Consider the following 57,671-nt stretch of genomic DNA (forward strand, 5'->3'; position numbering starts at 1 on the left):
GGGTGTCACACCGCCGTGGTGACAAAGCTCTCGCTGATCTTCCCTATAAGAAATACGCCTTTATGGCGTCAGTAGGCTATCAGTTTGTCCTAACCGAGCGTCACCGAATTTTACTGGAATACCACCTTTATGAAGGCGCCAGCGAGACGAGTTCAGATCTGTCGCAGCCCTCAAATGAAGTGCTGCTAGGCTACCGCTATCACCTCAATAACGGTGCGGTGGAAGTTTCTATGATTGAAAATGTCTTTAATATGGATAACAGTGCAGATATCGCCTTTACTTTAGGCTACCGTCATCGTTTTTAGATAATGCCAATCGGGATAATTTACAATGTAAAGTGACCTTGAAGATTTGCCAGTGACCATGGATTAAGCCGTTGCCAGATTCTGCTGGCGTACTTTGATTTTCATCTGCGCCAGAGCCACACCGCCCAGTACCATCACACCGCCGACATAGTGGTAAGACGCTAACTGCTCATTTAAGATCACACTGGCAATCGCAGCCGTCATCACCGGCATTAAGTTCATAAACATCGCCGTACGATCTGCACCTAAACGCTGAATACCCTGTAACCAGCACCAAGGTGCAATGACTGAAGCAGGGATCGCAGCATACATAATTAGCGGCAAAGCCTCAGACGTGATAGCAATACGTTCGCTGCTGAACAGCATTGGCGTTAACATCATTACCGCAAAAACACCTTGCACATACACCGACTGCCAGTTAGTTAATGGCATCTGCCAGCGTTTAAGCAACACACAATACAGCGCATATACAAATGCAGCAATCAACAGCAGACCATCCCCCTGAGTAATACCCTGTGCTGCCAATATGTGGACATCACCATGGCTCAACATCAGCACTAACCCGCCTAGAGACATTACCGCTCCCACAATGGCAAGGGGAGATAAGCGCTGCCCTAACAGGGGCACGCTCAGGAACATACTGATCAACGGAACCAGCGAAATAATTAACGCCATATTGGTCGCTGTCGTTGTCACGGCGGCAAAATAGCCCAACGACTGGTTCAGTACCATGCCAAGCAAAGCCAGAAATACCAGCTTAGACAAGTGAGGCTGAATGGTTTTTCTGTGGCACCAGACGGATTTTGCAACAAAAGGAGTGAGCACCAACATGGCAAAAAACCAGCGATAGAATGAGATCGCACCCGGATCAATCACGCTAGACGAAAGTTTGTTGACGATGGCATTCCCTGCCCAGATAGAAACGGTTAATAAGGGAAATAAGTAGAACATTGTTTTCCTTGTAGCTGAATTGATAGGAATCGGCTGTTTGTCTTTTAAGTATTCTGGCAGGTCATTTAAGATATAAATATCTCTAATCAGACATAGTGGCTCTATTGTCAGACATTTGGTTTTTTATTCACTTAAGCAAAACAATTTATCGCCTGACGGAAGAGGAACAATGCAATCAATATATTGATTTATAAGAAATAAATCCAAACCCTAAAATTATAACCATAATCTTTCCTGCCAAGAAACAGTGTAAAGTCATTAAGGAATGAACATCTTTTGTGATTGATTTATCGTCGAACAAAATGTAGCGTGGTCTGACCAGATTGCAATTGAAAAAGGAATTTCCAATGCGTAAGAATCTCAAAACCTATCACCGTTTAATAAAGTTACCTTTCGGTCATAAATTATTTTCCCTGATAGTCTGTCGTGTTGCTCCTTACTTTTCTTCCATTAACCCCCTTATCACCGAACTGAAGCCCGGTTATGCCGAAGTCAGCATTAAGAAGCGACGCAGGGTCTATAACCACATCAACACCGTTCATGCTATCGCTATGTGCAATATGGCAGAGCTGGCAGCAGGTATGATGACAGACGTGTCAGTGCCGGAAAAAAGCAAATGGTTACCAACCGGCATGACGGTACGATACTTAAAAAAAGCAAAAACCGATTTAGTCGCCGTCGCAACTGGAGATAATATTGAATGGGGCACCGAGGGGGATAAGATAGTCCCGGTCGAAGTCACCGATACCGAAGGCAATGTGGTGTTTTCGGCCGAAATCACCATAAATGTACGGCTGAGCTGATTGATACCATGCGGAAAAAAGCCGCATGTGCGGCCATTTCCCCGACAGGGATCGTTATTCCAGTTCCATCAATTATCTAACCATTCCGATAATTCATGAATTTGGTCTTATTTAGAGTCGTCCTTAGCATCACAAAATAACGTCGTGGCCAAGCGAGCCAGATTATATGCATCGACATAACCCGAATGCTGTCGCCCTTCCCACTCGATCCCGGCCATTCCCATCGCCGCTCTCTGCCCACAACGCTTCTTGGTAACATGGCGTTGCAGCCTGAATATGGTTGCCAGATTAAGATATTCGTTAAACGGTACTTTTAAGCCTTTCGCTTTGCATTCTGCTCGTAAAATCAGATCATCGCGGCCCCAGGCTGCATAGATTTTATGGCGACCACCGAATTTCTGCTCAATCGATTTCAGAATAGTTGCCAGCGGCTTACCGTTTTTCTCAATGACTTCCGGCCTGATGCCTGTCAGCTCGGTGCAAAACGGGGAAACCTCATCATGCTCAGGCTTGACATAATGCTGGGCGCGGCGAATGATCTCACCGGTATCCAAATCAAGCTCTGCCAATCCTATTTCTATTATTTCGCCGGTATTCGGTTCCCGGCCATCATTCCAACAACACATTTCGAGGTCAAAACAGACTATTCGATTAAAATTCATCACCTTTCCGGGCACGACGCAAAAACAGCGTGGCATCATAGCATTTAGGGCTCTGTTCGCCAAAGCGGGAAAGGTGGAAAAGCATTCTCAGGCTACTGATAACGAGGTAACTCGCTGTTCCGAAGGGAGCTGCAACCATGATTCGGCAAAATGAACATAAACCTCTTCTTCATCACACAGCTATGCAGAGAAATGCCCTTTTAGCATCGGAGGTCATACAAAAGGTCAATCAAGGAGGCTCGAGCATATTGAGACCTTTGCATTGACTTGAAGAATACAAAAGCCCCACTCTCCTTACCTTGGCTGGATTGCCCGTATCGCTGCGATAACGGGCTGTCGCATTGCAGAGCTTACCCAGCTACGAAAAGCAGATGTAAAATAAACAGAAGCTGGAAACTGGTACATTTCAATCCATGAGGACTACGACGGTAACTCGGTAAAAAATTCAAACTCTATACGTGATGTTCCGCTTGTGGACGGCGCGTTCGGATTCGACCTGAAGGCATTTATCTCCGAGGTAGTTGAGACGCTTGACGATGGTATGGATCATTTGTTCCGAACCAAAGGGAAAGCAAGGAACACGATCAGTAACTGGTTTAGCCTGGCTATGAAGCACTTTAAGGGCAAACTGACTAACTCAATATCTTTCCATTCGTTCAGACACTCACTCAGTACCTTGTGCCTTAACAGAGGTATGCCTGAAGCGTTTACCTAGCTTGTTCTGGGTCATGATGGGGGGACGATTACTTATGGGTTATATGGAGCTGCGGGGGTTAGCATCGATGTACTGCATGATGAGATGGTCAATAAAGTGTTCGCAACCTAATTATCATATGTACTAATGGGCACTAAAGACGCGATGCAATCTGACAGTCAGTTAAGTATAAGTAAGGTGTTTTCAGTGATAACGCTGCGCTTTGCGTCGACAATCTGATTACTCTCCTTTTCTATAATTACTTTCTATACTTAGGAAACTCTAATGGATTTTTGATATAGGGAAATTGGGGATGAAAAAGTCTCAAAAGATACTGGCTTCAATTCTGATTATGCTAATAAGCATGGTACAGATTCCTATGGTGCAGGCGGCAATAATCACCACCGATGAAGCAATTCAGGTTCAGCAGAATGATATAAATCGGGAATATATACTCTCTATGCTACAAAAGGATGAACTGCAACAACATCTGGCTGATTATGGATTGGATGCACAATTAGCCGCAGAAAGAGTCAGCCATATGAGTGATGCAGAGATAGCATTGCTCAATGAAAGATTAAATGAAATGCCTGCCGGAGAGGGGGTTGTAGGTACAATAGTACTGATCTTTATAGTCTTTATCATCACAGATGCTTTAGGTGCTACAGACATTTTTCCTTTTGTTAAGCCAATCAATCGATGAAGTTATCAGTTCTACTGACTTATCGTTATGCCAATGTATGGGTGATTGTCGTAACCTTTTTGCTCTCCGGATGCAGTTACCAAGGATTATCGCGCGAGCAAATCGATAAAGAACCACCACTTCCTATGAGTGTTGATCTGGATGGAACACCTTTCTTCCCACAGGAACGTTATCAGTGTGGACCCGCTGCACTTGCGACAGTATTGAATGAATCGGGTATTGACACAAATCCCGAGGAACTCACACCCTACGTATACCTTCCCGGGCGGAAGGGTAGCTTACGTGTTGATATTGTTGCGACAGCCCGTCGTTTCAAGCGTCTACCCTATGAATTAGAAGGTAGCCTAACTGCGGTCTTTACTGAATTAGCGAGTGGGAGGCCTGTTCTGGTGATGCAGAACCTAGGATTTAGCTGGTTTCCACAGTGGCACTATGCGGTGATTATTGGCTATGACCTGAACCAAAATACAGTCACCCTTCGTTCGGGGAAGGAACGTCGCCATGTTATCCCTATTTATACATTTGATAAAACCTGGGAGCGAGCGGGACGTTGGGCATTAATTACAGCAAAGCCCGATCAGATCCCCATAACGGCAGAAGCCACCAGCTATGCTCGTGTTGTACATGATATTGGAAAACTGTATCCAGACGTGGCTATCTCCGCCTATCAAAAGGCGGTTAATCAGTGGCAACATGAACCGCTTTTATGGCTTGCATTGGGAAATATGTTTTACCAGCAGAAGGAGTTTCAAAAATCGGTAAACATGTTCAGTGAAGGGCTGGCATACCATCCATATAATGTTCAGCTTTGGAATAACTATGCCTATGGACTTAGTGCTCAGGGGTGCCAAGCAGCGTCACTGGCTGCGATTAACTGTGCAGTTCAGATAAAACCGAGGAACCTTGATCTCAAACAAAGCCTCTTGGAATTGCGTGAAACCAAGGTTAGCGCACTTCAACACTGTGAGGTTTTGTCTTGCCCAGAAATAAACACCGCCAATCAGACTGACAGCTAAGACTTAGTTTGAACCTTTACGATCGTCTGACTATGATTTAGCGGATAACAATCAGAGGCCACCTACTAACCGATGTTGTCCATATATGCATCTCTTTTTATTGAGAGGCTTGGAATCAGGTTATGTGAAGAGAAGCGGGGGATTTACGTCTGGGGCAGTTCCCTCCCCTGTTCAACAGCCTATAAAGAATCCATACCCTTTTTGATCGTTCCACTCAACAATTTTACCATTCATACTCAAAATTACCTTTTATGGACTAGCCCTGTTAAGGTGTGAAGCACGCAATACCGAAGTTTCTGCATTGCGCCTTAAACACCGGAAACACCGCATACTAAAAATGCCACGCGTGCTGAATCACTCTTAAACAGTTTGTTAGCTTTTAATACCGCCCCATTCCATGGAACATTCCACCAAACAAGGCCATTAAAAGACCAAAAATAATACTCAGGATTATAAAGGCGGGGATCGAAGCAATTGCCAATTTAACCATAAAAATAACCATCGACATAAAGGGCATTTTTACATCTACAACAGTAACCTCTTGTTTATCATTTTCTACAGGCATAACCATTTCCTTGTAGTTAGTAATACGCAATTAGTTTAGAACAATTGGCAATGTAATTCTTTGAAGTGTCTATTGTTTATCTTGAAAGCTAACATTTCATTCAATGAACTCGGTTCGTAAATCTCCTGTTTATAAGTAAATATACGAATAAAATATGCGATCTGAATCCCTGTAGCTCACCATTTCTTTTTGTAGGGAGCTAGATTGATGATAATGCGAAAACGCCACGCTACCACCCTTAAACAAAAGTCCACCACTGTCTTTTAAAGTAGGCAATTCTATCACTGCATGCATGGTTTTTGGGGGGGCTCAATATTATGTGAACGTAGGTGTAATAAGTAGAATAAATCCAAGTTTACGACTCTGAAGTAAGAGGACGCGTTCTGTCAGAGACACGATCCATGCCTATGAACCCTACAAATTGAAATGACCGATAAGTTTCTAGGGTTTGTAGGGTGTTCAAGTAGGAGGCGAGATTGATGCTCACAAGCAACGCGCGCAACTGAAGTGCCTTCTCGAATCGATCAGCAGCCTTGCTGGCTAAACCATGCTCAAGATACGAAAGGCTTTGCGTGGTGAGTTCGGAGCGATATTCTTCTGGAATTTACAGTAGCGCTATCTGGGTATTCGCCTTCTTCTGATGTGTGCCGATGGCCTTGAAGATACGATCCGTCTGCCATATGCATAACACTACCTGGGATGTTCAGAAAGTTCATCTATACGATAAGCGTTGGCAGAAATGATGAGATTGCGATGTGAAGCGGCGGATCCCGCCGAACTTATATGTAGCATCATAAAAAGTCAGCTCACGGAACAGGGTGCAAACCTGATACATTGACAAAGCCTCTGGCGATAAGACGGTGTCTCGATAGAATGCCGAGCACCCTTAAAATGCTTGTACCACCTCTGAACAGATAGTTTCCACCTTGGTACTTGATGGCTTCAGGTTTTATATTTAATACCATCTCCGCATATTGATATTAGATTGGCGTTGATGAGTTGATTCAGATGATTTTAAAGAGCCACCTCGTTACCCTTTATGTCCATCTTAGATGCAAAGTGATTTCTCAGACTAGTGACTTTTTCGGGACATTTTTCCTTTGACCGAGATTTTAGGCTGTTAATCAGCTTTTTGTTTCATTTGAAACACAAGCTAGCTTGTTTACAGATGCGACCATTGGACGTTATGTGAGCAATAGGTGGAATGAAGCCGTTATCGTTAGATATTATGTCAAAATCGGTCTGCACGCTGTATCAACTCGTGTTCAGTTGTTCACAACAGAGTGAACATTGACTTTAGGTTCGCTGATCAAAAACGGCCCAGAGCTGATGCCCTGGGCCGTTTCTAATGCAATCATAACCCCGCAGGGTAAGAATCGATTAAGCGTGCAGCAGCGCCATAGATTCTTTGGCAATAACCCACTCTTCGTTGGTTGGGATTACCATCGCAACGGGCGTGTTTGGCTTGGTGATGATGCCACGGTTACCAAAACGTGCCGCGGCGTTTGCTTCTTCGTCTTCACGGTAACCGAAAATCTTCAGGTTCTCTAAGATCTTGCTACGGATCGGCTGCGAGTTTTCACCGATACCGGCAGTAAAGATGATGCCGTCCAGCTTATCCAGAGCCACCATGTAAGAACCGATGTATTTAGCAACACGGTAAGTGAAGATATCAAATGCCAGAGTGGCGCCTTCGTGGCCATTTTCCATCGCTTCGATAATGCCGCGGCAATCGCTGGTCAGGCCAGACACTCCCAACAGGCCCGACTTAGAGTTAAGCTCTTTGAAAACGTCTTCCGGAGACCAGCCTTTTTTCAGCATAAACTCGATGATGCTTGGATCAAGATCACCACAACGCGTACCCATCATAAGGCCAGATAACGGCGTAAAGCCCATGCTGGTATCAACACTTTTCCCGTTCTTAATCGCACAAACAGAGGCACCGTTGCCTAGGTGAACAGAGATAAAGCTGCTCTCATCGATAGGCTTATTGATCATCTTGGCAGCTTCACGGCTGACGTAGTAGTGGCTTGTGCCGTGGAAACCATAGCGGCGGATACCGTATTCTTTATAAAGCTTCTGAGATATCGCCCCCATGTAAGCCTTCGCAGGCATCGTCTGGTGGAAAGCAGTATCGAATACCGCGTATTGTGCCAATGTCGGGAACGCCTTCATCGCCACACGCATGCCTATCGCATGGGCAGGGTTATGCAGTGGAGCCAGATCGCTCAGGTTCTCAATTTCCTGCACAACAGATTCGTCAATTTTAACCGTTTTGGTAAACTTCTCACCACCGTGCACAACGCGGTGGCCAACAGCGACAATATCCTGCTTAATGCCTAAATCTTCAAGCAGGCCTACAATACGGTTTATGGCCTGCTGGTGGTGATTACCAGAATCATCAAGTTTGTATTGCTGTTTTTCGCCGTTGATCTTCCAGCTAACGTTAGCTTCAGGTAGGCCAAAGCACTCACCAAGACCACTCAGTGTTGCCTCACCGCTCACAGTATCGATTAGTGCAAATTTAAGTGAAGAACTACCAGAATTGATTACAAGAACTAGAGAATTGCTCATGGTTATCTCATCAGAATATTAAGGGCAAAAGTAAGGACAAAATGTTTGTCCTGTTACACGTCATTTTACATCAGCCGAGGAAAATGTGTGGAGCAGCATTTTCTCAGCATTATTTATCCTGACCATACTACTCAATTTTTTTTGAAAGTCTCAACTTTTGTTTCCAAAAAGCATGCTTTTCTAAAAAATTACTACTTCAGATCAACTTTCAGGTATAGATAACGATTACATACGTACAAAATCCAACCATAAACTTAAAATTAGTTTGGCTTTTTTCTTATTCGCAGTCTGTCACCCAACATGGGGATAACGGACGATGCCATAAACAACAAATAAATGTCTGGCATTGCGCCTAATAGGGGACGGCTTGCCCTTCTGACTGAAACCACTGCCGCAGAAAAGTCATCAAACACCGAATTCTTGGATTGACATGCACATCGCGGTGACAAACCAGCCACCATTCAACTGGTTCGATATTCGTCTTAAAAAATAGCTGTACCAGTTCAGGGTACTGCTTAGCAATATCGACAAATGTAACAGTGACGCCGGCTTTAGCCCGCACTAAGCTAAGCTGCATCTGATAACTGTCGGTACGCAAAATAAAATTCATTTTATCCAGGGTTACTCCCGTATTTTCAGCACCGTTGATATACCGCTTATTATTATCAAATCCGATGATACGGTGAGGTTGACTATGTAACACCTTCAGCGACTCTGGCGTACCAAACTCAGTCAGGTAGTCTTGGTGCGCGAAAAAACCTAGTGCTTTATCCGCTAGATGGGTGACAACCAGATCCGGCTGTTCGGGTTTATTCTGGCAAATTGAAATGTCCGCATCGCGCTTATTCAGGTTCACCTTGTCGTTCGAGACTAAAATTTCGACTTCTATGGATGGATATTCCCGTTGGAACGCTGAAATCGCTTCGGGTAGAAAGTAATAGCCCATCAATTCACTCACCGCGAGCCGGACATGTCCACCAAGATCCGCAGCGTTCGCATTCACCTGACGCGCAAATCGCTCAGCACCAGAGGCCGTATCCCTCGCCGATTCCAATAGCCGGATCCCCACCTCTGTAACTTTCAAGCCACTGGTAGAACGCTCAAAAAGATTGAGCCCGGTTTTCTCTTCCAGTGCCTGAATATGTCGACTAACCGTCGGTTGGGACATCCCCAATATTTGTGCCGCTGCTGACATACTGCCTTGTTCAGCAACAGCAAGAAATATCCGAATACTATCCCATTCCATACTATTCATATCCGTATACCTGCCATACCTCCGTGTCTCTTTACTATATCGTTAATACGGGACATTCTGATAAAAGAAACAATGATATAAGTCGCATGAATGGATTAGACGAATGAGAAAAGCCTTGGTGTTCGGAGTCTGTCAGGAAATGGGTTCTAACCTTTGCCACGCTTTGGTACAACATGGCTGGGAAGTGGTTGGCATAGTAAAAAATAGTGACGATAATGCCCCCATTATCGGTAATCTCACATTAGTTGAGTTAGAAGCTAACGATCTCGATTTTCTTTATCAGCTTGCTCCGGACGTTGATACGATTTTTTTTCACCAAGAAGAAACTAATAGTAACAATCGCGACCTCACCTTTAAGTTAGAACAGATCATAACGTTAGCCGAGCTATTTCATTTGCAGCTAATCATTACGACCAATAAATATCACATTAAACAAAAATCATCACCTGCTCTTACTTTTTGCGATAACAAACACCCGGTCAGGGTGGGTTTATCACCCAGGTTCACCAACCGGTTGCGCCAGGCCGAAAAAGCTGGGGCAAAGATTTTAGTATTATGTTTCGGTCACACTTTAAGTTTCAGCCATAACACCTGTTATCTAGGGATGTTAATCAAAGAAACCGAACACAAGCTTATAATTCAATCACCTAGTTCGGAAATGTTGGCACACTACTGGACCTACCTGCCAGATCTGGCCGCAAACCTGGTGCAGTTGGTTACCCTCCGGCAGCTAGATTTTTCCGCTTTTAATGTCATCTACTACCCAGGCCATAAAGCGAGTATGAATGATATTGCCCGCTGTCTGGCATTGAGCACGGGAAAAACCGTCGCCATAACCCCTTTATATTGGTCTGTGATGAAACTGATTGCGCTATTTTCTCCACTGTTCCGGGGCTTTTTAAGAATTCGAAGTCTTTGGCAGCAAGGCGTGAATCTTCCGATCAATGCAATTGGAGGGATATCAACCAGCAAGTTCATTCACACCCCACTGGAACTGGCGCTCCAGCGTTGCTGGAACAATAAATAAATTATCGTTATAACGGCCTGGCGATAGTTAGGAAGGGCCTCGTAAATCGACGGAATAATAGAGCGGTGTCGGTCTGGGTCTTATCTGATGGTCAAGCCGTCGCCCCTTTTCCAATGATAACGCAGATACAAGCAAGGCCGCCATCGGCGACCTCTTTCCGTGTCAGTGACGTAAGCCGCTAGTCTTTAAAAATCGAAATTTACGCCTGCAAACAGACCATCCGTCTTAGCATCTAAATCAGTGCTCAAGTCATCAAATCCGACTAAATCAAGTTGATGAACTCGGTATCCCGCTTGCAGTTCAAGATCAAAAGCATAAAGGCCAATCTCATACTGAATACCGACTGACGCATCAATCATATGGTTGTCGCTATAAGCGATACCATTACCTTTTGCAAACACAAACAACGGCGTTCCAGGAATACCGACTTCAGCCCCTGCGTATAAATGCGGAACAAATCCACTGAATTTCTCAAGTGAAATGCCAATGATTTTACCATCAGAAAATTCAGAGATGCCAACACCTGCATCCAGTGATACTAAATCATTGTCCAAAAACTCATAATACAGCGTGTAATCACGCTTAGTGTAGGCATAGTCATCGTTATCAACTTCAGACTGACCTATTTTAAAATTTGGAATAAGCGGTATAAAATGCTCTAGAGAAGCTTCAAAAGTGTAACTATAGTCATCCCCATCAACTTCCGAACCTGCAAAATTATGTGTTTGTTGCCACATATTTACTTCAACATCCGCACCCAGCATCACGTCAGCAGAAGCCATAAACGGAGCGGCTGATAACATCGCGGCTAACATTGTTTTTTTCACTTTTATTGTCCTTGATAATGTCTAAATGTAATTTGCAGTCACGCCAGATAATAGTGACAAATTCACATTGTCACTATCATGCTCTCGCGGTCGCCATATTATCATCATTATCAATAGTAATACTGGTCTTATCTCTAGAATGAATGGCTGCTCAAATTCCCATTGCCGCCATTTATCTTCCCAGCCGCTTGATCAACGTTGCCTAACTGGATCCGAGTCATATTTTGAACAAAATTCTTTTTCCGGAGGCTGGGAAAGCATCGACATGGCCACCAAGGCAGCCATGTTGATGCTTTATCGTGAGAGATTACGAACGTCGGTTCTGACACCGTTATAAATTCATCAGACTTTCCAACATTTCTTCTTGACTAGTAAACTTGAACTCCGCCTCCTGAGATTGAGTTCGTACTACAATTTCGCCCCTAAAGAAAATCTCCTCCTCGAGAATTTTCTCAACAAACCCAATAGCATTATCCGCAGAGTGAAAATGCGTCGAAATATTATCAGACAAAATAGTACAACGTAAAAGATCCATCTTTTCTCTCCATAAAGTTTGATAATCAAGGCTAAAATACCCCTCAATGAAATCGATTACACTGATCTGAGTCAATATTCCCCATCCGCATAGAACGCTGCCAGATAATTCAGAGTATGCTCCTTGGGCTAATTTCGGTATCTACCGATAGGTCTTTTTTATTGTGCAAAGTGCCGGTAACGTTCAAACAATCCTTCAATATCAGAACTGCAGATTAAATCCATATTCTCTTGCAACGTCTCCAGCGGCCAAGACCACCATTTCATATCAAGCAACATCGCGATTTGCTGCTCAGTAAAACGCTTCTTAACTGCCATTCCCGGATTTCCGACAACAACGGTATAAGGCTCGACGTCTTTGGTGACGACCGCACGGGCACCAATGACGGCACCATCGCCAATGGTGACACCGGGCATAACGACGCATTCACTGCCAATCCAGACATCGTTACCGATAATAGTGTCACCTGTGCGTTCAAAACCGGATTTTACCTTTTCACCAAACACTTCATAGTCAAAAGGAAAGGAGGATATCCAATCGTGCCGGTGACCCTGGTTGCCAGCCAGCATAAAGACAGCGCCCGAAGCGATGGAGCAATACTTGCCTATGATCAATTTATCAACTTCGCCGAAGACCCCTGATTCCCACACCTTCTGGCTTGAAGCATCACCCAGCAGATAATGAACACACTGATCTTCAAAATGTTTCTCGTGGTAATAGCCTGAATAGTAAGTGTAATCACCCACCTGGATATTCGGGTTGGTAATGTGTTTTTTCACTTCATATCCGCCAAGCCAGCTCGGAAAAATTGATGATGACATAATTATCCCTTTTCAATTATCGTAATGCTTTCCAATCAGATCTGATCGGCAATGATCTACAGCGCGAGCCTTATAGTACTGCGTGTTGATTCTACTTTTTCCCAAAAGTATATACCCAACCCCGTTCAAGGTGCGGAATAAGCACTTATTCTGCGAATTCAATTCAAGCACATTTTACGAAGACGTCGTTTGGGTATCGCGCTGTTAGCCCTATCGACAAGTGACAGGCTCTGGCTCTCACTTTTCCACACAGTCTCAGCCGTTAAGCCGATTAAGCTAACAAATACATAATACGCATATTGTAGAAACACTCGCGCTGTATTAACCGTATAAGAATGTAATAGAACTTGGGATCGTCCGCGATGAACAGAGAGTGTAATATCCGGTGTGTCATCTTTGATTGCGATGGCACTTTGGTTGACAGTGAAAAGCTGTGTAATCAGGCATTAGTCACTATTTTTGCCCAATTTGGTGTGACTCTCAGTCTTGATGACTGCTTACGGCATTTTCAGGGCGGAAAAATGGCTGATATTCTCGCTGATACCTGCAAAAGAGTCGGCTTATTGATTTCTATTGATATTCTCGAGCCCCTTTATCGCCAGGAGTGCGAACGGTTATTTGAGCAAGGTTTGAATCCGGTTCAGGGAGTACCAGAACTGCTCAAAACACTTGTCGCTAATGATTATGAAATGTGCATCGCTTCTAATGCCCCGGTCAGCAAAATTGAGCATACTTTGCGCCTGACCGGACTGCTACCCTATTTTGAAGGCAAGCTATTTAGTGCATTCGAAGCCAACAGCTGGAAACCGGAACCGGATATATTGCACTTTGCCGCCATGAATATGGGAGTATCGCTCAAACAATGTGCTTATGTTGATGACACGGTGAAAGGCGTTCAGGCTGGTATCAACGCCGAGATCCGAACATTTCATTTTCTGACCACTCCGGAGTCAGTACGGATTGATCATCCTAATGTCACAACACTTACCGCGATGCCTCAACTGCTTGAGTATGTTTAGTGGCGGTTATGCAACCATATTAGTCAAGACTTATCTGACTGAGCCTGAGTCTCCGTATCAGCAATCAATGTATCCCAAGATGTTACCCAATTCTGCTGCTGGTATTGCTGCGTTGCTGTTGTCTTGTTCTCAACCGCACGGCTTAATCCACCCTCTGACTGACAACCGTTAGCATCCCGCTCTGGGTGCTCAGCTAACGAGAGTTCTGCAGAATAACGATCCGTCAGTGCGGTACTATCTGGCTCAGCATCAATGTCATTCTTTCCGTCAATCAGCGCATCCAATTGTTCATCGGTGGGGTAGTAACCACCGCGGCCATACCTTTTATCCAACAAGTGGATAACCAAATGCGCCGCAACCGGTTTTTCCTGCAATATTTTATAGACCGACTTTGCCACGCTCTGGACACTAAGAATTGATTCAATACCAATAATTTGCGCCACACGGTCACGATCCTTTTTGGCTTCTTTATTACCGGAAGCATACGCGATAGAAAACCAGATATAAGCAACCGCAGCATCATTAACATCGGAGCCAAGATGCATTTTAGCCACTACATATTGCGCTTCGGTCTTACCTTGCTCGGCAGCGCGCTCTAACCAATAGGTGGCACACTGCTTATCTTTATTAACGCCCATCCCTGTCTGATAGCAATAAGCAGTTTTCATAAAACCTGTGACATCATTATTTCTTGCCGCCCTTAAACGCCAGCAAAATGCGAGATGCGGATTTTTTTCAGGGTTGGGATCTGCAACAAACCAATCACCCAAGAAAAGCTGTGCCGGGATATACTCCATTTCCGCTGCTGCAGTCATATTTTCGAGTCCGGCATCAAAGTCAGCATCAACACCGTGGCCTTGAAGTAAACAGTGGCCAAGGTTAAACAGCGCTTCTGGCTCTTTTTGTTTAGATCTAACCACCGCATCCCAATATTGAGATTTCGCTTCACCCTGCGGGTCATCAATATCCTCACGACACAGGCGGGCTAACGCATGCTGGCCGATTTCATTGCCTAAATCTGCAGCTTTCTGATACCAGTTAATTGCCTCGCGTATGTTCGTCAGCTCATACTCCTTCGCGATAGAAAGTTGGCTTGGAATATGGCCGGTTTGTCCTTTAAAAACCTTTTCTTCGCGCTCGGATATTCTTGCTTTTTCCAACACGAGTCTATATTTTTTATCTTGCAAAGCCTGCAGTCTTTCGGCTTCCTGCTGTTTTTGGGACACCATAGAATATCGTATCACTAACCAAATCAGTGGGATCCCAAGCAGGCCTAACCCCATCATAATGTCTGACATAACGCTCCAGGCAAACAGAATTACTCCCTCTTTATAACGGCCGATCACGGTACTTCTATAGCCATTAAATCTCAAAGAAGGCACTTTTAATAAAATACCCTGTAAATATTTATAAGCAATGGATGAAAAGAGATGTATCAATACTATTTAATACCAAGCGAGATAAGTACAGCGGCCTCTTTCACTATTGCAGACCTGGCAAATATCGCACTCGAATTGCCTCTCCTTGATCATTGCTCCTGAGCGCGCCTTAGCCCTGCTATGTATTCAGGATACAGCGAAATATCATTATGACCAGCTCTGACGATAACGATAGTATTGGTATTAAATCGCGGGTAAAAAAATGCCGGCCCCTGTGGGCCGGCATTGTTATAACAAAAACCTTTTAACTCAAACCGCCTGCTTTAAGTAAGCTTAATCCAGCTCAACAAGGTTCTTTTCAAATTCATCGAATTGCTTTTGTACCTTGATAGAAGGCTCTCCGCTCATCAGGCTAACTACCACGACTGACAGTGTCGCAAAAATGAATCCCGGTACAATTTCATACAGGTCGAAAATACCGCCGGTGATCTGTTTCCAGATAACCACCGTCAGCGCGCCCACAACAATACCGGTCAACGCGCCATTACGGTTCATACGCTTCCAGAACAGGCTTAGCAATAATACCGGACCAAATGCTGCACCAAAGCCCGCCCAGGCATAAGAAACCAAACCCAGCACCGTGCTGTCAGGGTTCATTGCAAGCATCAGAGCCACAATCGACAGAATAATCACCGCTACACGGCCCACCATCACGATCTCTTCAGTAGAAGCCTGAGGGCGGAAGACTTGCTTATAGAAGTCCTCTGCGAGGGCAGACGATGATACCAGCAGCTGTGAGTCAGCCGTACTCATGATGGCCGCCAAAATTGCCGCCAGTAGAATACCTGCGACAACAGGATGGAAAATTGAGTTGACCAGCAGCATGAATATTTTCTCGCCATCAGCCAGCTCGCCGGCTAATTGGTTATCGACATACAAAATACCAACTAAGCCAACCAAAATTGCACCCGCCATTGAAATGGCAGTCCATGCGACGGCAATGCGACGTGCTGTCGTAATATCACGATTAGAACGTGTTGCTTTAAAACGCGCCAGAATGTGCGGCTGACCAAAGTAACCAAGGCCCCATGCTGCCAGAGAGATGATCGCAATCGCAGACAACGGCTGACCTTTGGCATCATTAAACAGCGTCATCAGTTCTGGGTTTTTCATTTCAAGCGCAGCAGTCAGATCGCCAACACCGCCTTGCATTGCGGCGATGGGAACGATAACCAGTGCCGCAGACATCAGCAAGCCCTGAACCAGGTCCGTCCAGGATACTGCCAAGAATCCACCAAATAAGGTATATGAGACAACACAAACAGTACCGACAATCACCGCAATGCTGTAATCAAGGCCGAATACCGTTTCAAATAATTTACCGCCGGCAACTAAACCTGAACTGGTGTAGAAAAGGAAAAACAGCAAAATAAAGAATGCTGAAATGGTTTGGATCAGTTTAGATTTATCGTCAAAGCGGCGTGATAAAAACTCTGGCAGCGTCAGCGAGTTATCAGCTGTAATACTATAAGTACGCAGGCGCTTGGCACAAATCAACCAGTTCAGCCAAGTTCCCAATAGCAGGCCCCCTGCCAGCCAGAGCGATTCAATACCCGCCGCATAGGCATAACCCGGCAGACCAAGCAGCAACCACCCACTCATATCAGATGCGCCCGCAGAAAGCGCAGCAGGCCATGGCCCCAGCGAGCGGCCACCCAAGAAATAATCTGACGAGTTTGACGTACGCTTATACGCTACATATCCAATCACCATCATGGCAATCAAATAGACAATAAACGTTCCTGTAATAGCAAAGCTATTTTCTATCATTGTTGAGTTCCCTCAGTTTTTAGAGCCCCTGTTCATTGCAAGGGCTCAGTTTATCTACTGAACGTACAGTCCAGCATATTTACGTCGCAGCTCGGCTCACTGCACGTTCATTCCATCGCGAATCGGACGAGTGAAATAACAATGAGCCAGACAGTGACTTAGAAATTAGTGTTCGCCACTCCCCAGCTCCAGCAGAGTGGCATTACCGCCAACGGCAGTAATATTGATCGTTCGCGTCCTTTCGGTCACAAACCTCAATGTGTAGGTCGGGCTGCCAATTACGGGTAACGACTCACAATCGGTTTCACAGATCAATTGGGCCAGTAATCCGTCACGCGCAGCCAATTGACGCGCCAGCGCCTGTGATGTCGATAACTGGCCAGCATAAGCCACACCCGCAACCGCGGTATGGCTGACACAATCAGTAAGCTGAATATCACCAATGGCCGTGATCACCCCGCGAGCACAACCCGCTTTCTCCAGTTGTGCGACTAATTCGCCGGCCGACAGCGCAAACGCTGACGGCAAGCTCACTAACACGGTGTTACCGGTCACTAATGCAGCGGTGATCTGGCCTATAACGGCGGTAATCGATACCTCAGCATCTGCTGTAACAATAAAGACACCGCGACCAGCACTGTAAAGCTCATTGGTCTCACCCGTCGGGCCCGGCATCAGCAAGGTTTCACCAACATGTTCTAATGCATTACGGCACTGGAAAGACACCATCGCCTGAGCAGATTGATCCAGTTGCTCTGTCCACCGGTTTAGGATCTGAATGCGTTTTTCATAACCAAGCCCGTTCCAGCCTTCCCATGCGGCTAGACTGTTACCCACGATCGCTTGAATACCTATTGTCATGACTGATTCCTTTTTCAACTTAGATTAACTGCCATTACACATTGAACATGTCTTGGGTAAATCGGTACAAATAATGCGGACCACCCGCTTTCGGTCCGGTACCAGACAGCCCCTGGCCGCCAAACGGCTGAACCCCGACGACGGCACCAACCTGATCACGGTTGATATAACAGTTCCCCACACGTGCACGTTGCTCAATGTGACAATAGGTACGTTCGTTACGGCTATGCACGCCTAACGTCAGGCCAAAGCCGGTGTTATTGATTTGGTCAATCACCTGATCAATTTCATTCGCTTTAAAACGCACAATGTGAAGGATCGGGCCAAAGTTTTCATTTTTCAGCATATCAATACTGCTGATCTCAAATGCAGTCGGCGCAACAAAATCACCCGCCTTGCACTCATCGCCAAGCGCTGCTTGTGCGACTAGCGTGGCCGTATTTTTCAATGCCTCTATATGCGTCAGCAGCTTTCTTTTCGCATCAAGATCAATCACCGGACCGACATCGGTACTGTGCAGTTCAGGACGGCCAACCGACAATTCGGCCATCGCCCCTTTGATCAGTGCAACAATACGATCGGCAATGTCAGCCTGCACAAACAATACCCGTAATGCAGAACAACGCTGGCCCGCCGAGGCAAATGCCGACCGGACAACATCACGCACCACCTGCTCAGGTAGCGCTGTACTGTCAACGATCATTGCATTCTGCCCACCGGTTTCCGCGATAAACGGCACCGGTTCACAATCACGTGCAGCCAACGCGCGGTTGATCCGTTGCGCGGTTTCGGTCGAACCGGTAAACACAACCCCGGAAATACGCGTGTCAGACGTCAGCGGCGTACCCACTTCGGCACCACGACCCGGCAGAAATTGGATCGCGCCGGCAGGTACACCGGCCTCCAGCATCAGTTCAATGGCACGGAAGGCAATCAAGGATGTTTGTTCTGCCGGTTTCGCCACCACGGTATTACCCGCAGCAAGCGCGGCAGAAACCTGACCCAAGAAAATCGCTAACGGGAAGTTCCACGGGCTGATACAGGCAAAGACACCGCGCCCCTGATAGCTGAGCTGTCTGGTTGACCCATCAAAACAAGACACCGTTTGTGGCGCAGCAAACTCTGTTGCCGCCTGAACCGCGTAGAAACGACAGAAATCGACCGCTTCACGAATTTCATCAATACTGTCTTGGATGGTTTTACCTGCCTCGCGGTGACAGAGCGCAACGAGCTCGCCGGTGTGTTGTTCAAGCAGATCGGCCAGACGCTGCAAGCACTGCGCACGCTCTGCCGGCGGCGTTTGCGACCAGCTGGGATAACAGGCTGCCGCCACTTCTACCGCCTGCGCCACCTGGTTCTGGCTGGCAAACGCAACCTGACCGACGGTTTCACTGCGGTCGTACGGGGCCGTTACCGCCTTTAGCTCGCCCGTCAGGGTTACGCCGTTGACAATTGGACCCGCTTGCCATTGATGCTCGCTAAAAGCCTGGATGGCTTCATTTAACGGACGCCACTGTGATTCAATATCAATGTTGATGCCCGCCGAGTTCTTACGCTCGTCAGCAAAAATTTGCGGGGGCAGCGGAATTAAACCGTTATGCAATGTGGGGCGTGAACGTAACATATCGACCGGGTGCTCGGTCAGCGTCTCAATCGGGCAGTTGGCATCGACCAGACGGTGAACAAACGAGCTGTTGGCACCATTTTCCAGCAGCCGGCGTACCAGATAAGGTAATAAATCTTTATGACTGCCCACAGGTGCGTATATACGAACGTTAGTCTGATACATTTCCATCGCATGGTTATACAGTGCATCACCCATGCCATGCAGACGCTGGAATTCAAAGTCACGATGACTCGTCATCGCCACAATCGCCGATACGGTATGCGCGTTATGGCTGGCAAACTGAGGGTAGATAACCCCGCGCAGGTGTTCAGATAACAGGAAGCGGGAGCAGGCCAGATAAGAGCAGTCAGTTGCCTCTTTGCGGGTAAAGACCGGATAAGCGGCATAACCGCCTTGCTGTGCTAATTTCAGCTCGCTATCCCAGTAAGCCCCTTTGACCAGACGCACAGGGATCACATCACCCTGATCTTTGCTAAGCGCCGCTAGCCAGGCCAATACCGGCAGTGCGCACTTAGAATAAGACTGAACCACCAGACCAAACCGTCCCCAGCCTCGTACCACGGTCGATCGATACAATTTTTCAAACAGTTTCAGCGACAGCTCGAGCCGGTCTGCTTCTTCGGCATCAATGGTAATGCCGATATTCAGTTCACGGGCGCGTTCTAGCAATGCCAGTACCGAGTGATACATTTCATCCAGGACACGCGCCTCATTGGCCACGTCATAACGCGGGTGCAACGCAGATAGCTTGATCGATACCGTCGGATCCGGTGATTTCCGATTGCTCTGCTTTTGACTATGATAAGTATCACGACCAACCGCTTCGATCGCCATAATGTAGTCTTTAAAATACTTCTGAGCGTCATGGGCAGTCAGCGCCGATTCACCCAACATATCAAAAGTGTATGTAAAACCTTGATCTCGTTTGTCCTTTGCATTTTTCATCGCTTCCACAATGGTCCTGCCTAACACAAACTGATGGCCCATGATCTTCATGGCCTGATGCATCGCCTGACGGATCACCGGCTCAGACATTTTATTGACCAGGCGATTGATCACATGCGAAGGGGTACCATCGGCTTTGGCGTCCATACTGACCACTTTTCCGGTCAGCATCAGCCCCCAGGTTGAGGCATTGACAAACAGGGAGTCAGAATTTTTGAGGTGAGATTTCCAATCGGCAACACTGAGTTTATCGCGGATCAGTGCATCTGCGGTTGCGGCATCAGGAATACGCATTAAGGCTTCAGCCAGACACATCAGTAAAATACCTTCTCTGGTATCTAGGCTGTACTCCAGCAGCAGTGCATCAATCATTTGGATTGCATCTTGATCTGCGCGCACGCGCTTGATCAGCTCGGTCGCTTTTTCTGTCGCCTGTTTACGTTCGAGCTCCGAAGGCTCTGCAAGAGGAAGCAGTTGTTCGAGCCACTGTGACTCATCTGCAGAATAAAGCGGTGAAATCAGTTGCCAGATTTCATCCAATGGCCGCTCAATAAACGATGGCTGAAGTACATCTGCCGCATTGAACATAATCGTGTCCTCAATAATATATTCTGAATTTCCATCCAGTCTAAATGTTACATTAGTGTTGCTATTGAGGGGGATTCTATTTTCCACAGCTCTGATAGTCTTGCCATATTCTCCGATAATTTTTAGAAAAAGTCCGTTTTTTAACAAAATAAGACACAACCCCTCAGCAAAATATCTGCCACGAGGTTTAATTCGGCCATAATTCCGTCAACAACAAATTAATTGGGTAAAAAAGATCGCTGGGATATTTATGCGCGAAAGCAATAAAGTAAGCGAGTTTTCAACGACGCTGTAAGAAAATCAATCAAGCGCGGCCTAAACCGCTTCCAGCGATTACAAAAGCCGTCAAACCTTCATAAAACTATGAATTAAAAACAAAAATATGGGGAGAGGGATTATAAATTATCTTTTTTGAAACGCGCCGGCGGCATACCGTACAGACGGGAGAACGATTGAGTAAAGCTGCTCTGGCTGGCAAATCCGCAGCTTTGTGCCACCTGTGCCAGACTCAGTTGAGACTCGTCCATAAGCTGCTTCGCCATTTCCAATCGTTTTTTCAAAACATACTGATACGGGGTGACCCCTGTCTGTTCTTTAAACAATAAATGAAACTGGCTTTCGCCGAGAAACACCAGGCCAGCTAATTGTGTTACTGATATTTTACGAATTAGATGCTGAATTATGTACTGATCGATAACATCCATATTAAGCCGAGAGACATGGCGATCTGATCCCAGTGGCTTAAAATGACGCTGTAAGATACACATCAAAGTATCGGTACAGGCTTTGCTCAGCAGCAAATCATCCGGGTGGGCCATCATTTCAGCGGTCAGTGCCTTGATCAAGTTTTGCGCCTGAATATCAAGGTGAAAATAGCCTGACTGCTCAAACAGGCGTTCCATCCGTTCATTCGCATAAGAGGGCAATATTTGATCAAGAGAGACGCTCTCCACTGGCAAATTCATTACCAGGATCTCATTTTTCCCTATGCCGGAAAACGCGTGCTCAGAGTCCGCTGTCACCAGACAGCCATGACCCGGATACACTAAATTACCATAGCCTTCAATATCAAATTCGGTCTGTCCCGACAGACCAATTACGACCTGATTGTAACCGTGGTTATGATGTTCCATTAGTTCAGGTAACACGACAATCTCTGAGGGTTTAAACTTATCGTTCATGTAAGGTAATACAATCCAAATGGAGACAGCTTATTGTCTCAATAACAGCAGCAAGACACCAGTGCGGGCTTACTCTAAACATAGTAGATAGATAAACAGAAAGTCCCGGAAAAGTGATCAAGCCATCATTTTTTACGGAATCTGTCATTTCAATTAATAAAATAACGCTGAAGGCCCTACTCCATACGGCTTCTGCGGGATAAATCCGATTTCCCGGATCTTTACCTTTTAATACCAGAAATCTGACCTAAATCAGGTTAAACTATAATTAACAATAACTTAAAAATAAATACTACTTGATCATGCTTCCGCATTAAACGGCTCATTGCAGGCACAACACATTTACACATTTCGCCAAACATGATCCTGCCTTGATCACGCTTCCATATTTTCCTGGATCATCATTCAGGATCCCGCTTGATCATCGTTCCAGTTGAAATGACATGGCCCGTTATTTATCTCTACTTGATCATCGTTCCGGCAGAGTGGCCGCCCCCACGCGTCCAGATCTACCATGTAACAATGAGATATCGTCATAACTCCCAGTACTCTATATCTGTACAGCGTGCTAACTTCCTTATGATCTATTGAGATCCTGCGGTTTGACTAAAGTCGGGCCATTTTTTAGCAATAAAACGCGCCTCAGGTGCTACGATTTACCGTGCTCGCCAGGATCACAAGCTATTTTATTATTCCAACAGCAGATACTTGATCATCGCTCTACCCTTGATCATGTTTTCGGGAATATAACGGGATTATTGCTATGTTTTTAATTTTGAATTGACGGTTTACTGGGCAGGCGTCGAGCTGTCGGCGCCTTTATCATATTCGCTGATTCTCCTTCTATTGAAGAAAAATGTGTCGGTCGATACCATATTACTTATTCGTCACCAGCTTCAATATCTCGGGGCTTTTCCTCTGTATTCATAACTAGGCAACATCTACAATAATAGTGGTGGCAGGCTGTTTCCTCAATTGACCAAGCTGTTTTTAAGATACTCTATGTGTCAGTTGCCACTCTGTTTGGCGCTCATGGCTACCGTTTTCTATTCGAATAACCAATCGGATAGTCCGCATAAAAAACCGGGTGTTTTAATTCATCCCTTTGTTTTTAATTCCCATAGGACAAGATGAATAGTATTGATGTATAAGATAAACATAATACATAAGCCAAGCGTATCTCATGATCAGTAAGACTCACAATAATAAGATTCTGTCAATAGGTGATTTCCCCCCTTCTTTGTTAGCGCGCGATTGGCTATAGTTATCTCGTAGACAGGGAATGTACTTCACTGTGAACTGTCTGCAGTATCCAGCATTGGATACATGCCAATGAAGTTGCTTTGATATAAACCCTCATATCAAAGCATCAAACTTAATTGGATACCTCTTCTACACGTCGTACAGGATTGTGCTCTTCGGAGTCAAACTCTTGTCTTTGCCGGTCTTATAGACCGGCTTTTTTTTTATCAATACAGACCATTATGCCTAATAATCCGGCACATGAATTGTGTTACATTTACCCTGCCTACTAATTTACCTACAATCAGATTTATCTGAGCGATAGCGTTAGGCGAGAGCAGTGAAAGACAAAGTCGATCCATCCCTTCTACATATTTTTAATCAACTCCCTGGTTGCTGGGGCTGTAAAGATAAAGACTCTGTATTTGTTTATGCAAATGAAGAGTATGGAAAGATTATTGGTCTCGACCATCATTTAGAATGTATTGGCAGAACAGATTTTGATATGCCAAGCCCGACAATAGAATGTGCCGACTCTTTCCGGGAACAAGACTTCCAAGTGGTCTCATCAGGACAACGCATGCGGGTACTCGATATTCACCCCTATTCGGATGGCAGCTGGCGTGCGCATTTATTCACTAAAACACCTTGGAAGAGTGACGAAGGTAATATATTAGGCACTATTTTTTCTGGGGTTGAACTAAAAGACACGGCCATTTTAGAAGTGGGGCATTGGATTTGCCGGGCTGCCGGGCTGAATAAAAAAGACCAAGCGTCTTTTAGCTTAGATCTGCATAATCAAAAAGTCGCGATAAACACCCGCGAATCTGAAGTCCTGTTTCTATTGCTGTATGGAAAAAAGCCGCAATATATTGCCAAGGTACTGAATGTTTCGGTTAAAACCGTTGAGAACTATGTACTTCGCCTACGCGAAAAGTTTAATGCTAATTCGAAGGGAGAGCTCATCGATCTGGCGTTAGATCTCGGCTTTGGCTCGCATATCCCTGAAAGCATGCTAAAAAGCCAACTGTCGGTCATTCTAAAAGAATAGATCACCTCACAATGCAGGTTCGACGAGAATCTCGCGTTATGAGGTTGGTCTAGCGTCAACAATAACCAGCAGTGTCTCTTTTCTGCAGAATGAGTTTTACTTTTTGAAACCATTTGTTCAGAAAATCATTTTTCAGATCAAATTTTAGCTCGTTGTTTATTTATACAATCGCTGCGAATGTATTTAGCCATGATGAAACATGGCTGTCAGTCGTAACCAGTCAGGTTATGTACCAGAACCACTTTGGCAGAAGATATGAAACAATTCACTATCACTTACGTTGTACATCCACACTTTAATATTCCGTTTAAATACGAAATAATGGCAAGTAATGAGATTAACTCCATTCGAGATGCAGAAAAAGCGCTGACGGTACGCCATCCAGAGGGAGTAAGCATTGTTACTTCCAATGAAGCCGTCTTATAAAAGATGTCCGTATAATAAAATCACAGCGATACGATAATTGCATAAAAAAAGTGTAGCGACATAACAGCTACACTTTTTATTTAGAACCAAACCACTAAGGCGCTAATCGTTCAATTGTCCATTCTGATGCATCTTTAGAATATAAGAAACGGTCATGAAGGCGGTGCTCTCCCCCCTGCCAGAACTCTATCGAATTGATTTTCACACGATATCCGCCCCAGAATGTCGGAACAGGCACATCACCCTTAGCAAATTTTTGTTTCAGCTCCATAAACTTCCCTTCCAGGGCCTGACGCGCTGAAATTCGGCTGCTCTGCTTGCTTGCCCATGCCGCAATCTGGCTTTCTTTCGGACGTGATGAAAAGTACTTCATTACTTCAAGTGTCGACAGCTTTTGTGCTTCTCCGGTCACATGCACCTGACGCTCAATAGGATGCCACGGGAAATGCAGACTGATCTTAGCATTGTGGCTCAGATGCAGGGCTTTGCGGCTACCCAAATTGGTATAAAACACAAAACCGTCTTGATCAAAGTGTTTCAGTAAAACAATACGCTGAAAAGGTTGTCCGTTTTCATCCACTGTCGCGACAGTCATCGCGGTAGGATCAGTAATTTTCGCATCAATTGCTTGTTTTAACCATTTTGCAAATAAAGACAGTGGCTCATCTGGTAAATCATGGCGACGTAATCCACCTTTCGTGTACTCACGACGAATATCAGACAATTCCATTGTTATCTCCGCTTATTAAACTTGAGCCGATATGGCATTTTAAGAAATTGTGCGCTTTGCCAATAGGAAAAACAAGCACATTAAAGTTGTTTGGGTATAACACATACTCAGTAACGCCACTTATATCTTTCTGAGCCATTTTTTGCTTCCGGAGGTCGAAAACATCAAAGCTCTGCAAGCCAGTTCGTGTTTTGGCATCGCGAAATTTGCTATTTTGCACTACTAAAAATGATCGGAATGATCCTGTGCAAAAAAACAAATTTTCCAGCCTTATTATTTTTCTCGGCCTGATCCTGGCCGCGCTCATCGCCAATATTACCTACCAGCAAGTTAAACAGCATTTATCAGAAAGAATTACTAACGATGTCAGTCAACTCGGTGAGAAGCTCGATGCCCAGCTATCACGATATAGCAAATTACCGGAAGTTTTAGCCAATGACCCACGTCTGATTTCGCCACTCATGGCTGATAATCCCCCCCATGCTGCTGTTGTTGCCCACGACCAGCAAATCAGTTTGCTGTTGCAGGAATGGGCAAATAAATTGAATGCCGATACGATTTATTTAATCAACCGCAGCGGTGATACGCTGGCGGCCAGTAACTGGCAAAATAAAAGCAGCTTTGTCGGGCAGAATTATGCTTATCGTCCTTATTTTCAAGATGCAATGCGTGGCAAACTCGGCCAGTACTTTGCTTTGGGTGTCCGCTCAGATAAGCGCGGTTATTACTTTTCCGCCCCGATCTACCAACAACAGCAGATCATTGGGGTTCTGGTGATAAAAGTTGATCTGTCTTTGGTTGAAGATATCTGGCAATACGATCAAATCGAATATGCCATTACCGATCACCTCGGCGTGATTTTCTACAGCTCAGAAGACAGTTGGCTATACCGATCTCTGGTTGTGCTTACCGATGAACAAAAGCAACAGGTATTCTCTTCGCGTCAATACGGCCAGACAAGGCTGGAGCCGTTAAGTAATTTACCTCTCCTGACTGAATTTAATCAGCAGGAAATCAGCAATATCACCATTCCCGGAGTCAATCAAAGCGAAGCCTTTCTGTTAGCCAGCCACAATATGGAACAAGCGGGATGGACTATTTATGGCTTTAACCCGATTAACGCCGCGTATCGATATGTGGTTCAGGCACTGTTCGCCTTCACAGTCTTTTACATGCTGCTTTGTCTAGCTGTTATGTCCTGGTTTCAGACTTTCACAACCAAAAAAGAACTGGCCCAGCTCAATGATAAGCTTGAACAGCTGGTGACTGAACGTACCCATAATTTGATGGAAACCAACCAGCAGTTGCGCGATACCATTGAGCAATACGAACACAGCCAGGCGGAATTGAAACAGACACAGAGCGAACTGGTCCAAGCGGCCAAACTTGCATTGCTCGGAGAGCTGTCAGCAAGCATTAATCATGAGATTAATCAGCCTCTTGCAGCGATGCGGACTTACGCGGAAAATACCCGGAAACTGTTGCAAAAAAATCGTTATGAAGCTGTCGCCGGTAATATTGACGAGATCATCAATCTGAATCTGATGGTGTCGGACATTATCTCGCGGTTCAAAGTCTTTGCCCGGAAGACAACCGAGAACAACAACCGTACGGTGGCCGCCGACTCTATTCGCTCTGCTGTCAGCCTGCTACGTAATAAATTAATTAAGCAAGGCGTGATCTTACGCCTTGGTGAGCTGCCTCCCGATCTGCTGGTTCGCGCCGATGCGGTTCAATTTGAACAGGTACTGGTCAATGTGCTGCACAACGCCATTCAGGCTCTTGGCGGTACAAGCTCTCCCCAAATTGGTGTCCAGTTAAAACCGTTCGCGGAGGTGGTCGAAATACGGATCTGGGATAATGGCCCGGGCTTGGATGATGATCAGAAAAAACGTATTTTCACCCCTTTCTTTACGACTAAAAAAGAGGGGCTAGGGCTAGGGCTAACCATTTCAAGAAGGATCATAGATTCCTTCTCCGGTAACCTGACTATTGAGGATCATTATAGTGGTGGCGCAGAATTTGTTATTACTCTGCCCCGCTGTACCGAGGATGTGTAATGAACAAGCAAGTAATTTTTATTGACGATGAGAAGCCAATCCGCGATGCATTGGGGCAAACATTAGAACTTGAAGACTACGACGTAACACTCTTTGCCAGTGCCAAACCGGCTTTAGAGATGCTGGAGAGCCACTTTGGCGGTGTTATCATCTCCGATATCAATATGCCCGGTATTGATGGGATCAGCTTTTTAAAGCGTGCGCTGGCTATCGATCCCGAACTGTCGGTCATTTTACTGACCGGTCATGGGGATATTTCGACGGCTGTTGATGCTATGCGAAACGGTGCCTATGATTTTCTGGAAAAACCATTCTCGACAGATAACTTACTTGATGTTGTTAAACGAGCAGGCGATAAGCGTGAATTGGTACTTGAAAATCGCGAATTAAGACGCGAACTGGAAGCGCAAAGTGGACCCGGTCCTCGTATTCTTGGTAATAACCCTAAAATAAAACAATTAAGACGGATCCTGACGCACATTAAAGACACGCCTGCTGACGTGATGATCCATGGTGAAACGGGAACCGGTAAAGAGCTCGTCGCACGCTTCTTGCACGATCACAGTATTCGCCAGAATAAACCTTTTGTTGCCATTAACTGTGGCGCTATTCCTGAAACCATGATTGAAAGCGAGTTATTTGGTTATGAATCAGGGGCATTTACCGGCGCTCAGAAAAAGCGGGTCGGTAAAATAGCTTATGCCAATGGCGGAACGCTGTTTTTGGACGAAATAGAATCAATGCCAATGCTGTTGCAAATAAAACTCTTGCGAGTACTGGAAGAGCGTAAGGTTGAACCCCTAGGCACCAACCAGGCTATCGATCTCGATATTCGAATTATCGCGGCAACAAAACAGGACCTAAGACTGATGGGCGAGCGCGGTGAGTTTCGCCAAGATCTTTACTATCGCCTGAATGTTGTCAGTGTTGACATTCCGCCATTACGGGATCGCAAAGATGACATCCCGATGCTGTTTCAGAACTTTAGTCGTTCAGCCACAACTCGCTATGGCATCGAGCCGCCTACGATTAGTTTGGAACAACAACAAAAATTACTTGAACACGATTGGCCTGGAAATGTAAGAGAGTTACGCAACTTGGCTGAACGCCTGGTCTTGATGGGCGAGACTTCTGGCTTAAATGATGATGGTCAAATCAGTGATGATCCGCTTACCCTAACGCTGACAGATCGACTCCATCAATTTGAGTTTACGTTACTCTGTGATGCACTAAAGCGTCATAATGGCCGTTTAAAAGAAGTTCAGGAAGAGCTTGGACTCGCGCGTAAGACCCTGTACGACAAAATGAAAAAGCACGGTATTGATAAAGACGATTTCAAGATAACTCTCTAACGGCTAGTGCCTGTTAATGGCCTTCATGTTAACGGGACTGGTGCAATCAAAGCGCAAAGCTTGTCGGCAAGGCCGCCATGCCTTATAGACGAAAATATCTAAATGAAGTGTTCCGCCAACATGCAGCGATTTAGTTAATCAAATCAAAAAATGCCAGCAAGAAGGCTATTTACAGTGTAAATCTAACATCAACAATGGAGCATGCCTCACCTTATTTACACTGTAAATCCTGCGAGGCTGGTTATAAAGGCGATAACTCAAGGAGCTGTTCTTTGTAGATGATCTTACACGGACCATGCTCCTGACTCACATTCATGACTAATTTTTCAAGTCGACAGTTCACACCCGTATACAGATGGTTAAACGCTGTAATTGATACAGCCCTGCGCAATTCATCATATTCACTCTTTAAGCAAGTATAATGCGCTTTTAGCGATTTAATTTTCTCTATATGTCGGGTACGCGTATCAATCACTTTCTGCACTAATTCTGCCGGGCGCTTAGATTGTGGGATTTTCAACAGTTTCTGCTGAGCGACATGAATTTTTTCCATTTTTTCTCGGTGATGCTCAAGAGACTTATATGTATCAGCCAACTGCCGACGCAAGACATGGTAATTATTGAAAGCCGTAATTTCAGTTTGTGTTCCGGCCGTAGCGCCGATATTAACGGCTTTAACACTGTAACCAGCATGAATAGTACCGCCGCTTAATGTACCGTGCCGTTTTGACGAATCGCAAACAATCACTTCACCTTGTGTCCGGATCTGACAATGAAGTGCATGGAGCGAAAAGGCCACATCTTGTCCCGCATCTATCTCAACATACTGAGCAAACTTGGCGGAAACTTTTCCACCCGACTTAATATAACAGGTTAGGTCCTTATCTTTCTGCTGTTGCCTGCCGATCAGCCCGTCAGCAACCACAATGTCACCGCCAGCCCTGAGTTCTGCTAACTCAACCACGCCGGTGATCGTAATACTGCCTGTCGCGATTACCTTCATGCCAGGCATAACGTCGCCATTAATCACCACACAACCATCAAAATTAACATGGCCAGTATTGACATTGACACCTTTGAGGATCAATGCATCATCAACTTGCATCCCATTACCTTTGATGATCGGCATACCGGCTTTTGACGCGACCAGTAGATTTTCATTAGTGTCACTGATTTCAGTACCTTCACCGACATCAAAAGTGATCTCTTTACCCGGTACAGCCGCAAGTTCGTTGCCAATAACATTAAAGCCGGACACCCCTTGCGTTGCGGGAATACGGCGCATAATGGCCTCGCTCGCTTTCACTGTTACCATCTCACCCAAATTCCGCATATCTACGCGGCCATCATCTGTTGCCTGCGGCTGTAACACACGATGACTGGCATCTTCAACTAAAGGCTCAAACTGACTATCAAGACCGTTCTCCGGAAGTCGGCCAAAAGCAACAGGTAAGGTAAACTTCTCGCCAGGCTCCAACTCGTGAGCTGTAGATAAAAGTTCCTGTAATTGATTCTTTCGAATACCTTTAATGATGTGATGTTCTTTCAGTGCCTTCACAAGAGTATTACCGGCCACAGGTTCACCGCCATAAGCACCGACAACGGTAATTGAGGCCGTCATTAAATCCGCTTCGGTTTTTACCAAAAGCATCGCATCTCTTTTTTCAGCAATAAGCAGACTTGTCGGCTCAATGGTTGTGTCATCTGATACCGGTGAATTTAAGATCTCCAACGCAGATTCAATCGCATTCTCAAACAAAAAGAAATGACTTGCCTGATGATCAGCAATAGCAGCATAAATATCGACGCGTTTGATTTCCATCTCTGAGCCTTGCTGTGGTCGGACAAGGATAGAAATACTGTGACCATCTTGAGACAGCTGCAGAAGCTGTTGCGACATAGAGAAACTCCTTCACTCTAGTGCGAATTTTAACCATCAGGGCGGTAATGTAAGGCAATGATATTTGGTGAAATATACCATCATTTTAACCTATAGTTGAGCACTTGATGTAGAAGTGAGTTCACACTTCAGATAGAGACGGGATGATTTAATTAACGATATTCTCAATATCGTCGTACAGGCATGGATAAAGACTTGATGGCATATGATTATTCTAAAAATTGACAGCAAACACAACAAAAACGGGTGGAAATCCCCCCTAATGATTTTAACGTTGGGTGACTATCTACTCGTTTATTTTTATATCATAGTTGTATCTGAATTATGAAGCTACGTAATCCATTGAAATACATAATATAAATAATCAAATAGGTTAGCTGTTACTCTTGGCACAATAATCGCTATACAAAAGTTAACAATCTAGGACCTCTGAATAAAGCTTGCTGTTCTTCCCCCCGATTTTAACAGCAGGTCAGTCCTTTTTAATGCCCCGACACTCGGGGCATTTTTTTTAAATGATGTCAGAGACCAAAAACATCAGTTCTTTGTCTGTCAACCAATTATTTTGATGGAACTCGTAGCGAAACAAACCACCGCTAGCAGTACTCGAGCTCCGCTCGGTGAGGTAACCATCAAGAAGCGGGATCCCTTGCAGGCTCAATTCATAAGAAGCATTGGTATCCATCGCAGTTGCAGACTCTAGAATCATACTGTTTTTACTTAACCGAACAACAGAGATCCTGGCTCCGACATCATGGAGATTAGAGTCGGTATAGATTTCATGCTTACGAATACGTGCGGCCAGACCACCGTTATTCAGTGTATAAGTCAGGTTGGTACGAAAAGAATGAACTGGTTCAAACAACCGCTTTAGCGCTTGGCTTTGGACTTTTACTAAGCTCATAACCCCCCCTCATGACGTTCATTTATTTTTTGCCTCAATAACACCGATCAAGCAAGAATGATATTGTTCGGTCAAACTGCCGCTAACATGACAATTCAGATTAAATCCGAATAAAATGAACACCATAAAATAGATAATGCCTAAGACTTTTAACTCTAGACTAAAATCTCAAAATAGGTGAAATCCAGTGTTGATAATTCCGCTCGCTTTAAATTGTCGTATTTTGTTATAACCACTCGACGAAACAAGTGTCTTTACGAGAAAAGAAGGATTTACAGTGTAAACCAAACAGTAGGATTCCTGATTTACACTGTAAATAAGAGAGGAAAGGAGGAAGACATTACAAATCAAAAAACTCAGCAATGGCGTGTTGGCCACGCTCTTGAAGGAAGTCTAGAAAACACTTGGGATGATGCGTCACTACACGTTCCAACGGAAAGTTCACTTTTTTAAGCAAATGGCGTACATGGGTGAAGTTACCAACATCATCAGCAAAATGTGCATCCGAGCCCGTGGTAATTCTGCCTCCCATCTCTTTGACAAAAGCGGCAATATCTTCACAACGCAGCTCGCTTCCTTGACGAGAACCACAAAGTGACGAGTTATTTATCTCAATCAACACATTATGTTTTGCCGCTGAAGTGATGACAGCTTCAAAATCAAAATCAAAATTGGGATTGCCAAGATGACCAATCGCATCAACTCGCCCTGACGCAATCATCTTGAGCAAAGCCTGAGTGTGGGTATGTTTATCAGCCGGACGAAAAACGGGCTCATGTAAGCTGCCAATCACCCAATCGAGCTGATCGGTAATTCGCGGGTCAAGATCGATCTCACCATCAACATTGATAAGATTCGCCTCAACACCGCGCAAGATTCCGACGCCATGAAGAAAGCGAGGTAATACTCGCTGATTGGCAAAATGCCAAAAATGCGGTGCGCCGGGCATGGTTGGCGCGTGGTCTGTCACGCAAAACAACGCCAGACCTTTCTGTGAAGCGGCCTGTGCATTTTCTAAAACCGTACTATAAGCATGACCGCTTGAAATAGTATGGGTATGTGTATCAACCAAAAACTGCATAATATCTTATTCCCACGATTAACACTGATATGATTGAGCAACGAGATCCCGTAATGCTTGCTCCGCACTTTTGCGGCTCGCAAAGCCAAAACGCTGTACGATCAATTCCCAACTTTGCTTTTGCAACACTTTTGCCACAGCCATTTCGGTGGCTGCATTTAACTGCAATGAAGGCTGGCAAAGAAACTCGCTAAGCCATGCTTCCAGGCTCGCAACTGCCAGATCGTAGCCCAAACCTCCGCGTATATAACTTACTAACTGTAACCTTACCATAGGGGATAAGACAACATCCCCACGCGGTTCATTATGGCAGCAAGCAACTGCGCGCAGGTCGGTGACACTGTGGCAAAGAGAGTATTGATAGAGAGGAACAAAAATGGATGCATCTAGCATCCGAAATTGTTCGACGCGCTGAACTAAAAAATTGGCAGCAAATAAAGCAACAGCGGTATCGAACCAAGACAATGAATCTTCAGATAAGGGTAATACAGCTAACAGCGAATGTGCACCACTGGCGGCATCTTTCATGACCCCTAACCGAACCGGCGAATAACCCGCTTGCTGCCAGAAAGAAAGCAGCTCACCAGCAACGCCAAAACTGGTTCCTAAGTAATCCAAAGACTGAACGTCTGCCCATTGTCTGACATGCGCTAACAAAGCCGTACCGATGCCATATTGCTGGCAGTCAGGATGAACGGCTATTCTGAGTATACGCGCGCACCGTTGACGGGCTGCTTGAGCTAACCCAATATGTGCTGCAATAGATTGCGCCAATAAATGGCCTTTCGGACGACGTTTTCCCAACATGATCTGTTCAGCAAACTGGGTATCAAATCCACCTTCAAAAGAAAGCAAACAGCAACCGACAATATTACTTATAATCAAATCTTCTTCGGTCTCGGAATGATGTCCAGAGCCTGGCTCACTGATTGGCTCCACGGACTCAGCAACAACAAGGTGCATGGCAGGATCGTCAAGTAGCTGGCTAATATCAGACGGTGTCGTCTGATAATGGGCATTAACCAGCAGCCCAAACAACTGACTCAATCGCCGCTGGTCAGCAATCAACGACGCCGTCGATAACACCCGATATCGTATCTGGCTAGATCCCATCACAACAGAAACTTCGGCGGGCTCGGCTTCTAACATCAATGCCTGAAACACCCATTTTTCAAGTGGGTCATGTCTGGCCCAGCGGATAGGCTGGGATAAACTGTACTGACGCCATTGCGGTGCATGCTGGTCTAGCTGTTGACGAAACTTAATCGCAAATCCGCGGCCAGTGCCTTCATAGCCATGAATAGTCGTTGCAAAGGTAACCCGGTTATATCGAGTCAGTATCTGATTCAGCAGAGGAGCAGGAATCGCCGCGGCTTCATCGACAATTAAAAAATCAATTTCTGGCTTGTCAGCCGCAGAATTCTTCGATAGTAGGGCATCAGGCGCAATAAACGTCAGCTCACTGTGTTGATATATGAGATTTTTCTGCTGATGAAAAGGAATATTCAGCGAGCGGGCAGCTTGAGCAAACAACGTATTGGCATTGGCAAATGCCGGGGACGTGACGGCAATTTTGATGTTTCGCTCGCGCATCAAACTGGCGGCAGCAATACCGAGTGCCGATGATTTTCCACGGCCGCGATCAGCCGTAAGCACCAATGGTCGTTTGCGATGTCCGGTCACAACCCGCCGGATCGCCTCGACTGCATTTTTTTGCTCCAGGGTCAGACACCCAAACGTCTCATCAAAATAGTCCTCATCTACAATACCTGGCATTGGCAGCAGTGGTAGCGAACAATTTAACTGATCATCAGCAAAGAAAGGGGACTGTCGGAGATGCAAGACGTCAGGTTGTGCGCATAAATGCGCTAACCGCTGAATGAATGGGAGCTGTGCCTGTGTTTCATCAAACCAAGCGTGCGGAACCATTAACAACAACAGGCCACCGCCGGTCACCGTGCCGGATAACGCCCCAAACGCATCCGCATCAAAACCAGGATGCGCGTTATACACCAGACAATCCGTTTCCTGTCCCAGCACCTTTTTTGCTTTTTTCAATGGCAGTGAGGCTATGTGCTCAGGGGCATTATCGCCAGCCCAGAACGTCCGGTGATAGTGAGAGAAAAAAATCTGACTAGCCTTAGTCGCCCAGTTAAGATCGCCATCTAACACCACTAAATAACGGCAATTGGCCTCTTTTGCCTGAGCTGCTAACCGAGAAGCAAACTGATAAAGTTCCGACATGATGATACTCATTATTTAATGGATTTGGTATTTAACTACAACACCGCGATCATATACCCAAATCCCTTCAAGATGCAGCCAATAAAAAAACCACGCTAAAAAGCGTGGTTTAATGATTAAGCTCGATTCATTGAACTACTTCAGGAAATCACTCAGATAAGCAAGGATCTCATCAACTTGCTTTTCAGTCATCTTCTTCAGTTTCAATTGTAACTTGTCACCGTCACGGGTATACGTCGCTTTCCCTTTAACCAGCTCCTGTGCTTTTAGCTTTTCAACCACTACTTTTGGCTGAAGAGCGTCGCCCATTTGCTCAAGTTTCATCGTTACTTCACGGGTAATCCGGGTAATACCCTGCACGTTGATCTGTTGCCATAAAGGACTGTCAACCGATGTCAGCTGCTCAATCAATTGCTGCTGATCTGTCTTTTGCAATCCAAAATAAATACGATGCAGCTTCACAATCGTCGGACGGCCTAATTCACCGACACTCGGATAAGCCATCAACAATTCCATTGGCAAAGTGGCCGCTTTCAATGCCCCGCTTACCAGCGCTTCACTGCACTGGCAATATTTGGCTAATTCTTTTTGATCGGCAACCTTGCCATTGGCCAGCAATTCTTGCATCTCTTTACCACGTTCATATAAAGACAGTGGTTTATGAGCATTCGCAACATCAGACAGGAACTTGGCATGTTCACTATTAATGCCCTTCGCGACATAAACTAAGAAGTCCTTGCTTGCCAGAATACATGACATACGACGGCGGCTGCCGTCCAGAACTTCAATTCGGCCATCATCAAGCCAGCGTCCCACTGCAGGATATTGCTGACCACGATCTTTCAACGTCGTCAGAATATCAGCGAGCGCATGCTCGTTTAAAAAAGCTTGCTCACGGGCATTTTCAGCGAAAACCTGAGTTTTTTCTTTAACCTCAGCCGCATTAATTTTAACTAATTCAAACGCGACGGTACCTTCGCCGGCAACCGCAAGCTCAATAACAGCGGCTTTATCACGTACTGCCGTTTGTGCTTCCGCGGCATTGGTAGCACGACGCTTATCCGCTTTGCCAAACAGACGAGCATTGAGATCTTTGGTTTTAATTGTCATCTGTCCTTTTACTCCTGATTTAAGTTGGCCCAGTGACTATGCATCACTCGCTCTAATTCCAGCCCAACTCGTTGAATGGCATCCTGCGCAGTAGACAAGGTTTTCTTGCCTCCTTCAAAATCAGCAGCAGTCAGATCAAAGACAGTACTGTAAGTGTCGGCACAGGTTTCAAAAGCCCTGCTGCGTGGAACGGTTGCCATCATGACCTGTTCTTGCAGCAAGTAATTCATTTCTGTTAGTACAGAAACTTGCTTCTTATTATCATCTTCGAACATGGTTGGCATCAGACGAATAAATTCGAGTCCGTGCCATTCTTCCGGAAACATTTCATAAACAGTCGGTAAATGCTGGAAAAAGTTGACCGTTGAAGCCCAGTCAAGACGCTTCGCAGCACAGGGAATCAGCAGCGCATTTGAAGCATACATCGCGTTCCAGACCAGCGGATCTATATGCGGACCCGTATCGATCATGATGACATCAAACTCGTCGGCAATGGGGTCAATCATCCGCTCTTTAAGCAGACGGACGATATCCAGATCTTGGTTAACAGCTAAATCTTGCCATGCATCAGCATTAAACATCGCGTCTTCAGGGAAAGCAGCAATGGTTTTCAAATTAGGATACTGGGTTGGCATCACAACGTTATTCATCAGGAAATCTTTATTCATTTCCTCACCTTCCGGCACATTTCCCAGCATGACATCGACAGCTGAATAAATGGTGTCTTGCTCACCCACACTGATCAGCGGGTTAAGGAATAAACGCAGAGAGCCTTGTGGATCGAGGTCAATGAGGCAGATACGATAACGTTTATCGAGATCAAGCGCCAAACATGCCGCCAGATGTACCGCCGTCATAGATTTCCCGGTGCCGCCTTTTTGGTTCTGGACATTAACAATCCATGGCTTACGGCCAGCGCCTTCACGCTCAAAAAAGGCTGGCTTTTTCGCCGCCTTCATCAATTTATGTGCTTCATCTAGCGTAATAGAATAATGGTTGGCATTATTTTTTGTAAATTGATGGCCCGTTGCTTCCATACGAGAAATAGCATCATCCAATTTACGACGCGTCAAACCTGAACGAGTTTCCATCAATGCTTTTGACATTGGTGGGAAATGTTCATCACGACGCTCTTCTAATACGATTTCGATACGGTCAGCTTGTACTTGTTTAGTCTGCTCTGCAATGTTGAGCAAATTTTGAATTGTCTGTTCCCTATTCATTATTATTGTTCGCCATGATTATTGATGGCCCTATTGTACAACAAAATCAACAATTAACAATAAAAAGCTGAACATCTTGATGTGATGTTAACCGCAAGTAAAAAACAGGACAATGACGCAAAACATACTTATTCTCGTGACGTTCCGTTTTACTTTGTGTTCAATTGAGCCACGCAAACTGCAACACATTTAAACTGTTACGGCGTCACTGTTTTACAATGTAAATTGAACTGAGCTACTGAAATACACCAGATCACTCCGGAAGCGTGAAAAAAGCACGATAAGTTACGGCTGTTGTCATTTGAATCAGAAAACACTTAATACTGAGGATCACAACTGGCTGATCCTCATTAAAGTCGAGCACTAAGAAAGAAATCAGGCTGAAATCAGTTCATTACACTTAAACCAGTGACGTCAGATCCTGATGGGAGTCACCTGAACAAAATTCATCCAAACCAACTTGATCATTGTTCCGTAATTTACTCCGTTGTCTGAAACTATGATCAAGAGAGCAATGACCCAGTCTACGAATAGAATAACCGTCGACAGACGCCAGAAAAGATCGGAAAAATGATCAAGAAGGAGGGCATCACTTTGTCGATCCTATGATCTTGTTCGGAAGCATGTTAAATAGCCGCTAGTTTACGGCGAATGTAGATTGTATCTGGCTTAATCAGACCAATTAACACCACACATCACGACGAGAACCGACAAAGGCAGAGCCCTTCATCATATTGAAATACGCAATATGGGCCATGATCATCGCTCCGGCAACGGACACATGAATAAAAAACACTTAGCTACGGTTGATGTCATTTCAATTTTGCTTAAAAATACAGCACGCCGAGAAAAAAACGTAAAAGATAATGAAAAGACCCGTCTATGATCATTCTTCCGGGCCAAAAACATCCGCTGGGTAGCTGAATTCAAAAAATAGCACCCGGAGATGTGGATAACTCAGTGGATAAGCTGTAAACGTTTCTTGATCATCGTTACAGACTGTTATTGATCATTGTTTCGGAGAGTTAATGATCATGTTTCCAGACCCTGTATGATCATGCTTTCACGTTGATGTTGATCAGCGTTCCGAACGCACTATGATCATCGTTCCCTTTGGGGTAAAATAAAGAGTCTTTAAAATCATAATCTTACACTCATATTTCCGCCCGGATCATTAGATCACTACATCATATAGATCACTAATAATCATAAAGATCAGTATTTAAATCTTTAAATAAAAAGATCTTTATTTATTGATCTTTTTCGATTAATCTTTCGGAAAGATGATGCTTCTACGGCTAATGGCAAATGAAATCGGCTCGACCTAGCAATAAAAACAATATCGAGAAAATCCTCATTCCAGCACCAAGATCCCACAAAGACGGGCACTTGTTTGCGATCCCACCAACACTCGTGGACTGGTTACCTCAGTACCAGCACTTCAAAGGCGTAACCAGAAGTGTTATTGAATTGCTGAATCTGATCTCACTACGGGGATTATCGACTCAGGATGGCATCGTATCAACCACAGAGCTGGTCGAAGCGACAGAAGGTCAACTTACCCGTGCTGCTATCCAACAACGGCTGAGAGCGGCTGTGACAGTCGGTTTATTTAGTCAGCAGCCAGTCCGGTTTGAAGAAGGCCTGGCGGGTAAGACCATGCTGCATCATTTTATCAATCCTGCGTTACTCGTTTCTCAGCTAGGTACGGGTAGCCTGCTTTCAGAGCAGAGCAAGGAAAAAGACAAGCAGAAACGTTCGAAGGCTTTGGCACAAAATCATGTTAATCGCCGCCTGCTTAACGAATATGGCTTGGGTACTCCCCCGAGCATGCCAGATGAGGCTGATCAGATTGTGGTGTCGCCAACCAGTTGGGCCGGGATCATTGATCAGGCATTGGCGCCGCCACGGACGAAAAAAAGCTATCAGAAGGCAATGGTTGCGATCAGTGGTTCTAAAGCGATCATCGAAACACGATCGTCGAAATCGATCATGACCGTTGATGATCTGATGACCCTGTTTGCCCTGTTTACCCTCACTGTTCAGTATCACGATCATCATCTGTCGGATTATGAGATCCAGTCGCGCACGATGGGCAACAAAACCCCGGTTTATATCACGGATATTCTGGCTTTGCGTGGTAAAAAAGACAGCGGCCCGGCTCGTGATTCGATCCGTGAGAGTATTGACCGAATCGAATTTACTGATTTTCAGCTGCACGAATTAACCGGTCGCTGGTTAAGTGAAAATATGCCGGAAGGTTTTAAAAGTGATCGTTTCCGTTTTCTGGCCCGGACCATTACCGCCTCCGAAGAAGCCCCTCAGGAAGGGGATGACGGAGAGATCCGGATCAAACCAAACTTGTATATTCTGGTTTGGGAACCGTCATTCTTCGATGAACTGTTAACCCGTGATTATTTCTTCCTGTTTCCGCCTGAGATCCTGCGTCAGCATTCGTTAGTGTTCCAGCTCTACACTTTCTTCCGGACTCGTATGTCGCGGCGGGTAAACGATTCGATGTTGTTGAGCGAGCTGAATCAGAAACTCGGGCGAAATATTGAATGGCGCCGTTTTTCATCTGATTTAATTCGCGAGCTGCGTAAGTTGGCGGAAGATAAGATCACCGATGATATTTTTGCCGTTAATCTTTGGGGTTACCATCTGACGATCACGCCGGAAGATATCAATAAGCGTTACTGCGATTATCAAATCGACATCAAATGCGATGCTGATGAAGTGATCCGATACTCCCGGGCAAAAACCACTAACGAAGGTAAGCGGAACATGGCCCCGACCATGCCAAACCCGTTACGTAACGAGATCATGCCTAAACAGCAGCTTGATCAGCTTTCCGCAATCATTGATGGTGAGTTTGAGCCTATTCAGCGAAAGGAAGGCCGCCCTAAGGGACGTTTAGGCCGGCGGGTCAAGTTGAGAAAACACTTAGTTGAGATTAATGCCGATGAGTTGACGATTGTCTTATCTAAATATACATCGTCAGAAGCGCTGCAACGCAGTATAACGGCCTTATCGGCTATGACCGGGCACTCAGTCACCGCAATCACAGAAGAGTGCCACTGCTTCTTAGAGAAGCTTGATTGGCTCCATGTCGCCGGTGAAGTTGTCCCCTATGAAACACTGAGTAAAACCGTTGAGTTATACAACAGCAAACAAGATGATCGTCATTTGTCGATCGAGCGTCTGATCTCCGGGCTTGCCGTACGGCGTAAGGTATGCAAACTGGTCCACGAAGGTCACATCAATGAACAGGTCTTATCTGCGCTGGATGATGTGGCACGGGGTATCTAAACAGCACCTGAGTGTGAATCATTGGGTGCTGTTTACAGTGTAAATTTATTGGCTATTACGTGTAACAAATAAAAGAAAGGAGAAAACGATCTGTTTCTCCTTTTTTATCTACCTTCTGATTAACTATTCTCAATGTCCCTCAAATCATTTTAATTACCGCTGAAAGCTTCCTTCTTTAGTACAATCGCATGTAACGTTCATTGTCATCATAGACGGTATATGTTCGGAAAGTATCTGTGGGTGTATTAGGGAGCTTTATGTCATCGTTTGAACGGTATCGAATGGGATCATGCCTGTTGCTAATGGCTGTTCTGGGTCAGAGCGCATGGGCGCAACCGGCACCTGAGGTAAAAGTGCAACCGGAGCGAAAAAAAATAGCATTGGTTCTCAGCGGGGGAGGGGCCAAAGGGGCAGCCCATATCGGGGTACTTGAGGTACTTGAATCCAATCGGATCCCGATTGATATGGTTACCGGTACCAGTATGGGCGCTTATGTCGGCGGTATGTACGCCTTGGGCTTATCGGTTAAAGAAGTCAAACACCGAACGCTCGCGGCTGACTGGCAAAGCGGTTATGAAGACCGTGTCGGGCGCAATGATCTGATGCTGCGCCGCAAACAGCAGGGGGATGATTATACGCTACATACCGATTTAGGGGTCTCGCTCGATGGTGAGTTTCGTGTCAGGCCGGGTGCCTTTCAGGGGCAGGGGATGGCAGTGTTACTCCGCTCCTTGACAGAGAACCTGCCCGCGTTATCTTCCTTTGATAAGCTGGCTATCCCATACCGAAGTGTCGCAACCGATATCGCCCAGGTTGAACCGGTTGTGATTGATTCTGGTCATCTGGCAACGGCCATGCAAGCTTCCATGACGGTTCCCGGCGCGCTGAAACCGGTTCGCTGGCATGACAAGCTTCTGGTTGATGGTGGGGTGGTGAATAACATGCCGGTAGATGTGGCGCATAGCTTGGGGGCTAACGTAATTATTGCGGTCGACTTGCGAGATGGTTTGCTCAGTGAAGATGAGCTAAACAGCGCTCTGAATATTGTCTCTCAGCTGACCACCTACATGACCAATTCCAGCGCTGATAGCCAAAAGGCACTGATGCGTCCCGGGGATGTGTATTTGCAGCCCGATGTCTCTTTTATGATGGCGCCGGATTTCGATCAGATGGAACGGGCCTACCATGCCGGACGTGATACCGCCTTAAAGGCCTTACCTACGCTGCTGCAATATCAGTTATCGGAGCCTGCCTATGATGCTTATGTCAAAGAAAAGCTGAACCGCCGCAGTCAGCTCTCAGCCAGTCAGGCTTATTACATCGATGCCATTGAAATTGAAAACCGGACCTTATCGTCGGATCAGGCTTTAGTCGCGTTGCTTGATCTGGACGTTGGCCGAGTGGTTTCAAATGAAGAATTGGAACAAGCCGTAAATCGTCTGCATGCTCAGGATATTTTTTCCCGCATCACGTATGTGATTGAGCAGCAGGAGGGGGCCAATATTTTACACCTCGATGTCAGTGAAAAATCCTGGGGGCCGGGTTACCTGAATTTTAAGTTTGCTTTTGAAGATGATTTTGCCAACCGCTCAGACTTTTCCTTCGGGGCTCAATATATCTATACCGATTTGACGGATCGAGGCGGAGAGTGGAAGTTTGAATGGCAAATCGGCAGCTGGAAAGAGGTGAAAACCGAGTTATATTTTCCATTAGACTACCAGCAAAAATATTTCACCGCTTTGGGCCTTGGATGGAATAGCGAAATTCGCACCTTTAATATCATTGATGATCCGCGTTTAGTCGCTGAGAGCGGTATCAGCGCATTGAATATAGATGTCGAATATAAGCGGGCGAATGTATTTGCTGAAACGGGCTGGAATGTTAAACCGTGGAGTGTGATGAAATTGGGATTCCGTGGGCAGTCAGGGGATGCTTCTTTATTGCTTGATGATGCCCAAGAAGACTATGAAGCGTATGGACCTTACCTGGCTTATACCCATGATAATTTAGACAACTTCTATTTCCCTAGCTCTGGCTGGGGATTTGATATGGAGCTGGGTTACAACCGTACGCGCAGTACATTCATTGATGATAGTGTTGATGATGAAACCTATTATTACAGCGCCCGCGTCATGAAGCCATTTTCTTATCAGCGCCATACCGTGGTTGCACTGGCCAAAACGGCAGGCTCCGATTCTGATGAATTAATTCCAGTCTATATCCAGGATTTGGGCGGGTTATTCAATCTTTCTGGCTATCACCGCTTCGAGCTTAATGGCCGTTACAGTGCATTCGGCGCGATGGTTTACCGCTATCGGCTGCTTGATAACGACTTTGGTGTTTTTTCGTCGCCGGTATTCATCGGTGGTTCGTTAGAGCGGGGAGGGGTCTGGAATACCGATTCAGAAGTGAGCTGGGACAGTTCTATCAGTGCCGCCAGTGTTTATATCGGGATCGATTCGCTATTAGGGCCGCTTTATTTGGGTTACGGCCAGGCCGAAGGCGGTAAGAGCTCATTCTATCTGTCACTGGGCAGCAGTGGGTTTGATTAACGAATTAATTAACTCAGGTAAAGATTTGTGCGAGCCATTGCGGCTCGCTTTTTATTACCTGTTATACCTATGGGCATTGCTCTTCGCTCGACCTTGCTGGATCAGGACTATAATTGTTCCATACCGGTTATTTGGTTCGGTATACATCCGGGCTTGAAAGCCTGAACGTTTGTGATCACCGAGAATTCATCGCAAAGGCGGCAGGTAAGGAGGGGGGATGACAAGGCGTACCAAACCGATAGATGGGTTTGTTAATGAAGAATATCCTCATGGTTTTGTAACTGACATTGACGAGGAAAGCTTACCGCCAGGCTTGAATGAAGGTGTTATCCGTTATATTTCTGCCAAGAAAAATGAGCCGGACTTTATGCTGGAGTGGCGCTTAAAGGCCTACCGGCACTGGCTGACGATGAAGGTGCCGACCTGGTCTAAGTTGCATTATCCCCCGATAGATCCCAATACGATCAGCTATTTTTCTGCACCAAAATCATTTGCTGCCGGGCCGAAAAGCCTCGCGGATGTTGATCCGAAACTTCTGGAAACCTATGAGAAGCTGGGTATTCCGCTGCATGAAAGAGCGATCCTCGCCGGGGTAAAAGGGGCGGTTGATGCAGTTTTTGATAGCGTCTCTGTGGCGACGACCTATAAGGATCAACTGGCCGACGTCGGGGTGATCTTCTGTTCTATTTCCGACGCCATCCAGAACCATCCTGATCTGATCAGGAAATACCTGGGCACGGTGGTTCCTTATACCGATAATTTTTATGCGGCACTGAATGCGGCGGTGTTTAGTGACGGCTCTTTCTGCTATATCCCCAAAGGCGTGCGTTGTCCGATCGAGTTGTCGACCTATTTCCGGATCAATGCCGCCAAGACCGGGCAGTTTGAGCGGACCTTGATCATCGCTGAAGATGACAGCTATGTGAGTTATCTTGAGGGGTGCACCGCGCCGATGCGGGATGAACACCAGTTACATGCCGCCGTTGTTGAACTCATCGCGCTCGACCGTGCCGAAATCAAATATTCCACCGTACAAAACTGGTATCCGGGCGATAAAGAAGGCAAGGGAGGGATCTATAATTTTGTCACCAAACGGGGGTTATGTCGGGGTCAGCATTCGAAAATATCCTGGACCCAGGTGGAAACCGGATCGGCAATAACCTGGAAATACCCCAGTGTGATATTGCTGGGGGATGGCTCGCAGGGTGAATTTTCTTCGGTTGCCTTAACCAATCATTATCAGCAGGCCGATACCGGAACCAAAATGATCCATTTAGGTAAAAACACCTCAAGTACCATTCTCTCCAAGGGGATCTCCGCCGGTCAGGGCTCCAATGCGTATCGCGGCTTAGTCAAGGTTGGCCCGAACGCGTGCAATGCGCGCAATTACAGTCAGTGTGATTCGTTATTGCTAGGGGATCGCTGTAGCGCGCATACTTTTCCCTACATGGAAGTGAAGCACCCGTCTGCGGTGGTGGAACATGAGGCGACGACATCAAAAATCAATGAGGAGCAACTGTTTTACTGTATGCAGCGGGGGATTTCCTCTGAAGCCGCCGTGTCGATGATCATCAATGGTTTTTGTAAAGACGTGTTCAGAAAATTGCCGATGGAATTTGCAGTAGAGGCACAGGCACTGATGGAAGTGAGCCTGGAAGGTGCGGTAGGTTAAATAAAGTGTGGGTAAATAAACGGGGCTAGCGGGTTGCCGGTAGCAAGCGGTCAGGAGGTATGAAGGCATGTTACATATTAGCAATCTGCATGTCAGCGTCGATGATAATCCTATTCTCAAAGGCTTGAATCTGGAGGTTAAGGCCGGTGAAGTTCATGCCATTATGGGACCCAACGGTTCAGGTAAAAGTACCCTGGCAAATGTGTTAGCGGGTAACGATTCTTACATAGTTACGGCTGGCGAGGTGCAATTTATGCAACAGGATTTACTCTCGCTGACCGTAGACGAACGAGCGTGTGAAGGGCTGTTCCTGGCTTTTCAGTATCCGATTGAAATCCCCGGCGTGAGCAACATTCAATTTCTTAAAACGGCGGTTAACAGCCAGCGTAAATACCACCAGCTTGATGAGCTCGATGCCATCGACTTTTTACAGCAGGTCAAAGCGAAGCTCGCCCAGGTTGGCATGGATGAAAGTCTGCTCTATCGGGCCGTGAATGAAGGATTTTCCGGTGGAGAGAAGAAACATAATGAGATTTTACAGCTGCTGGTGTTAGAGCCATCGCTGGCTATTTTGGATGAAACCGACTCCGGGTTAGATATCGACGCCCTGAAGGTTGTTGCCGAAGGGGTGAATTCATTTCGTAACCAAGAGCGGGCGATCATTGTAGTAACCCATTACCAACGATTACTCAATTTTATTCAGCCAGATTTTGTTCATATCATGATGGGCGGTAAGCTGGTTCGAACCGGCGGTCCGGAGCTGGCGTTAATGCTGGAAGAGAAAGGTTACGGTGAGTGGGTGGCAGGAAGATCTGTCTGATGAAATTAGCAGCGAGCAGAGGGCGCTAGTTGTGCTACCGGAGGCGATAATGAATGCAACGGAGCGATTTTGTAAAGCCTATCACCAGAGGTGGTTAGCCTCGGGCGAAACCGACGGTGCGAACTGGCTAAAGCAATTGCGCGATGATGCCTTTGCAAGCTTTACCGAACAAGGGCTACCGGGCTCGCGGGAAGAAAACTGGAAATATACCCGGTTAAATAAGATTGAAGAGCCAGAGTTTGGTTTTTGGGGACAATCGGGCTTTTCTGGTCAATTAACACCACCACTTGCGGCGATTCAGCCCGGCGGGCTGGCATTGCTTTCTGGTGCTCACCGGCTGGTGTTTGTTAACGGCAAGTATCAGCACGCGCTGTCTGAATGGGGCCCGCGGCCAGAAGGCCTTATCCTGTGCCCCCTGTCTGAGGCGATGAACACCTATCCTGATTTTCTGCGCCCATATTTAGGTCGCATTGCGGATGGTTCTGCTCATCCTTTTGCGGCGCTCAATACCATGTTCATGGATGATGGCATCTTTTTAAAGGTGCCGGAAAACAGCCGCATGTCCACACCGATCTATTGTCTGTTTATCTCTGTCGGCACCGAGCGCCCGATGATCTGTTTTCCCCGTTTGCTGCTGGTTCTGGAGCAACAGTCAGAAGTCAGCCTGATTGAACATTATCTGAATATGGAAAGCCGGGCTGGCAAGCAAAACCACAACCATGATTTTACTAATGCGGTGACCGAAATAGAACTGGGTCCCGATTCCCGACTCCAGCACTATACACTGCAGACAGCTGCCACCTGCGAGAGCCACTTTCATGGCTTGCATGTGAATCAGCGGCGCGCCAGCCAGTTCAACTCCCATCACGTCACGCTGGGCGGAGCGCTGGCAAGAAATGATATTCAGGTTCGACTACTCGATGAGCTAGCTGAGTGCCGTCTCAATGGGGCTTATTGTATTGACGGCGCTCAGCATGTGGATTATCACACCCGGATAGATCATCTGGTCCCCAACTGCTGCAGCCGGGAGTTATATAAAGGTGTCGTGCAGGGCAAGTCCCGGGCCGTCTTTCATGGTGATATTGTTGTCCATCGGGATGCGCAACATTCTGACGCCCAGATGGTTAATAAAAACCTGCTGCTGTCGCAAGAGGCGGAAGTGGATACCAAGCCTGAACTGCAGATTTATGCCGACGATGTGAAATGCAGCCACGGTGCGGCGGTCGGACAACTGGATCCGATGGCATTGTTCTATTTACGCTCACGAGGGATCCCACCAGGACTGGCGAAAACGCTGCTGGTAACGGCTTTTATTGATGAAATACAGCAAACAATGGCAACGAAGGCGGCCCGACAGTTATTCCTGCCATGGATGCAGGCTAAATTAAATGTCTTGATGGAAGCATCGTGAAAAGGAGAAGCACTTATGTCACATCGCGACAGGCTGTCATTGCAAGGTCCAGCGTCCGGGCAAGAGAAAAGTGCGGCCGCCGCCGATATTGACTGGCAAGCCGTGCGTGATGATTTTCCACTGTTATGCCAGATGTTTTACGGTAAAGATCTGGTCTATCTGGATAATGCCGCAACGACTCAAAAGCCGAATACCGTCATCAATGCCATTGAGCACTATTATCGTTGTGAAAACGCCAATGTTCACCGGGGTCTTTATGCACTCAGTGAGCAGGCAACCCGGGCTTATGAAGCCTGCCGCGACAAAATCCAGCATTTTATTCATGCCGCTAACCGGGAAGAGATTATCTTTGTTCGCGGCACCACCGAAGCGATCAATCTTGTCGCCCAAAGTTATTTAAGACCGAGGCTGAAGGCGGGAGAAGAAATTCTGATCAGCACCATGGAGCATCACTCAAATATTGTTCCCTGGCAGATCCTGGCGGAGCAAACCGGTGCAAAATTAGCTGTTATTCCAATCACCGATTCGGGTGAAATCAGGCTGGGTGACTACCAGAAAATGTTGAATCAGCGTACACGGCTGGTGGCGGTAACCCATGTATCGAATGTCCTGGGTACGATCAATCCTGTGCAGCAAATGATTGCAATGGCTCACGCAAAGGGTATTCCGTTTTTGGTTGATGGCGCTCAGGCCGCCGCAAAATTGTCTGTCGATGTACAGGCACTGGATTGCGATTTCTACGCGTTTTCATCACATAAACTCTACGGTCCGACAGGAGCTGGGGTGTTGTATGGCAAACAGTTACTGCTGGAATCAATGCCGCCCTATCAAGGGGGAGGTGAAATGATCAGCCAGGTCACTTTTGAAAAAACCGAATATAAAGCACCACCTTACAAGTTTGAGGCAGGCACCCCCAATATTGCTGGTGTGATCGGTATGGGCGCCGCAATCGATTATGTCTTGGAGCTCGGCCTGGCGAATATTATCCGGCGAGATCAGCAGTTGCTGAACTATGCCAGACAGGCCCTGCAGCCCGTAAAAGGGTTGCACATTATCGGTAACGCGCCGAACAAGACGAGCATTATCTCCTTCGTGCTGGATGATGTGCATCCCCATGATATCAGCACGATTCTGGATGTCGAAGCGGTGGCCATCCGGGCCGGACATCATTGCGCCATGCCGCTGATGCAACGTTTTCATCTCCCAGCGACAGCCAGAGCCTCTTTTGCTTTTTATAACAATGAACAGGACATTGATCGCCTGGTGTTAGCGGTACAGAAAGTCAGGGACATGTGGGGATGACAGGCTATGGATGAGATATTACGGGAGTTATATCAGGCATTGATCCTCGATCATGGTCGGCACCCGAGAAACTGTAAAAAAATCGAACATTACACCCATTGTCAGGAAGGCTATAACCCGGTATGCGGTGATCGCCTGATGCTGTATCTCAGGGTGGAAGGTAACAGGGTTGTCGATGCCGGCTTCGAAGGAGAGGGCTGTGCGATCTCGATGGCCTCTGCTTCACTGATGACCGAGCAGATTAAGGGTAAAACGCTTGATCAGACGCTACAGATCTTTGACGCCTTTCATCATCAGGTAATCGATAAGGATCTTGATGAAGATATGTCAGGCCGCTTAGGTAAGTTAACCGTGTTTGGCGGGGTCAGAGAATTTCCCGGTCGGATCAAGTGCGCCACTTTAGCCTGGCATACCCTGAAAGGCTGTCTTAAGGATCCGGATAACCGGCAAACGATCACAACGGAGTGATCAGGGCCCTAATTATGCAAAAAGATTTTGAAGTGGCCACAGTGCTGCGTGATTGCGACGCCATTGTCATTCCCTCTGGCACGCCGGTAACCTTGCCAGCACATTGCCGAGTGGTGATCATTCAGGAGCTGGGCGGGAGTTTTACCGTTAATGAAAACGGGCGGCTGTTACGGATAGCGGACAAAGATGCCGATGCGTTGGGAAAGAAAGCGACGGCTTCAGTTGCGCTTAATCGTGAAACAGACACCTCTTCTGAAGTGGATCTCAGCCTGGTTATGGACCAGCTTAAGACCTGCTATGACCCTGAAATTCCAGTTAATATTGTCGACCTTGGCTTAATTTACACTCTTGATCACAGCCTGCTAATTGACGGGCGTCAGATGGTAAGCATCACCATGACCCTGACCGCTTTCGGCTGCGGGATGGGGCCGGTTCTTGTCGAAGATATCCGGGAAAAAGTACTGCGCGTGCCGGGGGTCGATCTGGTTGATGTCAGAATCGTTTATGATCCTCCCTGGAGTGTCGACATGATGTCAGATGCGGCTAAATTAGCGTTAGGATTGCTGTAACGGCATCAGAATTTTGGTGAGATTTCGTCATGCTGATACCAAAGCGGAGAGAAAATAATGACAACGTGGATGGATGCCATTGCGGTGAACGAGCTTCCTGCCGGAGAGAGTACAGCCGTCGAACTGGGTAATACCGAGCTTCTTCTGGTGAACGCCGATGGTCATTTCTATGCGGTAGAAAATGTCTGCAGTCATGATGGTGAAGCGTTAGCCGGAGGAGAAATCGACGGTGAGGAAATTATCTGTCCCAGGCATGGGGCCCGTTTCTGTCTGAAAACCGGGCAAGTGCTGTGCGCGCCGGCGTATGAAGATATTAAAACATACCCGGTCAGGATCACGGGAAATAGAGTACAGGTTTCAGTTGAATGTGAGCGGGACTGAAACCCTGCTGTTGCAAGCACTATTTCACAAGATCTTGAGCGGGATCTTGGTCATGCTGGATTCAAGCAATAAGTGCAACAAACCCGTCAGCCCCTCTTTCACCTAACCATTGCCAACATTTTTTGTGAGCCAAGTTTCAAATTTGCTAATAAATACACTGAAATTAGCGCCTTTTTTCTTGATTCCCCACGATCTCTCAGTCAGAGAACAAGCCAAAAAGCATGCTTAAACTCAAGCATCTTCAGCTTTATCTTAATTTATGTTTCATTACGGAACGCAATGTGAATTGCAGTAGTTCCATTTTGAAACAAAATGACCTGAGTAACCCCTCTTATCTTGCTGGCATACCATCAGTTTCGACTTTACAGACAAATATATAAATACATATTAATCGAAACACATGAGGTGTAACTGATGAACGTTTTTGTTGCTGAACTCTTTGGAACGTTTTTGCTCGTGCTACTAGGTTGTGGTGTGGTGGCAAACGTCGTGCTAAAGGGCAGTAAGGCGGAAAATTCCGGCTGGATAGTAATCTCTCTAGGTTGGGGGTTTGGTGTCGGTATCGCAGTTTATGCTGCCGGTTGGGTAAGTGGTGCACACTTAAATCCTGCGGTGACATTAGGTTTTTGGGCGATTGGTGGCATAAGTGCCAAAATGGCCATGGTATATATAATCGCACAGTGTATCGGTGCATTTTTAGGTGCAATAGTTCTATGGCTGGCGTACAAACAACACTTCGACGAGACAGACGATCCCGGTATGGTTCTGGCCGCATTTTCAACCGGTGCTGCTATTCGAAATACCAAATGGAACATCATCTCAGAAGCTATTAGCACCGCAGTATTGATGATCGGTATCCTGGCGATTTTCACCGCTAATAACGGAATTGGTGCCGGATTTGGTCCATATGCTGTCGCTATTTTGGTATGTACTATCGGTTTGTGTTTGGGGGGAAATACAGGTTACGCCGTCAATCCGGCTCGCGATTTGATGCCACGTATCGCCCACGCATTATTACCCATTAAAAACAAAGGCAACTCTGACTGGGGCTACGCTCTCGTGCCTGTGGTTGGACCGATAATAGGGGCAGTACTTGGCGCACTGCTCTGGAATAATTTGCTGTTACCCGTTTTCACCCAACAAATAAGCTGACTCTACGCATAAGGATAAGGATAGAACGATGAAAAAGATGATTAATAAAGTCGATAACGTAGTTAAAGAGCAACTTCAAGGTGTTGCCAAGGCTCACCCTGAACTCGACGTAAGCTTAGATCCTATGTATATCGTGCGACGAGAGCATCAAAAGACCAAGGTAGCCCTTATCTCGGGCGGCGGTAGCGGCCATGAGCCGATGCACGGCGGTTTTGTGGGTAATGGTATGTTAGATGGTGCATGCCCGGGTGAGATGTTCACCTCACCAACCCCCGATCAAATGTACGAATGTGGTCAAAAGGTCGATTCTGGTGAAGGGGTGCTGTTTCTGATCAAAAATTACACCGGTGACGTACTGAACTTTGAAACCGCGGTTGAGCTCCTTCACGGTGACGGAATCAAAGTACAGGCAACCCTGATTGATGATGATGTCGCAGTAAAAGACAGCTTGTATACGGCAGGACGTCGCGGTGTTGCAACCACCGTGCTGGCTGAGAAAATTCTCGGAGCAGCGGCCGAAGAAGGCTACAACCTGGATAAAATCAGCGGGCTGGCTAAACGTATTGCCAACCGCGGACGTTCGTTTGGTGTTGCACTTTCCGCTTGTACCGTTCCGGCGGCGGGTAAACCAAGTTTTGATCTGAATGACAGCGAAATTGAGTTTGGTGTTGGGATCCACGGTGAACCGGGTATTGAGCGCCGGGCCTTTACGGATGGCGACACGATCACCAGCGATATGATGAACGAGATCTTAGATAATACGCCATATGAACGTATTGTTCGCCGTTGGGACAATGATGCCGGTGAATGGCAAGACGAATCCTGGGTCACCGAATCGCTCCAGTCTGGCGACAAAGTTATTGTGTTAGTGAACAACCTCGGGGCAACGCCGCAATCTGAGCTTTATATGGTATATCGCAAAGTCGCAGAACTACTGGAGCTGCAAGATATTAAAATCGAGCGCAACCTTATTGGCAGCTATTGCACGTCATTAGACATGCAGGGCGTTTCTATCACAGTGCTAAAAGTCGATGATGAGATGCTGTCCCTGTACGACATGCCCGTTAACACACCGGCAATGCGCTGGGGCTGCTAAGCATTAAGGAATAGATAATGACAATTACGAAGCAACAAATCGTTCAGTGGCTCGAAACATCAGCCGACGTCTTTAAAGACGAACAAGGTTTTCTGACTGAATTAGACAGAGAAATTGGCGATGCTGATCATGGTCTAAATATGAACCGCGGCTTTCAAAAAGTGAAAGAGAAATTACCGAGTGTTGCCGATAAGGACATTGGTACCATTTTAAAAACCACGGGAATGACCCTGCTTTCGAGCATCGGTGGGGCCAGTGGCCCGTTGTACGGTACTTTCTTTATTCGTAATGCAGCCAGCGTGATGGCGAAAGAAGAGCTAAGCCTTGCTGAACTCACCAAGATGCTTCAAGACGGCATGGACGGGATTGTTCAGCGTGGAAAAGCGGAAGTGGGTGATAAAACCATGATCGACACCTGGAACGGTATCATGGAAAGCCTGAAGAAAAACCAAGATGCCAGTGTTTACGATGCCTTGAGTATCGCTGTGGCAGAAGCTGAAAGCGCAATGAAAAACACCATTCCAATGCAAGCGAGAAAAGGACGAGCAAGCTATTTAGGTGAGCGTTCTATTGGCCATCAAGACCCAGGTGCAACATCCTCGTACCTACTTTTCACAGAACTGCGCAACGCTTCAGCGCTATAAGTACATCCCATCCTCTTTGTTGTTCGAGGTGGCATCGCGCCACCTCAGTTTAAGGTTTGATTATGGTCAGTATTGTAATTGTTTCCCACAGTCCGGATTTAGCCAAAGGCGTCCATGCGTTGGCAGCCCAGATGACCCAGGGAAAAGTAAAAATAGCCGTCGCAGCCGGTGTTGATGATCCTGAGAACCCAATTGGTACCGATGCCGTTGCCGTGATGATGGCAATCGAAGAGGTGTATTCTCCGCAAGGCGTCCTGGTTCTGGTAGATATGGGCAGTGCAATTCTAAGTACGGATATGGCATTAGAACTCATTAGTAGTGAGCAGGCCGCCAATGTACACGTCTGTGCTGCGCCGCTAATTGAAGGCGCCATGTCGGCAAGTGTTGCAGCTGCGGCAGGCATGCCACTGGATGAAGTGATCAATGAAGCACACAGTGCATTATTAGCAAAATACCAGCTGTTAGACCAAAGCGCCAAGCTTCCTGGTGGTATACAGGCAAATTCTCAACCTGATCCTGTAGAGAGTGAAAACGAAATTGAATTTGAGTGGCGGGTGAAAAATCCTCACGGCATTCACGCCAGACCTGCCTCTGCGATTGTGGGCGCCATCAGTCCATTTGATGCCCAAGTCTGGCTGAACTGCCATGACACGCGAGTCAGTGCCAAGAGTATCAACAGTATTGCGTTATTGGGCGTAAAACAGGGCGACAGCCTAACCTGTATTACCAGCGGGAAAGAGGCGCAACAGGCGTTGCAGGCTTTCGCCTTACTCGCAGAGAGCCATTTTAATGAATCTATTGATGAGAGAAGTGATGAGGTGGTGGTTGCCGCTCCCCATCAGGTACACCGCGTTGCCGAAGAAGACGGACGCTTGAGTGCTATTGGCGCATCCGAGGGGATTGCCATTGCACCAATTTGGCACTACCGGATCACCATGCCCGAAGCACGCAAGCGTGACTATTTAGATTATGAGCAGGAATGGCAGCTGTTTGACCAGGCGTGTGATATCGCCCGGCGAGATCTGGCCGAGTTGGCAAACCAAACTGCAACCGCAGGCTCAAAATCAGAAAGTGAAATTTTTACCGCGCACAGCCAAATGCTGGCAGATCCAGAGCTTGGCAATCAAATCAAGCAAATGCTAAAGGATGCGGTCAATGTGGACAGTGCCTGGTTGCAAGTCATCGAGCAGACGGCGCAGGCATACAAAGACTCATCAAGTGAATATATGCAGGCACGGGCCAACGATGTTTACGATGTGGGCCGCCGGGTGATGGGGCTACTTATTGGTGAAACGGAACCTCAAATTGTGCTTACTGAGCCGGTCATTTTAGTTGCCACGGATCTTTCACCATCAGATACTGCGCAGCTTGATCCGCATATGGTCCAAGGCATTATCCTGGAGCAGGGAGGGAGTACATCACACTCAGCCATTCTTGCCCGTGCGCTGGGGATCCCGGCCGTCGTTGGGCTCAACGACATCATGTCGCGAAGCCAGGAGGGCGACGTCGCGATTATTAACGGTAGCAGCGGCGATGTCTGGCTGGCACCGATGGCGCAACAGCTTGCAACCGCGCAGCAAGAACTTGAAGGTATTCATCGCCAAAGAGAGCAAGACCAGGCGCTGGCGATGGAAAAAGCCAAAACACAAGACGGCAAGCTGGTGGATGTCTTTGCCAACCTTGCCAGCGTGGAAGATGCTGAGCAGGCGCTTGCCTGCGGAGCCGAAGGGGTCGGACTGGTGCGAAGCGAATTCCTGTTTATGGATAGCGAGCAAGCACCGTCCGAGCAGAGCCAGTATGAATTCTATTCTCGCATTGCCGGAGTCTTCGGTGAAAAGCCGGTGATCATCCGGACTCTCGACATTGGTGGCGACAAGCCTTTAGCTTATTTGCAGCAAGGGGCAGAAGAGAACCCGTTCCTGGGATGCCGGGGCCTGCGTTTATGTTTACAAAATGTGGATATATTCAAACTGCAGCTGAACGCCTTGCTTCGGGCCCGGGCAGAACATCCTAACCTGCAAGTGATGTTCCCAATGGTTTCAACCCCTGATGAGTTGCGCCAGGCGAAATCTCTGCTCGAGTCTTGCTATCAGGCACTGCAACATGATGGCGTGTCAGCCGCGATACCAGAGATCGGTATTATGATTGAAGTGCCTGCGGCGGTAGCTAATGCCAAACAGTTAGCCAAAGAGGTAAGCTTCTTCAGTATTGGAACTAACGATCTTACCCAGTATGTGATGGCAGCCGACAGAGGTAACGATGCGGTCTCCTACTTAGTATCTGCGGCTCAGCCTGCAGTGTTGCGGATGATTGAAATGGCGGCGCAAGCGGCTCACGATGCCGGGATCACCATTGGGATCTGCGGTGAGATGGCCGGCGATCCCAAGCTAACAGCGACTCTCATCGGCTTGGGTATTGATGAATTGAGTATGAGCCCTATCCGTATTGCTGGCGTTAAGCAGGCGGTGCGTACCACCCAGAGCAAGCATGCAGCGTTAAAAGCAAAAGAGCTCCTAAATGCCGAGACCTTAGGGCAGGTACTGGCCATGCTTTAAGGAGCCACTTTCAACCTAATAACAAAGCCGCACGCAAGAGTGCGGCTTTTCACTGCCGTTCATCTCCCTTTTATACTCAAACCACTTCATCTCTGTTTATTTATAATCTGCCATATCAATACCGTAGCCCTTTAGCTTGCGCCATAGCGTGGTGCGACCCACCTGCAAATCGTCACACATTGTGCTGATCTTGCCTCGACAATGCACCGCAGAGCGAATGATGGTGTTCTTTTCAGCATCGGCCAGAGAGTTTGACTGTAACTGTTTATCCCCAAACGCTTCTTGTTCTGTCGCTGAAAGAATGCTATCGGGTAGATCTTTGACCCGGATCACACTCTCATGGGCGAAATTGGCAGCGCGCTCGATAACATTACGCAGTTCTCTATGGTTGCCAGGCCAGCGATACTGCATCAAAAGTGACATTGCCTCTTGGCTAATGGTAAGGGGAGTTTTCTTTTCAGCTTCCAAATAAGTGAGTTTACGTTCAACTAAGGTAGGTACATCCTCAATGCGTTCGCGAAGCGGCGGTACTTGGATATCAAACGTTTGCAACTCTAAAAGTAGTTGCCGGCGAAAATGATTTTCCACCACATACTGATCGAAATCGATATTAGACGTTGCAACGATACGAACATCCAGTGAGACAATATTGCCGTTCATGCGGTTTAACAGCCCTGTTTTTAGCAGGTGGAGTAAGGCTGCTTGTACTTCGGAAGACAGACACTCCACTTGATCAAGAAACAAGGTGCCCCCGTTAGCCAGTTCAAATTTCGACACAGAGGCTTGATCACCGTCCAGTGCCGAGCCTAAAAATTCGGTCGCCATTAGCTCTTTGGGAATGGCCTGGCAGTTAATGGCAATAAAGGGCTGGCCATGTCTTTCACTGGCGTTGTGGATCGCTTGGGCAAGGTGGCTTTTTCCTATTCCATCCTCCCCATGGAGCAGAATAGGTCCGCGCCCTTTTGCGGCGTGGTGCGCTTGGCGGATCACGCGCTGCATGGCATCTGACCCCCCAGTAATGTCATCAAACGTTAATCTTGCTCGGTTTCCGGCATGCTGATGCACTAAATCGCGAATATGCTTGAGCGGATAGAGTAGGGCGATATAGCAGTGGGTATCGTTTTGAGCGTTTCTCACAATCTTTAGTGACATCACCAAGGAAATCAGCCGGCCTTTACTCTCTATTGTGGTTTCGACCATATCCAGCCCTTTTCCACGCTTGATGGCCTGGCGTACACGCTGAGGCATCGTGAGAACTGAACTGATTTCTTGGCCCAATTCACTGGGTGTTAAGCCCAGGAGTTCACAGCCTTTTTGATTCAAATAATGAATCTTTCCATTGGGGTACCACGCCAGTACACCTTCATCAACACCTTCCAGCAGGACATGTACCTCAGATAAGTGCTGATTAGACTCTGTTAGCATGCTTTCAGCTTGCATTTGACTGGCAATATCGCGTGAAGCGGAATGAATTAAGCCCAACGCAGAGACGCTGGCTTTTTCGACTGGCAGCACCAATGCGACGCAGCCATGTGCTGAGCCGGTACCATCAAATATTGGGGCGGCGTATACCGCAAAATCGTGTAGCGCCTGTTTAAAGTGTTCAAAGCCAGCCGTTCTGGTCGCTTTCGCTAAATGCATGGCACTTGAAATCGCGTTGTTACCTATTATGCCTTCCCGCCAATAAACACCTTCCTGAATACCGAGTGCACCAAGTTTCTCTTGCATAACACTGTCTGCGTAGAAATAAAGGGTACAGCCGGTTTCATCGCAAACTAAAAAAGCACAGCTGTCGTTTTCCAGATACTCATAAATATCTTCGATAGCCGGTACGGCAATATTTAAAAACTGTGCTTTGCTTTTTTGTATTGAGGCAAAAGTTACCCCTTTAGCTCTGTGTGGTATCGACCAGTGATCGTGGCGCTGTTGTCGACGACAGCGAGACCAAACTTGCTGTAGGTGCGGATCAATATCGGGGAGTTCAGCCTCCACAGAGGACTGAGAAACAAAGGCGTGCCAAATATCTTTGGTTAATGTGCGACGAGATTGCATAGGAAACATTACTGCTTATTTGATTCAGCCGTCATCTTAGCGTTTTGGGTCAGAAAAAAATAATGCCCAGATTGGAATATCGATTTTTAGCAAAGCCCATTTTCATTAACAACAGAACGAAGGAAACCAGGAGAAGGCTGAATTATATTCTATATTGTAGCTATAGGTGCATTGGGTCAGTCCGTCGTTATCACGAA

Annotated in this window: 44 protein-coding genes (1 of these 44 only partly in view); 23 read left to right on the plus strand and 21 right to left on the minus strand. The window is 46.5% G+C overall.

All coding sequences use genetic code 11. The features are described 5' to 3' along the window. Positions 1-305, plus strand: the final stretch of a protein-coding gene (locus AC2204_RS12245; protein WP_318925821.1) for a DUF3187 family protein. 676 nt of this gene lie to the left of the window's left edge; only the last 305 of its 981 coding nucleotides appear in the window; its start codon lies beyond the left edge, outside the window; its stop codon occupies positions 303-305. Positions 306-368: 63 nt separating this feature from the next. On the opposite strand, the gene AC2204_RS12250 is transcribed toward AC2204_RS12245, so the two are convergent. After that, positions 369-1,256 (minus strand): DMT family transporter, encoded by an 888-nt coding sequence (locus AC2204_RS12250; protein ID WP_318925822.1) that lies wholly within the window; start codon positions 1,254-1,256, stop codon positions 369-371. Positions 1,257-1,603: 347 nt separating this feature from the next. On the opposite strand from AC2204_RS12250, the gene AC2204_RS12255 reads away from it, so the two are divergent. Continuing rightward, entirely contained in the window at positions 1,604-2,059 is a 456-nt protein-coding gene (locus tag AC2204_RS12255) for a hotdog fold domain-containing protein (protein ID WP_318925824.1), read from the plus strand. A gap of 107 nt (positions 2,060-2,166) precedes the next feature. Here AC2204_RS12255 and AC2204_RS12260 read toward each other — a convergent pair whose 3' ends face one another. Then, positions 2,167-2,721, minus strand: coding sequence for a 3'-5' exonuclease (locus AC2204_RS12260; RefSeq protein WP_318925826.1), 555 nt, complete (start codon positions 2,719-2,721; stop codon positions 2,167-2,169). Positions 2,722-3,728: 1,007 nt separating this feature from the next. On the opposite strand from AC2204_RS12260, the gene AC2204_RS12265 reads away from it, so the two are divergent. Together AC2204_RS12265 and AC2204_RS12270 are read left to right on the plus strand one after the other, a co-directional pair. Further along, on the plus strand, positions 3,729-4,118 hold the full coding sequence (locus AC2204_RS12265) for a DUF6627 family protein (RefSeq protein ID WP_318925827.1): 390 nt from the start codon (positions 3,729-3,731) through the stop codon (positions 4,116-4,118). Then, positions 4,115-5,134 carry a PA2778 family cysteine peptidase gene (locus tag AC2204_RS12270; RefSeq protein ID WP_318925829.1) on the plus strand — a complete coding sequence of 340 codons (1,020 nt, stop codon included), beginning with the start codon at positions 4,115-4,117 and terminating at the stop codon, positions 5,132-5,134. The genes AC2204_RS12265 and AC2204_RS12270 overlap by 4 nt, the downstream gene beginning before the upstream one ends. A 379-nt stretch (positions 5,135-5,513) precedes the next feature. On the opposite strand, the gene AC2204_RS12275 is transcribed toward AC2204_RS12270, so the two are convergent. From AC2204_RS12275 to AC2204_RS12285, 3 genes are all read right to left on the minus strand, one after another. Then, positions 5,514-5,699, minus strand: a complete 186-nt coding sequence (locus AC2204_RS12275; protein WP_318925830.1) for a hypothetical protein — start codon at positions 5,697-5,699, stop codon at positions 5,514-5,516. Between the two features lie 1,380 nt (positions 5,700-7,079). Further along, a complete protein-coding gene (locus AC2204_RS12280) occupies positions 7,080-8,273 on the minus strand; it encodes an acetate/propionate family kinase (protein WP_318925832.1) in 1,194 nt (397 codons plus the stop codon). A gap of 352 nt (positions 8,274-8,625) precedes the next feature. Further along, complete coding sequence (locus AC2204_RS12285) at positions 8,626-9,528, minus strand: LysR family transcriptional regulator (RefSeq protein WP_318925833.1); 903 nt, start codon at positions 9,526-9,528, stop codon at positions 8,626-8,628. A 103-nt stretch (positions 9,529-9,631) separates the two neighbouring features. Between AC2204_RS12285 and AC2204_RS12290 the strand changes: the two genes are divergently transcribed. Further along, the gene (locus tag AC2204_RS12290; RefSeq protein ID WP_318925834.1) at positions 9,632-10,555 is read left to right on the plus strand and encodes a Rossmann-fold NAD(P)-binding domain-containing protein; all 924 of its coding nucleotides are present in this window, start codon (positions 9,632-9,634) and stop codon (positions 10,553-10,555) included. A gap of 185 nt (positions 10,556-10,740) precedes the next feature. Here the strand turns inward: AC2204_RS12290 and AC2204_RS12295 are convergent, their stop codons facing one another. From AC2204_RS12295 to AC2204_RS12305, 3 genes are all read right to left on the minus strand, one after another. Then, positions 10,741-11,382 (minus strand): TIGR04219 family outer membrane beta-barrel protein, encoded by a 642-nt coding sequence (locus AC2204_RS12295; RefSeq protein WP_318925835.1) that lies wholly within the window; start codon positions 11,380-11,382, stop codon positions 10,741-10,743. A gap of 331 nt (positions 11,383-11,713) precedes the next feature. Beyond that, complete coding sequence (locus AC2204_RS12300; RefSeq protein WP_318925836.1) at positions 11,714-11,917, minus strand: hypothetical protein; 204 nt, start codon at positions 11,915-11,917, stop codon at positions 11,714-11,716. Positions 11,918-12,075: 158 nt separating this feature from the next. After that, a complete protein-coding gene (locus AC2204_RS12305) occupies positions 12,076-12,738 on the minus strand; it encodes a CatB-related O-acetyltransferase (RefSeq protein ID WP_318925838.1) in 663 nt (220 codons plus the stop codon). Between the two features lie 362 nt (positions 12,739-13,100). Between AC2204_RS12305 and yieH the strand changes: the two genes are divergently transcribed. Beyond that, positions 13,101-13,757: a 6-phosphogluconate phosphatase gene (yieH, locus tag AC2204_RS12310; RefSeq protein WP_318925839.1), complete on the plus strand. Its 657-nt coding sequence runs from the start codon at positions 13,101-13,103 to the stop codon at positions 13,755-13,757. A 23-nt stretch (positions 13,758-13,780) separates the two neighbouring features. Here the strand turns inward: yieH and AC2204_RS12315 are convergent, their stop codons facing one another. The 5 genes from AC2204_RS12315 to AC2204_RS12335 all read right to left on the minus strand — a co-directional run bounded on the left by AC2204_RS12315 (position 13,781) and on the right by AC2204_RS12335 (position 22,168). Next, on the minus strand, positions 13,781-15,055 hold the full coding sequence (locus tag AC2204_RS12315; protein ID WP_318925841.1) for a tetratricopeptide repeat protein: 1,275 nt from the start codon (positions 15,053-15,055) through the stop codon (positions 13,781-13,783). Positions 15,056-15,469: 414 nt separating this feature from the next. Continuing rightward, entirely contained in the window at positions 15,470-16,966 is a 1,497-nt protein-coding gene (putP, locus tag AC2204_RS12320; RefSeq protein ID WP_318925843.1) for a sodium/proline symporter PutP, read from the minus strand. Between the two features lie 165 nt (positions 16,967-17,131). Continuing rightward, positions 17,132-17,827 carry an aldehyde dehydrogenase family protein gene (locus tag AC2204_RS12325; RefSeq protein WP_318925845.1) on the minus strand — a complete coding sequence of 232 codons (696 nt, stop codon included), beginning with the start codon at positions 17,825-17,827 and terminating at the stop codon, positions 17,132-17,134. 34 nt (positions 17,828-17,861) lie between these two features. Further along, the gene (putA, locus tag AC2204_RS12330; protein WP_318925847.1) at positions 17,862-20,987 is read right to left on the minus strand and encodes a bifunctional proline dehydrogenase/L-glutamate gamma-semialdehyde dehydrogenase PutA; all 3,126 of its coding nucleotides are present in this window, start codon (positions 20,985-20,987) and stop codon (positions 17,862-17,864) included. 395 nt (positions 20,988-21,382) lie between these two features. Next, on the minus strand, positions 21,383-22,168 hold the full coding sequence (locus AC2204_RS12335; RefSeq protein WP_318925849.1) for an AraC family transcriptional regulator: 786 nt from the start codon (positions 22,166-22,168) through the stop codon (positions 21,383-21,385). 1,582 nt (positions 22,169-23,750) lie between these two features. Between AC2204_RS12335 and AC2204_RS12340 the strand changes: the two genes are divergently transcribed. Both AC2204_RS12340 and AC2204_RS12345 read left to right on the plus strand, forming a co-directional pair. Further along, positions 23,751-24,461 carry a helix-turn-helix transcriptional regulator gene (locus tag AC2204_RS12340; RefSeq protein ID WP_318925850.1) on the plus strand — a complete coding sequence of 237 codons (711 nt, stop codon included), beginning with the start codon at positions 23,751-23,753 and terminating at the stop codon, positions 24,459-24,461. 255 nt (positions 24,462-24,716) lie between these two features. Continuing rightward, entirely contained in the window at positions 24,717-24,887 is a 171-nt protein-coding gene (locus AC2204_RS12345) for an addiction module component (RefSeq protein WP_318925851.1), read from the plus strand. A 94-nt stretch (positions 24,888-24,981) separates the two neighbouring features. Here the strand turns inward: AC2204_RS12345 and pdxH are convergent, their stop codons facing one another. Further along, positions 24,982-25,617 (minus strand): pyridoxamine 5'-phosphate oxidase, encoded by a 636-nt coding sequence (gene pdxH, locus AC2204_RS12350; protein ID WP_318925852.1) that lies wholly within the window; start codon positions 25,615-25,617, stop codon positions 24,982-24,984. A gap of 245 nt (positions 25,618-25,862) precedes the next feature. Here pdxH and AC2204_RS12355 point away from each other — a divergent pair, with 245 nt between their 5' ends. Beyond that, positions 25,863-27,677 (plus strand): ATP-binding protein, encoded by a 1,815-nt coding sequence (locus AC2204_RS12355; RefSeq protein WP_318925854.1) that lies wholly within the window; start codon positions 25,863-25,865, stop codon positions 27,675-27,677. Continuing rightward, a complete protein-coding gene (locus AC2204_RS12360) occupies positions 27,677-29,029 on the plus strand; it encodes a sigma-54-dependent transcriptional regulator (protein ID WP_318925856.1) in 1,353 nt (450 codons plus the stop codon). The genes AC2204_RS12355 and AC2204_RS12360 overlap by 1 nt, the downstream gene beginning before the upstream one ends. Positions 29,030-29,270: 241 nt before the next feature. Here the strand turns inward: AC2204_RS12360 and AC2204_RS12365 are convergent, their stop codons facing one another. From AC2204_RS12365 to AC2204_RS12390, 6 genes are all read right to left on the minus strand, one after another. Beyond that, positions 29,271-30,929 carry a flagellar assembly protein A gene (locus AC2204_RS12365; RefSeq protein ID WP_318925858.1) on the minus strand — a complete coding sequence of 553 codons (1,659 nt, stop codon included), beginning with the start codon at positions 30,927-30,929 and terminating at the stop codon, positions 29,271-29,273. Positions 30,930-31,440: 511 nt separating this feature from the next. Beyond that, entirely contained in the window at positions 31,441-31,833 is a 393-nt protein-coding gene (locus AC2204_RS12370; protein WP_318925859.1) for a hypothetical protein, read from the minus strand. Positions 31,834-32,173: 340 nt separating this feature from the next. After that, a complete protein-coding gene (locus tag AC2204_RS12375) occupies positions 32,174-32,914 on the minus strand; it encodes a phosphatase (RefSeq protein WP_318925861.1) in 741 nt (246 codons plus the stop codon). Between the two features lie 18 nt (positions 32,915-32,932). Continuing rightward, on the minus strand, positions 32,933-35,158 hold the full coding sequence (locus AC2204_RS12380) for a tRNA(Met) cytidine acetyltransferase TmcA (protein ID WP_318925863.1): 2,226 nt from the start codon (positions 35,156-35,158) through the stop codon (positions 32,933-32,935). A gap of 135 nt (positions 35,159-35,293) precedes the next feature. Then, a complete protein-coding gene (locus AC2204_RS12385) occupies positions 35,294-36,268 on the minus strand; it encodes a ParB/RepB/Spo0J family partition protein (protein WP_318925864.1) in 975 nt (324 codons plus the stop codon). Between the two features lie 8 nt (positions 36,269-36,276). Then, positions 36,277-37,491: an AAA family ATPase gene (locus AC2204_RS12390; RefSeq protein WP_318925865.1), complete on the minus strand. Its 1,215-nt coding sequence runs from the start codon at positions 37,489-37,491 to the stop codon at positions 36,277-36,279. A gap of 1,308 nt (positions 37,492-38,799) precedes the next feature. Between AC2204_RS12390 and AC2204_RS12395 the strand changes: the two genes are divergently transcribed. The 13 genes from AC2204_RS12395 (at position 38,800) to ptsP (ending at position 55,422) form a co-directional block, all read left to right on the plus strand. Beyond that, on the plus strand, positions 38,800-40,800 hold the full coding sequence (locus tag AC2204_RS12395) for a replication initiator protein RctB domain-containing protein (RefSeq protein WP_318925866.1): 2,001 nt from the start codon (positions 38,800-38,802) through the stop codon (positions 40,798-40,800). Between the two features lie 257 nt (positions 40,801-41,057). After that, positions 41,058-43,352: a patatin-like phospholipase family protein gene (locus tag AC2204_RS12400; RefSeq protein WP_318925867.1), complete on the plus strand. Its 2,295-nt coding sequence runs from the start codon at positions 41,058-41,060 to the stop codon at positions 43,350-43,352. 217 nt (positions 43,353-43,569) lie between these two features. Beyond that, complete coding sequence (sufB, locus tag AC2204_RS12405; protein ID WP_318925868.1) at positions 43,570-45,024, plus strand: Fe-S cluster assembly protein SufB; 1,455 nt, start codon at positions 43,570-43,572, stop codon at positions 45,022-45,024. A gap of 67 nt (positions 45,025-45,091) precedes the next feature. After that, positions 45,092-45,844 carry a Fe-S cluster assembly ATPase SufC gene (gene sufC / locus AC2204_RS12410; RefSeq protein ID WP_318925869.1) on the plus strand — a complete coding sequence of 251 codons (753 nt, stop codon included), beginning with the start codon at positions 45,092-45,094 and terminating at the stop codon, positions 45,842-45,844. Next, positions 45,816-47,255 (plus strand): Fe-S cluster assembly protein SufD, encoded by a 1,440-nt coding sequence (sufD, locus tag AC2204_RS12415; RefSeq protein WP_318925870.1) that lies wholly within the window; start codon positions 45,816-45,818, stop codon positions 47,253-47,255. Before sufC ends, sufD begins: the two co-directional genes overlap by 29 nt. A 15-nt stretch (positions 47,256-47,270) precedes the next feature. Next, positions 47,271-48,557, plus strand: coding sequence for a cysteine desulfurase (locus AC2204_RS12420; RefSeq protein WP_318925871.1), 1,287 nt, complete (start codon positions 47,271-47,273; stop codon positions 48,555-48,557). 6 nt (positions 48,558-48,563) lie between these two features. Next, complete coding sequence (gene sufU, locus AC2204_RS12425) at positions 48,564-49,025, plus strand: Fe-S cluster assembly sulfur transfer protein SufU (protein WP_318925872.1); 462 nt, start codon at positions 48,564-48,566, stop codon at positions 49,023-49,025. A 14-nt stretch (positions 49,026-49,039) separates the two neighbouring features. Continuing rightward, positions 49,040-49,594, plus strand: a complete 555-nt coding sequence (gene sufT / locus AC2204_RS12430; RefSeq protein ID WP_318925873.1) for a putative Fe-S cluster assembly protein SufT — start codon at positions 49,040-49,042, stop codon at positions 49,592-49,594. A 57-nt stretch (positions 49,595-49,651) separates the two neighbouring features. Further along, positions 49,652-49,975 carry a Rieske (2Fe-2S) protein gene (locus AC2204_RS12435; protein ID WP_318925875.1) on the plus strand — a complete coding sequence of 108 codons (324 nt, stop codon included), beginning with the start codon at positions 49,652-49,654 and terminating at the stop codon, positions 49,973-49,975. 414 nt (positions 49,976-50,389) lie between these two features. After that, positions 50,390-51,127, plus strand: coding sequence for an MIP/aquaporin family protein (locus AC2204_RS12440; RefSeq protein ID WP_318925877.1), 738 nt, complete (start codon positions 50,390-50,392; stop codon positions 51,125-51,127). Positions 51,128-51,155: 28 nt separating this feature from the next. Continuing rightward, complete coding sequence (dhaK, locus tag AC2204_RS12445; RefSeq protein ID WP_318925879.1) at positions 51,156-52,223, plus strand: dihydroxyacetone kinase subunit DhaK; 1,068 nt, start codon at positions 51,156-51,158, stop codon at positions 52,221-52,223. A gap of 17 nt (positions 52,224-52,240) precedes the next feature. Then, entirely contained in the window at positions 52,241-52,867 is a 627-nt protein-coding gene (dhaL, locus tag AC2204_RS12450) for a dihydroxyacetone kinase subunit DhaL (RefSeq protein WP_318925880.1), read from the plus strand. A gap of 62 nt (positions 52,868-52,929) precedes the next feature. Beyond that, positions 52,930-55,422, plus strand: coding sequence for a phosphoenolpyruvate--protein phosphotransferase (gene ptsP / locus AC2204_RS12455; RefSeq protein WP_318925882.1), 2,493 nt, complete (start codon positions 52,930-52,932; stop codon positions 55,420-55,422). A 96-nt stretch (positions 55,423-55,518) separates the two neighbouring features. Here the strand turns inward: ptsP and dhaR are convergent, their stop codons facing one another. Beyond that, positions 55,519-57,474, minus strand: coding sequence for a dihydroxyacetone kinase operon transcriptional regulator DhaR (gene dhaR / locus AC2204_RS12460; RefSeq protein ID WP_318925883.1), 1,956 nt, complete (start codon positions 57,472-57,474; stop codon positions 55,519-55,521). Positions 57,475-57,671 lie beyond the last annotated feature (197 nt).

This window comes from Photobacterium sp. (assembly GCF_057456235.1).

What these genes read in the sequence shown, in the direction of transcription:
- AC2204_RS12420 (WP_318925871.1), top strand. Translation starts at nt 47,271, where the DNA reads ATGTCACATCGCGACAGGCTGTCATTGCAAGGTCCAGCGTCCGGGCAA.
- AC2204_RS12375 (WP_318925861.1), bottom strand. Translation starts at nt 32,914, where the DNA reads ATGCAGTTTTTGGTTGATACACATACCCATACTATTTCAAGCGGTCAT.
- AC2204_RS12260 (WP_318925826.1), bottom strand. Translation starts at nt 2,721, where the DNA reads ATGAATTTTAATCGAATAGTCTGTTTTGACCTCGAAATGTGTTGTTGG.
- sufU (WP_318925872.1), top strand. Translation starts at nt 48,564, where the DNA reads ATGGATGAGATATTACGGGAGTTATATCAGGCATTGATCCTCGATCAT.
- pdxH (WP_318925852.1), bottom strand. Translation starts at nt 25,617, where the DNA reads ATGGAATTGTCTGATATTCGTCGTGAGTACACGAAAGGTGGATTACGT.
- AC2204_RS12435 (WP_318925875.1), top strand. Translation starts at nt 49,652, where the DNA reads ATGACAACGTGGATGGATGCCATTGCGGTGAACGAGCTTCCTGCCGGA.
- AC2204_RS12265 (WP_318925827.1), top strand. Translation starts at nt 3,729, where the DNA reads ATGAAAAAGTCTCAAAAGATACTGGCTTCAATTCTGATTATGCTAATA.
- dhaL (WP_318925880.1), top strand. Translation starts at nt 52,241, where the DNA reads ATGACAATTACGAAGCAACAAATCGTTCAGTGGCTCGAAACATCAGCC.
- AC2204_RS12365 (WP_318925858.1), bottom strand. Translation starts at nt 30,929, where the DNA reads ATGTCGCAACAGCTTCTGCAGCTGTCTCAAGATGGTCACAGTATTTCT.
- yieH (WP_318925839.1), top strand. Translation starts at nt 13,101, where the DNA reads ATGAACAGAGAGTGTAATATCCGGTGTGTCATCTTTGATTGCGATGGC.
- AC2204_RS12395 (WP_318925866.1), top strand. Translation starts at nt 38,800, where the DNA reads ATGAAATCGGCTCGACCTAGCAATAAAAACAATATCGAGAAAATCCTC.
- AC2204_RS12315 (WP_318925841.1), bottom strand. Translation starts at nt 15,055, where the DNA reads ATGTCAGACATTATGATGGGGTTAGGCCTGCTTGGGATCCCACTGATT.
- sufC (WP_318925869.1), top strand. Translation starts at nt 45,092, where the DNA reads ATGTTACATATTAGCAATCTGCATGTCAGCGTCGATGATAATCCTATT.
- sufT (WP_318925873.1), top strand. Translation starts at nt 49,040, where the DNA reads ATGCAAAAAGATTTTGAAGTGGCCACAGTGCTGCGTGATTGCGACGCC.
- putP (WP_318925843.1), bottom strand. Translation starts at nt 16,966, where the DNA reads ATGATAGAAAATAGCTTTGCTATTACAGGAACGTTTATTGTCTATTTG.
- AC2204_RS12345 (WP_318925851.1), top strand. Translation starts at nt 24,717, where the DNA reads ATGAAACAATTCACTATCACTTACGTTGTACATCCACACTTTAATATT.
- AC2204_RS12270 (WP_318925829.1), top strand. Translation starts at nt 4,115, where the DNA reads ATGAAGTTATCAGTTCTACTGACTTATCGTTATGCCAATGTATGGGTG.
- AC2204_RS12280 (WP_318925832.1), bottom strand. Translation starts at nt 8,273, where the DNA reads ATGAGCAATTCTCTAGTTCTTGTAATCAATTCTGGTAGTTCTTCACTT.
- AC2204_RS12390 (WP_318925865.1), bottom strand. Translation starts at nt 37,491, where the DNA reads ATGAATAGGGAACAGACAATTCAAAATTTGCTCAACATTGCAGAGCAG.
- AC2204_RS12440 (WP_318925877.1), top strand. Translation starts at nt 50,390, where the DNA reads ATGAACGTTTTTGTTGCTGAACTCTTTGGAACGTTTTTGCTCGTGCTA.
- AC2204_RS12255 (WP_318925824.1), top strand. Translation starts at nt 1,604, where the DNA reads ATGCGTAAGAATCTCAAAACCTATCACCGTTTAATAAAGTTACCTTTC.
- AC2204_RS12290 (WP_318925834.1), top strand. Translation starts at nt 9,632, where the DNA reads ATGAGAAAAGCCTTGGTGTTCGGAGTCTGTCAGGAAATGGGTTCTAAC.
- AC2204_RS12380 (WP_318925863.1), bottom strand. Translation starts at nt 35,158, where the DNA reads ATGTCGGAACTTTATCAGTTTGCTTCTCGGTTAGCAGCTCAGGCAAAA.
- AC2204_RS12385 (WP_318925864.1), bottom strand. Translation starts at nt 36,268, where the DNA reads ATGACAATTAAAACCAAAGATCTCAATGCTCGTCTGTTTGGCAAAGCG.
- AC2204_RS12275 (WP_318925830.1), bottom strand. Translation starts at nt 5,699, where the DNA reads ATGCCTGTAGAAAATGATAAACAAGAGGTTACTGTTGTAGATGTAAAA.
- AC2204_RS12305 (WP_318925838.1), bottom strand. Translation starts at nt 12,738, where the DNA reads ATGTCATCATCAATTTTTCCGAGCTGGCTTGGCGGATATGAAGTGAAA.
- AC2204_RS12325 (WP_318925845.1), bottom strand. Translation starts at nt 17,827, where the DNA reads ATGACAATAGGTATTCAAGCGATCGTGGGTAACAGTCTAGCCGCATGG.
- AC2204_RS12300 (WP_318925836.1), bottom strand. Translation starts at nt 11,917, where the DNA reads ATGGATCTTTTACGTTGTACTATTTTGTCTGATAATATTTCGACGCAT.
- putA (WP_318925847.1), bottom strand. Translation starts at nt 20,987, where the DNA reads ATGTTCAATGCGGCAGATGTACTTCAGCCATCGTTTATTGAGCGGCCA.
- dhaR (WP_318925883.1), bottom strand. Translation starts at nt 57,474, where the DNA reads ATGCAATCTCGTCGCACATTAACCAAAGATATTTGGCACGCCTTTGTT.
- AC2204_RS12370 (WP_318925859.1), bottom strand. Translation starts at nt 31,833, where the DNA reads ATGAGCTTAGTAAAAGTCCAAAGCCAAGCGCTAAAGCGGTTGTTTGAA.
- AC2204_RS12360 (WP_318925856.1), top strand. Translation starts at nt 27,677, where the DNA reads ATGAACAAGCAAGTAATTTTTATTGACGATGAGAAGCCAATCCGCGAT.
- AC2204_RS12335 (WP_318925849.1), bottom strand. Translation starts at nt 22,168, where the DNA reads ATGAACGATAAGTTTAAACCCTCAGAGATTGTCGTGTTACCTGAACTA.
- AC2204_RS12285 (WP_318925833.1), bottom strand. Translation starts at nt 9,528, where the DNA reads ATGAATAGTATGGAATGGGATAGTATTCGGATATTTCTTGCTGTTGCT.
- sufB (WP_318925868.1), top strand. Translation starts at nt 43,570, where the DNA reads ATGACAAGGCGTACCAAACCGATAGATGGGTTTGTTAATGAAGAATAT.
- dhaK (WP_318925879.1), top strand. Translation starts at nt 51,156, where the DNA reads ATGAAAAAGATGATTAATAAAGTCGATAACGTAGTTAAAGAGCAACTT.
- ptsP (WP_318925882.1), top strand. Translation starts at nt 52,930, where the DNA reads ATGGTCAGTATTGTAATTGTTTCCCACAGTCCGGATTTAGCCAAAGGC.
- AC2204_RS12400 (WP_318925867.1), top strand. Translation starts at nt 41,058, where the DNA reads ATGTCATCGTTTGAACGGTATCGAATGGGATCATGCCTGTTGCTAATG.
- AC2204_RS12250 (WP_318925822.1), bottom strand. Translation starts at nt 1,256, where the DNA reads ATGTTCTACTTATTTCCCTTATTAACCGTTTCTATCTGGGCAGGGAAT.